At 53.0% G+C, this 57,671-nt stretch carries 45 protein-coding genes; 27 read left to right on the top strand and 18 right to left on the bottom strand.

Going from position 1 to position 57,671, the window contains the following annotated elements:
- Nucleotides 1-274 precede the first annotated feature (274 nt).
- The 5 genes from glgB to glgP are packed head-to-tail and all read left to right on the top strand — an operon-like array spanning nucleotide 275 to nucleotide 9,644.
- A complete protein-coding gene (gene glgB, locus NNO02_RS05235; protein ID WP_271448674.1) occupies nucleotides 275-2,458 on the top strand; it encodes a 1,4-alpha-glucan branching enzyme in 2,184 nt (727 codons plus the stop codon).
- Nucleotides 2,458-4,434: a glycogen debranching protein GlgX gene (gene glgX / locus NNO02_RS05230; protein ID WP_271454343.1), complete on the top strand. Its 1,977-nt coding sequence runs from the start codon at nucleotides 2,458-2,460 to the stop codon at nucleotides 4,432-4,434. The genes glgB and glgX overlap by 1 nt, the downstream gene beginning before the upstream one ends.
- 14 nt (nucleotides 4,435-4,448) lie before the next feature.
- Entirely contained in the window at nucleotides 4,449-5,744 is a 1,296-nt protein-coding gene (gene glgC / locus NNO02_RS05225) for a glucose-1-phosphate adenylyltransferase (protein ID WP_271441378.1), read from the top strand.
- Entirely contained in the window at nucleotides 5,744-7,177 is a 1,434-nt protein-coding gene (glgA, locus tag NNO02_RS05220; protein WP_271441379.1) for a glycogen synthase GlgA, read from the top strand. Before glgC ends, glgA begins: the two co-directional genes overlap by 1 nt.
- Before the next feature lie 19 nt (nucleotides 7,178-7,196).
- Nucleotides 7,197-9,644: a glycogen phosphorylase gene (gene glgP, locus NNO02_RS05215; RefSeq protein WP_271441380.1), complete on the top strand. Its 2,448-nt coding sequence runs from the start codon at nucleotides 7,197-7,199 to the stop codon at nucleotides 9,642-9,644.
- A gap of 583 nt (nucleotides 9,645-10,227) precedes the next feature.
- Here glgP and glpD read toward each other — a convergent pair.
- Nucleotides 10,228-11,736: a glycerol-3-phosphate dehydrogenase gene (glpD, locus tag NNO02_RS05210; RefSeq protein ID WP_271448671.1), complete on the bottom strand. Its 1,509-nt coding sequence runs from the start codon at nucleotides 11,734-11,736 to the stop codon at nucleotides 10,228-10,230.
- 202 nt (nucleotides 11,737-11,938) lie between these two features.
- Between glpD and glpE the strand changes: the two genes are divergently transcribed.
- The 3 genes from glpE to NNO02_RS05195 all read left to right on the top strand — a co-directional run bounded on the left by glpE (nucleotide 11,939) and on the right by NNO02_RS05195 (nucleotide 13,978).
- Nucleotides 11,939-12,265, top strand: coding sequence for a thiosulfate sulfurtransferase GlpE (gene glpE, locus NNO02_RS05205; RefSeq protein ID WP_005121614.1), 327 nt, complete (start codon nucleotides 11,939-11,941; stop codon nucleotides 12,263-12,265).
- Nucleotides 12,266-12,340: 75 nt separating this feature from the next.
- Complete coding sequence (glpG, locus tag NNO02_RS05200) at nucleotides 12,341-13,174, top strand: rhomboid family intramembrane serine protease GlpG (protein WP_271448670.1); 834 nt, start codon at nucleotides 12,341-12,343, stop codon at nucleotides 13,172-13,174.
- 45 nt (nucleotides 13,175-13,219) lie between these two features.
- Complete coding sequence (locus NNO02_RS05195; protein ID WP_271454342.1) at nucleotides 13,220-13,978, top strand: DeoR/GlpR family transcriptional regulator; 759 nt, start codon at nucleotides 13,220-13,222, stop codon at nucleotides 13,976-13,978.
- A gap of 41 nt (nucleotides 13,979-14,019) precedes the next feature.
- Here NNO02_RS05195 and malT read toward each other — a convergent pair whose 3' ends face one another.
- Complete coding sequence (malT, locus tag NNO02_RS05190) at nucleotides 14,020-16,725, bottom strand: HTH-type transcriptional regulator MalT (protein ID WP_202037548.1); 2,706 nt, start codon at nucleotides 16,723-16,725, stop codon at nucleotides 14,020-14,022.
- 629 nt (nucleotides 16,726-17,354) lie between these two features.
- On the opposite strand from malT, the gene malP reads away from it, so the two are divergent.
- Both malP and malQ read left to right on the top strand, forming a co-directional pair.
- A complete protein-coding gene (malP, locus tag NNO02_RS05185; protein ID WP_271454341.1) occupies nucleotides 17,355-19,748 on the top strand; it encodes a maltodextrin phosphorylase in 2,394 nt (797 codons plus the stop codon).
- 9 nt (nucleotides 19,749-19,757) lie between these two features.
- Nucleotides 19,758-21,845: a 4-alpha-glucanotransferase gene (gene malQ, locus NNO02_RS05180; protein ID WP_271454340.1), complete on the top strand. Its 2,088-nt coding sequence runs from the start codon at nucleotides 19,758-19,760 to the stop codon at nucleotides 21,843-21,845.
- 96 nt (nucleotides 21,846-21,941) lie between these two features.
- Here malQ and gntT read toward each other — a convergent pair whose 3' ends face one another.
- The 3 genes from gntT to gntX form a co-directional block, all read right to left on the bottom strand.
- On the bottom strand, nucleotides 21,942-23,258 hold the full coding sequence (gene gntT, locus NNO02_RS05175) for a gluconate transporter (RefSeq protein ID WP_271454339.1): 1,317 nt from the start codon (nucleotides 23,256-23,258) through the stop codon (nucleotides 21,942-21,944).
- A gap of 376 nt (nucleotides 23,259-23,634) precedes the next feature.
- Nucleotides 23,635-24,210, bottom strand: a complete 576-nt coding sequence (nfuA, locus tag NNO02_RS05170) for a Fe-S biogenesis protein NfuA (RefSeq protein ID WP_005121621.1) — start codon at nucleotides 24,208-24,210, stop codon at nucleotides 23,635-23,637.
- A gap of 58 nt (nucleotides 24,211-24,268) precedes the next feature.
- Nucleotides 24,269-24,952, bottom strand: a complete 684-nt coding sequence (gntX, locus tag NNO02_RS05165) for a DNA utilization protein GntX (RefSeq protein ID WP_271454338.1) — start codon at nucleotides 24,950-24,952, stop codon at nucleotides 24,269-24,271.
- 37 nt (nucleotides 24,953-24,989) lie between these two features.
- Here gntX and bioH point away from each other — a divergent pair, with 37 nt between their 5' ends.
- The gene (gene bioH / locus NNO02_RS05160) at nucleotides 24,990-25,760 is read left to right on the top strand and encodes a pimeloyl-ACP methyl ester esterase BioH (RefSeq protein WP_271454337.1); all 771 of its coding nucleotides are present in this window, start codon (nucleotides 24,990-24,992) and stop codon (nucleotides 25,758-25,760) included.
- A 44-nt stretch (nucleotides 25,761-25,804) separates the two neighbouring features.
- On the opposite strand, the gene NNO02_RS05155 is transcribed toward bioH, so the two are convergent.
- The 6 genes from NNO02_RS05155 to greB form a co-directional block, all read right to left on the bottom strand.
- On the bottom strand, nucleotides 25,805-26,755 hold the full coding sequence (locus tag NNO02_RS05155; RefSeq protein WP_271441387.1) for an Rpn family recombination-promoting nuclease/putative transposase: 951 nt from the start codon (nucleotides 26,753-26,755) through the stop codon (nucleotides 25,805-25,807).
- Between the two features lie 244 nt (nucleotides 26,756-26,999).
- Nucleotides 27,000-27,236, bottom strand: coding sequence for a [Fe-S]-dependent transcriptional repressor FeoC (gene feoC, locus NNO02_RS05150; protein WP_038634895.1), 237 nt, complete (start codon nucleotides 27,234-27,236; stop codon nucleotides 27,000-27,002).
- A gap of 11 nt (nucleotides 27,237-27,247) precedes the next feature.
- Nucleotides 27,248-29,566 (bottom strand): Fe(2+) transporter permease subunit FeoB, encoded by a 2,319-nt coding sequence (feoB, locus tag NNO02_RS05145; RefSeq protein ID WP_271454336.1) that lies wholly within the window; start codon nucleotides 29,564-29,566, stop codon nucleotides 27,248-27,250.
- An 18-nt stretch (nucleotides 29,567-29,584) separates the two neighbouring features.
- On the bottom strand, nucleotides 29,585-29,812 hold the full coding sequence (feoA, locus tag NNO02_RS05140; protein WP_003023519.1) for a ferrous iron transporter A: 228 nt from the start codon (nucleotides 29,810-29,812) through the stop codon (nucleotides 29,585-29,587).
- Nucleotides 29,813-30,244: 432 nt separating this feature from the next.
- The gene (locus NNO02_RS05135; protein ID WP_271454335.1) at nucleotides 30,245-32,578 is read right to left on the bottom strand and encodes a Tex family protein; all 2,334 of its coding nucleotides are present in this window, start codon (nucleotides 32,576-32,578) and stop codon (nucleotides 30,245-30,247) included.
- Nucleotides 32,579-32,676: 98 nt separating this feature from the next.
- Entirely contained in the window at nucleotides 32,677-33,150 is a 474-nt protein-coding gene (greB, locus tag NNO02_RS05130) for a transcription elongation factor GreB (protein ID WP_137383524.1), read from the bottom strand.
- Between the two features lie 225 nt (nucleotides 33,151-33,375).
- Between greB and ompR the strand changes: the two genes are divergently transcribed.
- Nucleotides 33,376-34,095, top strand: coding sequence for an osmolarity response regulator transcription factor OmpR (gene ompR / locus NNO02_RS05125; RefSeq protein ID WP_001157751.1), 720 nt, complete (start codon nucleotides 33,376-33,378; stop codon nucleotides 34,093-34,095).
- Nucleotides 34,092-35,444, top strand: a complete 1,353-nt coding sequence (gene envZ, locus NNO02_RS05120) for a two-component system sensor histidine kinase EnvZ (RefSeq protein WP_271441390.1) — start codon at nucleotides 34,092-34,094, stop codon at nucleotides 35,442-35,444. Before ompR ends, envZ begins: the two co-directional genes overlap by 4 nt.
- A gap of 109 nt (nucleotides 35,445-35,553) precedes the next feature.
- Here envZ and pckA read toward each other — a convergent pair whose 3' ends face one another.
- On the bottom strand, nucleotides 35,554-37,176 hold the full coding sequence (gene pckA / locus NNO02_RS05115) for a phosphoenolpyruvate carboxykinase (ATP) (protein WP_271454334.1): 1,623 nt from the start codon (nucleotides 37,174-37,176) through the stop codon (nucleotides 35,554-35,556).
- 378 nt (nucleotides 37,177-37,554) lie between these two features.
- Between pckA and NNO02_RS05110 the strand changes: the two genes are divergently transcribed.
- Nucleotides 37,555-39,273 (top strand): DUF4153 domain-containing protein, encoded by a 1,719-nt coding sequence (locus tag NNO02_RS05110; RefSeq protein ID WP_271454333.1) that lies wholly within the window; start codon nucleotides 37,555-37,557, stop codon nucleotides 39,271-39,273.
- Between the two features lie 93 nt (nucleotides 39,274-39,366).
- On the opposite strand, the gene hslO is transcribed toward NNO02_RS05110, so the two are convergent.
- The 4 genes from hslO to igaA all read right to left on the bottom strand — a co-directional run bounded on the left by hslO (nucleotide 39,367) and on the right by igaA (nucleotide 43,548).
- Nucleotides 39,367-40,245 carry an Hsp33 family molecular chaperone HslO gene (hslO, locus tag NNO02_RS05105; RefSeq protein ID WP_005121631.1) on the bottom strand — a complete coding sequence of 293 codons (879 nt, stop codon included), beginning with the start codon at nucleotides 40,243-40,245 and terminating at the stop codon, nucleotides 39,367-39,369.
- A gap of 24 nt (nucleotides 40,246-40,269) precedes the next feature.
- A complete protein-coding gene (gene hslR, locus NNO02_RS05100; RefSeq protein WP_271441393.1) occupies nucleotides 40,270-40,671 on the bottom strand; it encodes a ribosome-associated heat shock protein Hsp15 in 402 nt (133 codons plus the stop codon).
- 10 nt (nucleotides 40,672-40,681) lie between these two features.
- Complete coding sequence (gene yrfG, locus NNO02_RS05095; protein WP_271441394.1) at nucleotides 40,682-41,350, bottom strand: GMP/IMP nucleotidase; 669 nt, start codon at nucleotides 41,348-41,350, stop codon at nucleotides 40,682-40,684.
- A 62-nt stretch (nucleotides 41,351-41,412) separates the two neighbouring features.
- Nucleotides 41,413-43,548, bottom strand: coding sequence for an intracellular growth attenuator protein IgaA (gene igaA / locus NNO02_RS05090; protein ID WP_271454332.1), 2,136 nt, complete (start codon nucleotides 43,546-43,548; stop codon nucleotides 41,413-41,415).
- Nucleotides 43,549-43,870: 322 nt separating this feature from the next.
- On the opposite strand from igaA, the gene nudE reads away from it, so the two are divergent.
- Complete coding sequence (gene nudE, locus NNO02_RS05085) at nucleotides 43,871-44,431, top strand: ADP compounds hydrolase NudE (protein WP_115602375.1); 561 nt, start codon at nucleotides 43,871-43,873, stop codon at nucleotides 44,429-44,431.
- A gap of 112 nt (nucleotides 44,432-44,543) precedes the next feature.
- Here nudE and mrcA read toward each other — a convergent pair whose 3' ends face one another.
- The gene (mrcA, locus tag NNO02_RS05080) at nucleotides 44,544-47,096 is read right to left on the bottom strand and encodes a peptidoglycan glycosyltransferase/peptidoglycan DD-transpeptidase MrcA (protein ID WP_271454331.1); all 2,553 of its coding nucleotides are present in this window, start codon (nucleotides 47,094-47,096) and stop codon (nucleotides 44,544-44,546) included.
- A gap of 120 nt (nucleotides 47,097-47,216) precedes the next feature.
- On the opposite strand from mrcA, the gene NNO02_RS05075 reads away from it, so the two are divergent.
- The 12 genes from NNO02_RS05075 to trpS all read left to right on the top strand — a co-directional run bounded on the left by NNO02_RS05075 (nucleotide 47,217) and on the right by trpS (nucleotide 57,400).
- Entirely contained in the window at nucleotides 47,217-47,996 is a 780-nt protein-coding gene (locus tag NNO02_RS05075) for a DNA utilization protein HofM (protein ID WP_271454330.1), read from the top strand.
- Entirely contained in the window at nucleotides 47,996-48,535 is a 540-nt protein-coding gene (locus tag NNO02_RS05070; protein WP_271454329.1) for a PilN domain-containing protein, read from the top strand. The genes NNO02_RS05075 and NNO02_RS05070 overlap by 1 nt, the downstream gene beginning before the upstream one ends.
- A complete protein-coding gene (locus NNO02_RS05065) occupies nucleotides 48,519-48,986 on the top strand; it encodes a HofO family protein (protein ID WP_271454328.1) in 468 nt (155 codons plus the stop codon). The genes NNO02_RS05070 and NNO02_RS05065 overlap by 17 nt, the downstream gene beginning before the upstream one ends.
- Complete coding sequence (locus NNO02_RS05060) at nucleotides 48,976-49,380, top strand: HofP DNA utilization family protein (RefSeq protein ID WP_271454327.1); 405 nt, start codon at nucleotides 48,976-48,978, stop codon at nucleotides 49,378-49,380. The genes NNO02_RS05065 and NNO02_RS05060 overlap by 11 nt, the downstream gene beginning before the upstream one ends.
- The gene (gene hofQ, locus NNO02_RS05055) at nucleotides 49,292-50,530 is read left to right on the top strand and encodes a DNA uptake porin HofQ (protein ID WP_271441401.1); all 1,239 of its coding nucleotides are present in this window, start codon (nucleotides 49,292-49,294) and stop codon (nucleotides 50,528-50,530) included. The genes NNO02_RS05060 and hofQ overlap by 89 nt, the downstream gene beginning before the upstream one ends.
- 404 nt (nucleotides 50,531-50,934) lie before the next feature.
- Nucleotides 50,935-51,456 carry a shikimate kinase AroK gene (aroK, locus tag NNO02_RS05050; RefSeq protein ID WP_003023552.1) on the top strand — a complete coding sequence of 174 codons (522 nt, stop codon included), beginning with the start codon at nucleotides 50,935-50,937 and terminating at the stop codon, nucleotides 51,454-51,456.
- 57 nt (nucleotides 51,457-51,513) lie between these two features.
- Nucleotides 51,514-52,602: a 3-dehydroquinate synthase gene (gene aroB, locus NNO02_RS05045; RefSeq protein ID WP_271454326.1), complete on the top strand. Its 1,089-nt coding sequence runs from the start codon at nucleotides 51,514-51,516 to the stop codon at nucleotides 52,600-52,602.
- A gap of 96 nt (nucleotides 52,603-52,698) precedes the next feature.
- On the top strand, nucleotides 52,699-54,003 hold the full coding sequence (damX, locus tag NNO02_RS05040) for a cell division protein DamX (RefSeq protein ID WP_271454325.1): 1,305 nt from the start codon (nucleotides 52,699-52,701) through the stop codon (nucleotides 54,001-54,003).
- A gap of 117 nt (nucleotides 54,004-54,120) precedes the next feature.
- Nucleotides 54,121-54,957, top strand: coding sequence for an adenine-specific DNA-methyltransferase (dam, locus tag NNO02_RS05035; RefSeq protein ID WP_137361508.1), 837 nt, complete (start codon nucleotides 54,121-54,123; stop codon nucleotides 54,955-54,957).
- 17 nt (nucleotides 54,958-54,974) lie between these two features.
- On the top strand, nucleotides 54,975-55,652 hold the full coding sequence (gene rpe, locus NNO02_RS05030) for a ribulose-phosphate 3-epimerase (RefSeq protein WP_271454324.1): 678 nt from the start codon (nucleotides 54,975-54,977) through the stop codon (nucleotides 55,650-55,652).
- Nucleotides 55,645-56,403, top strand: coding sequence for a phosphoglycolate phosphatase (gph, locus tag NNO02_RS05025; protein ID WP_271454323.1), 759 nt, complete (start codon nucleotides 55,645-55,647; stop codon nucleotides 56,401-56,403). The genes rpe and gph overlap by 8 nt, the downstream gene beginning before the upstream one ends.
- On the top strand, nucleotides 56,396-57,400 hold the full coding sequence (gene trpS, locus NNO02_RS05020; protein WP_271448652.1) for a tryptophan--tRNA ligase: 1,005 nt from the start codon (nucleotides 56,396-56,398) through the stop codon (nucleotides 57,398-57,400). The genes gph and trpS overlap by 8 nt, the downstream gene beginning before the upstream one ends.
- A gap of 70 nt (nucleotides 57,401-57,470) precedes the next feature.
- On the opposite strand, the gene NNO02_RS05015 is transcribed toward trpS, so the two are convergent.
- Nucleotides 57,471-57,638, bottom strand: a complete 168-nt coding sequence (locus NNO02_RS05015; protein ID WP_271441406.1) for a YhfL family protein — start codon at nucleotides 57,636-57,638, stop codon at nucleotides 57,471-57,473.
- Between the last annotated feature and the right edge of the window lie 33 nt (nucleotides 57,639-57,671).

Genomic DNA, 57,671 nt, shown 5'->3' with positions numbered 1-57,671 from the left:
ACACATATTGTGAATAAACATTGGGTGCTGAGTCGCCCTTTTTTTTGCGTAATACAGGAGTAAGCGCAGATGTTTCATTTTTTACCGGGAGTAAGATAAAGCATTGGCTATTCTTTAAGGGTGACTTAGTACCGGAGGTATTAAGTTGTTGCCTGAAGGTGGGACGACGCAGAGAGGATGCACAATTGTGCTGCGCCGTTCAGGTCAAAGAAGTGTCGCACCTGATGTCGAAAATCAGTTGGAAGGGGTGACACCATAAAACAGGAAGACAACCATGTCCGTTCGTATCGATAGAGACGTGATTAATGCGCTAATTGCAGGCCATTTTGCGGATCCTTTTTCCGTACTGGGTATGCACCAAACTGAAGCTGGACTCGAAGTCCGCGCCCTATTACCCGATGCCACCGAAGTGTGGGTGATCGAACCAAAGACCGGACGTAAAGTGGGCAAGCTGGATTGCCTCGACTCTCGCGGTTTTTTTTGTGCTGTACTTCCCCGCCGTAAAAATTTCTTTCGCTATCAGTTGGCCGTTGTCTGGCATGGACAGCAGAATCTGATTGATGACCCTTATCGTTTTGGCCCGCTAATCCAGGATATGGATGCCTGGCTGTTATCTGAAGGTACGCATCTGCGACCTTACGAGACGCTGGGGGCGCATGCAGACACCATGGATGGCGTTACCGGCACGCGTTTTTCCGTCTGGGCGCCGAATGCACAGCGTGTTTCAGTCGTGGGACAGTTCAACTATTGGGATGGCCGCCGCCACCCCATGCGCCTGCGTAAAGAGAGTGGTATCTGGGAACTGTTTATCCCCGGAGCCCAGCAGGGTCAGCTGTATAAATACGAGATGATCGATGCAAACGGTAAGCTGCGTATTAAAGCCGACCCCTACGCGTTTGAAGCGCAAATGCGCCCGGAAACTGCATCGCTTATCTGCGGTTTGCCGGAAAAAGTGGTGCAAACTGAGGAGCGCAAAAGAGCTAATCAGTTTGATGCGCCAATCTCTATCTATGAAGTGCATCTGGGTTCATGGCGTCGCCATACCGATAACAACTTCTGGCTGAGCTATCGTGAGCTGGCAGATCAGTTGGTTCCCTACGCAAAGTGGATGGGCTTTACCCATCTCGAACTGCTGCCGATCAACGAACACCCGTTTGACGGCAGTTGGGGTTACCAGCCTACCGGCATGTACGCGCCGACCCGCCGTTTCGGCACGCGCGATGACTTCCGCTATTTTGTCAATGCCGCCCATCAGGCGGGGCTGAACGTGATCCTCGACTGGGTTCCGGGTCATTTCCCGTCGGACGACTTTGGTCTGGCTCAGTTTGATGGCACCAGTTTGTATGAACACAGCGACCCGCGTGAAGGCTATCACCAGGACTGGAATACGCTGATCTACAACTATGGCCGCCGTGAAGTCAGCAACTATCTGGTGGGCAACGCCCTGTACTGGATTGAGCGCTTTGGTATCGATGCGCTGCGCGTGGATGCCGTGGCATCAATGATTTATCGCGACTACAGCCGTAAAGAAGGGGAATGGATCCCGAATGAATTTGGTGGTCGCGAAAACCTCGAAGCCATTGAGTTCTTGCGCAATACCAACCGTATTCTTGGCGAACAGGTTCCTGGTGCCGTGAGCATGGCGGAAGAGTCCACCGATTTTGCCGGTGTCTCCAGGCCGCAGGATATGGGCGGTTTAGGTTTCTGGTACAAGTGGAACCTGGGCTGGATGCACGACACGCTGGATTACATGAAGCTGGACCCGGTTCATCGTCAGTATCACCACGATAAGCTGACCTTCGGCATGCTGTACAACTACACCGAAAATTTTGTTCTGCCACTGTCACACGATGAAGTCGTACACGGTAAGAAATCGATTCTCGACCGCATGCCGGGAGACGCATGGCAGAAATTTGCCAACCTGCGTGCCTATTACGGCTGGATGTGGGCCTTCCCTGGTAAGAAACTGCTGTTTATGGGGAACGAATTTGCTCAGGGACGCGAGTGGAACCACGACGCCAGCCTTGACTGGCATTTGCTGGAAGGGGGCGACAACTGGCACCACGGTGTACAGCGACTGGTACGCGACCTGAACCACACCTATCGTCATCATAAAGCGTTGCATGAGCTTGATTTTGATGCCTATGGCTTTGAGTGGCTGGTGGTGGATGACAACGAACGGTCGGTGCTGATTTTTGTCCGCCGTGACAAGGCCGGTAATGAAATTATCGTCGCCAGTAACTTCACGCCAGTGCCGCGCCATGGCTACCGTTTCGGCATCAATCAACCGGGCAAATGGCGTGAAATCCTCAATACCGACTCGATGCATTACCACGGCAGCAATACCGGTAATGGTGGGGCTGTGCACAGTGATGAAATCGCCAGCCATGGGCGTCAACACTCACTGAGCCTCACGTTGCCACCGCTGGCAACGATTTGGCTGGTTCGGGAGGGGTAATGACGCAACTGGCAACCGGCAACGCCACACCCCATGGTGCAACGTATGACGGCCATGGCATCAATTTCACCCTTTTCTCGGCCCATGCCGAACGCGTTGAGTTATGCGTATTCGACGAGCAAGGTTGCGAACACCGCTATGACCTGCCGGGGCGTAGCGGGGATATCTGGCACGGCTATTTGGCCGATGCCAGACCAGGTCTGCGCTACGGTTATCGCGTGCATGGACCGTGGCAGCCTGGGCAGGGTCACCGCTTCAATCCGGCGAAGCTGCTTCTCGACCCTTGCGCGCGTCGGGTTGAAGGTGAATTAAAAGATAACCCTCTGCTGCACGGCGGGATTGATGAACCGGATCATCACGATAATGCCGCCATCGCCCTGAAAAGTGTGGTGGTGTCAGATCGGTATGACTGGGAAGACGATACCCCGCCACGCACGCCGTGGGGCAATACCGTGATTTACGAAGCGCATGTCAAAGGGCTGACGTATCTGCATCCTGATATCCCTGAAGAGATACGCGGTACCTACAAAGCGCTCGGTCATCCGGTGATGCTCGACTATTTCAAGCGTCTTGGCATTACCGCGCTGGAGCTGTTGCCCGTTGCACATTTCGCCAACGAACCGCGCCTTCAGCGGTTGGGGTTGTCGAACTACTGGGGGTACAACCCGGTGGCGATGTTTGCATTGCATCCAGCCTATGCCTGCTCGCCAGAGAGTGCGTTGGATGAGTTTCGTGATGCGGTAAAAGCACTGCATAAAGCGGGTATTGAGGTCATTCTCGATATCGTTTTGAACCACAGTGCCGAACTGGATCTTGAGGGGCCTGTCTTCTCGCTGCGCGGAATTGATAACCGTAGCTATTATTGGATCAGGGACGATGGTGATTACTACAACTGGACCGGCTGTGGGAACACCCTCAATCTGAGCCATCCTGGTGTCGTGGAGTATGCCTGTGAATGCCTGCGTTACTGGGTTGAAACCTGCCACGTCGATGGTTTTCGTTTTGATTTAGCTTCCGTCATGGGGCGTACGCCTGCGTTTCGTCAGGATGCACCCCTGTTTACCGCGATCCAAAACTGTCCGCTGCTCTCTCGCGTCAAACTGATTGCGGAACCGTGGGATATTGGTGAAGGCGGATATCAGGTGGGTAATTTCCCACCGCCGTTTGCCGAGTGGAATGACCATTTTCGCGATGCCAGTCGACGCTTCTGGCTTCAGCGTAATCTGTCTTTGGGAGAGTTTGCCGGACGTTTCGCCGCATCCAGCGATGTGTTTAAACGCAATGGCCGCAAACCCAGCGCTACCGTCAATCTGGTGACCGCGCATGACGGTTTTACGCTGCGCGACTGTGTGTGCTTCACAAATAAGCACAATGAAGCGAATGGTGAGGAAAATCGCGACGGCACTAGCAATAACTACAGCGACAATCATGGTAAAGAAGGATTAGGCGGCACGCTGGACCTGATTGAGCGGCGGCGCGACAGCATTCATGCGCTGTTATCCACGCTGTTGCTCTCCCAGGGGACGCCGATGTTGCTGGCGGGCGATGAGCATGGTCATAGCCAGCACGGCAACAATAACGCTTACTGCCAGGATAACGCCCTGACCTGGCTGGACTGGCAGCAGGCAAACAGCGGGCTAACCACATTTACCGCTGCCCTGATCCATCTTCGCCAGCAAATTCCTGCACTAACGGGTGATCGCTGGTGGGAAGAGTGCGATGGCAATGTTCGTTGGCTGAATAAGTACGCACAACCCTTAAGTGCGGATGAGTGGCAAAACGGCCCGAGGCAGATGCAAATCCTGCTTTCAGACCGTTTTTTGATTGCAATAAATGCCACGCTTGAGGTGACAGATATCGTTTTACCTGAAGGGGAATGGTGCGCCGTTCCCCCATTTGCCGGAGAGGATAATCCGGTGCTTACGGCTGTCTGGCAGGGACCTGCGCACGGACTGTGTGTGTTCCAGAGAAGATAAAAAAGGAGTTAGTCATGGTGAGTTTAGAGAAGAACGATCGTGTAATGTTGGCGCGCCAGCTGCCATTAAAATCTGTTGCCCTGATCCTGGCCGGTGGCCGCGGTACCCGCTTAAAAGATTTAACCAACAAACGTGCCAAACCTGCTGTGCACTTTGGCGGTAAGTTCCGCATTATCGATTTTGCCTTATCCAACTGTATTAACTCCGGGATCCGCCGTATTGGCGTGATCACCCAGTACCAGTCCCACACGCTGGTGCAGCATATTCAGCGCGGCTGGTCGTTCTTTAGCGAAGAGATGAACGAGTTTGTCGATCTGCTGCCCGCCCAGCAAAGGATGCAGGGCGAAAATTGGTATCGCGGCACGGCGGATGCGGTGACCCAAAACCTGGACATCATTCGACGCTACAAAGCGGAATATGTGGTGATCCTCGCAGGCGATCATATCTATAAGCAAGACTACTCACGCATGCTGATCGACCACGTTGAGAAAGGTGCACGTTGCACCGTTGCCTGTATGCCAGTGCCTATCGAAGAAGCCAGTGCGTTTGGCGTAATGGCTGTTGACGAAAACGAAAAAATTATCGAATTCGTTGAAAAACCAGCGAATCCGCCTGCTATGCCAGGTGACCCCACTAAATCTCTCGCCAGTATGGGGATCTACGTTTTTGACGCCGATTATCTGTATGAATTGCTGGCAGAAGATGACCTGAATGAAACCTCCAGCCACGATTTTGGTAAAGACCTGATCCCGAAAATCACCGAAGCTGGCATGGCTTATGCACACCCATTCCCATTGTCCTGCGTGCAGTCTGATCCGGAATCCGAGCCATACTGGCGTGATGTGGGGACGCTGGAAGCCTACTGGAAGGCCAACCTCGATCTGGCCTCGGTAACGCCTGAGCTGGACATGTATGACCAGAACTGGCCAATCCGTACGCATATGGAATCACTGCCGCCAGCGAAATTCGTGCAGGACCGTTCCGGTAGCCACGGAATGACGCTGAACTCACTGGTTTCCGGTGGCTGTATTATTTCTGGTTCGGTGGTGGTGCAGTCCGTACTGTTCCCGCGAGTGCGGGTGAATTCTTTCTGTAACATTGATTCGGCAGTGTTGTTACCTGAAGTCTGGGTTGGACGTTCGTGCCGCTTACGTCGTTGCATTATCGATCGCGCCTGCGTCATTCCTGAGGGCATGGTGATTGGCGAAAATGCGGAAGAAGATGCTCGTCGCTTCTACCGCTCAGAGGAAGGCATTGTGCTGGTCACGCGTGAAATGCTACGCAAACTGCAAATCAAACAGGAGCGATAATGCAGGTTTTACACGTTTGTTCAGAGATGTTCCCCCTGTTAAAAACCGGGGGACTGGCGGATGTTATTGGGGCGTTACCTGCGGCACAAATTGCGGACGGCGTGGATGCTCGCGTGTTGCTTCCGGCGTTTCCTGATATTCGTCGCGGCATTCCTGATGCGCAGGTCGTGACGCGTCGGGATACCTTCGCCGGACGGATAACGCTGTTGTTCGGACATTACAACGGCGTCGGCATTTATCTGATTGATGCGCCGCATCTCTATGACCGTCCCGGCAGCCCGTATCACGATACGAACCTGTTTGCTTACTCCGATAACGTACAACGTTTTGCGCTGCTCGGCTGGGTAGGATGTGAAATGGCCTGCGGGCTTGATCCATTCTGGCGCCCGGATGTGGTGCATGCGCATGACTGGCACGCTGGCCTGGCGCCGGCGTATCTGGCGGCGCGCGGCCATCCGGCGAAATCGGTGTTCACCGTACACAACCTGGCGTATCAAGGCATGTTTTATGCAAAGCATATGGATGACATCCAATTGCCATGGTCGTTCTTTAATGTGCACGGACTGGAGTTTAACGGGCAGATTTCATTCCTGAAGGCCGGTTTGTACTACGCCGACCATATTACGGCGGTGAGTCCGACCTACGCACGGGAAATTACCGAGCCGCAGTTTGCCTATGGCATGGAAGGGTTGTTGCAACAGCGTCATCGTGAGGGGCGTCTTTCCGGCGTACTGAACGGTGTTGATGAAAAAATCTGGAGCCCGGAAACCGATCTGTTATTGGCATCGCGGTATACCCGTGACTCGCTGGAAGAGAAGGCCGAGAACAAACGGCAGCTACAGATTGCGATGGGACTTAAGGTTAACGATAAAGTGCCGCTGTTTGCTGTTGTGAGCCGTCTGACCAGTCAAAAAGGGCTGGATCTGGTGCTGGAAGCGCTGCCTGGGTTGTTAGAGCAGGGCGGACAACTGGCGTTGCTCGGCGCGGGCGATCCGGTATTGCAGGAAGGGTTCTTAGCGGCGGCCGCGGAACATCCAGGCCAGGTTGGCGTGCAGATTGGTTATCACGAGGCCTTCTCGCATCGCATCATGGGCGGGGCCGATGTGATATTGGTGCCCAGCCGTTTTGAGCCGTGCGGCTTAACGCAATTGTATGGACTGAAGTACGGCACGTTGCCGCTGGTGCGGCGTACCGGTGGGCTGGCTGATACGGTGTCTGATAGTTCGCTGGAGAACCTGGCGGACGGTATCGCCAGTGGGTTTGTATTTGAAGATAGTAATGCCTGGTCGCTGCTACGGGCGATCCGGCGTGCTTTCGTATTGTGGTCCCGGCCTTCGCTTTGGCGGTTCGTACAACGTCAGGCCATGACCATGGATTTTAGCTGGCAAGTCGCGGCGAAGTCTTACCGTGAGCTTTACTATCGCTTGAAATAGATATCCAGGAATCACCTATATGAATGCTCCATTTACTTATGCATCGCCCACACTCAGCGTAGAGGCACTTAAGCATTCTATTGCCTACAAGCTGATGTTCACGATTGGTAAAGACCCGGTCATTGCCAATAAACATGAGTGGCTGAACGCCACATTGTTCGCGGTGCGCGATCGTCTCGTGGAGCGCTGGCTGCGTTCTAATCGTGCGCAATTATCCCAGGAAACTCGCCAGGTCTATTACCTGTCTATGGAGTTCCTGATTGGCCGCACGCTTTCCAATGCACTGTTATCATTGGGTATTTATGATGATGTCAAAAATGCGCTGGAAGGCATGGGGCTGGATCTTGAAGATCTGATTGACGAAGAGAACGACCCTGGTCTTGGTAACGGTGGCCTTGGTCGTCTGGCGGCCTGCTTCCTTGACTCTCTGGCAACGCTGGGCCTGCCGGGACGCGGTTACGGTATTCGCTATGACTACGGGATGTTCAAACAGAACATTGTCGATGGCCGACAGAAAGAGTCGCCGGACTACTGGCTGGAATACGGTAACCCGTGGGAATTTAAACGCCACAATACGCGTTACAAAGTGCGTTTTGGTGGGCGTATTCAGCAGGAAGGCAAGAAAACGCGCTGGATTGAGACCGAAGAGATCCTCGCGGTGGCGTATGACCAAATTATCCCTGGTTACGACACAGACGCCACCAACACGTTGCGTCTGTGGAATGCGCAGGCCAGTAGCGAAATCAACCTCGGTAAATTCAATCAGGGCGACTACTTTGCGGCGGTGGAAGATAAAAACCATTCCGAGAACGTTTCCCGCGTGCTGTATCCGGATGACTCCACCTATTCGGGACGCGAGCTGCGCTTGCGTCAGGAGTATTTCCTGGTCTCCGCCACGGTGCAGGACATTCTGAATCGTCATTATCAACTGCACAAAACCTACGATAATCTGGCAGATAAAATTGCTATTCACCTCAATGACACCCATCCGGTGCTGTCGATTCCTGAGCTGATGCGTCTGCTGATTGATGAGCACAAGTTTAGCTGGGACGATGCCTTTGAGGTGTGCTGTCAGGTCTTCTCGTATACCAACCATACGCTGATGAGCGAGGCGCTGGAAACCTGGCCGGTGGATATGCTGGGTAAAATTCTGCCGCGCCACCTGCAAATTATCTTTGAGATTAACGATTACTTCCTGAAAACGCTGCAGGAGCAGTATCCGAACGATACAGGTCTGTTGGGGCGCACTTCGATCATTGATGAGTCGAACGGCCGTCGCGTGCGTATGGCGTGGCTGGCAGTCGTGGTGAGCCACAAAGTTAACGGTGTGTCGGAGTTGCACTCTAACCTGATGGTACAGTCGCTGTTTGCTGATTTTGCAAATATCTTCCCAACCCGTTTTTGCAACGTTACCAATGGTGTGACACCGCGTCGTTGGCTGGCGCTGGCGAACCCGCCGCTTTCCAATGTGCTGGATGAGAACATTGGCCGTACCTGGCGCACCGATCTCAGTCAGCTCAGCGAACTGGAACAACACTGCGATTTCCCGCTGGTGAATCAGGCGGTGCGTCATGCGAAGCTGGAGAACAAAAAACGCCTGGCGACGCTCATCGCGCAGCAGTTGAATGTGGTGGTGAATCCGAAATCGCTGTTTGATGTGCAGATCAAGCGTATTCACGAGTACAAGCGTCAGTTGATGAACGTGCTGCATGTGATTACCCGCTACAACCGCATTAAGGCCGATCCTGATGCTGAGTGGGTGCCGCGTGTGAATATTTTTGCCGGTAAGGCGGCTTCGGCTTATTACATGGCGAAGCACATCATTCACCTGATCAACGACGTCGCGAAGGTGATCAACAACGATCCGCAAATTGGCGATAAGCTGAAGGTGGTGTTTATTCCTAACTACAGCGTCAGCCTGGCGCAGGTGATTATTCCTGCCGCCGACCTGTCTGAGCAAATCTCACTGGCCGGGACCGAAGCCTCCGGGACCAGTAATATGAAATTTGCCCTCAACGGTGCGCTGACCATCGGGACGCTGGACGGCGCTAACGTTGAGATGCTGGAGCATGTGGGGGCAGAGAATATCTTTATCTTTGGAAATACTGCGGAAGAAGTGGAGGCGCTGCGTAGTCAGGGTTACAAGCCGCGTGAGTATTACGAGAAAGATGAAGAACTGCACCAGGTGCTGACGCAAATTGGCAGTGGCGTATTCAGCCCCGAGGAGCCGGGACGCTACCGTGACCTGGTGGACTCACTGATTAACTTTGGTGACCACTATCAGGTGCTGGCGGACTATCGCAGCTACGTTGATTGCCAGGACAAAGTTGACGAACTGTATCGCCACCCGGAAGAGTGGACCACCAAGTCGATGATAAATATCGCCAATATGGGCTACTTCTCATCGGACAGGACGATCAAAGAGTACGCCGAGAACATCTGGCATATTGATTCGGTGCGGTTGTAACACACGATGCCGGGGGCGCTTCGCTTGCCCGGCCTACATTTATCTACTCTTGTAGGCCAGATAAGGCGTTAGCCGCCATCCGGCAAAATGCCTGGGGGCGCTTCGCTTGCCCGGCCTACATTTATCTACTCTTGTAGGCCGGATAAGGCGCTAGCCGCCATCCGGCAAAATACCCGGTGGCGCTTCGCTTGCCCGGCCTACGTTTATCTACTTTTGTAGGCCGGATAAGGCGTTAGCCGCTATCCGGCAAAATGCCCGGTGGCGCTTCGCTTGCCCGGCCTACATTTATCTACTCTTGTAGGCCGGATAAGGCGCTAGCCGCCATCCGGCAAAATGCTCGGGGGCGCTTCGCTTGCCCGGCCTACGTTTATCTACTTTTGTAGGCCGGATAAGGCGTTAGCCGCTATCCGGCAAAATACCCGGTGGCGCTTCGCTTGCCCGGCCTACATTTATCTACTCTTGTAGGCCGGATAAGGCGTTAGCCGCCATCCGGCAAAATGCCTGGTGGCGCTTCGCTTGCCCGGCCTACGTTTATCTACTCTTGTAAGCCGGATAAGGCGTTAACCGCCATCCGGCATTTTTATCAGGAGGCCAGAGATAGCTGGTGTTTCTCAACGTATTCTGCCAGCCACTGTGTCATGCGGGACTGCTGTTCGGCAGTTAGCCACATCCCTTCTTTCGTACGACGCCATAGTGCATCTTCTGCACGGCGAACCCACTCGTGCTCGACCAGGTATTTCAGCTCGGCTTCATAGAATTCATGGCCAAAGTCTTCGCCCAACTCGGCAACCGAAGTCGCTTCGCCGATGATCCATTCCGTGTTGCTGCCATAGGTGCGTGAATAATGGCGCGCCAGCGACTCGGTCAGGAACGGATAGCGACGGCGCAGTTTTGCCGCGTAATCCTCACGATCGCCACCAATATCGCCGCCTGGCAGGATGCACTCTTTGGTCCATGCTGGCCCAATGCCCTGATAGTAAGACGACAGTTTTTCCATCGCGTGTTCGGCCAGTTTACGGTAGGTCGTCAACTTGCCGCCGAAGACGGACAACAGCGGAGCTTTGCCGTTTTCATCATGGATATCCAACGTGTAATCACGGGTGATAGCCTGTGGTGAGTCTGATTCGTCATCGCACAGCGGACGCACACCTGAATAGGTCCAGACGATATCGTCACGGCCCAGCTGTTTCTTAAAGTGAGCGTTGTAGACTTTCAGCAGGTAATTGATTTCGCTTTCATCAATTTTCACTGCTTTTGGATCGCCTTTGTACTCCACGTCGGTCGTCCCGATAATCGAGAACTCATCCATCCATGGGATAACAAACACAATACGTTTATCTTCGTTTTGCAGGATGTACGCCTGCTTCTGGGTATGCACGCGCGGCACCACAATGTGGCTGCCTTTAATCAGGCGGATACCGTATGGTGATGGCAGGTGCATGCCGTCGTCGAAGAACTCTTTTACCCACGGGCCGGTGGCGTTTACCAGACCGCGCGCCTGCCAGGTGTGTTTTTTACCGGTATCGATATCTTCAGCTTCAACAACCCACAGACCGTTTTCACGGCGAGCGGAGGTTGCGCGGGTACGGGTTAATACTTCCCCACCTTTACGCACCACCATTTGGGCGTTTGCCAAAACCAGACGTGCATCGTCTACCCAGCAGTCAGAATATTCGAAACCGCGCACAATCTCGGGTTTCATTACGGAATCCGCGCCAAAACGCAAACCGGTCGAGCCCGGCAAACTGGTGCGTTTGCCCAGATGATCGTACATAAACAGACCAATACGGATCATCCATGCCGGACGCAGGTGCGGGCGGTGGGGCAGGCGAAAGCGCATTGGGAAGGCGATATGCGGTGCCATTTTCAACAGCACTTCACGTTCGGCCAGCGCTTCGCTAACCAGGCGGAATTCGTAGTGTTCCAGGTAGCGCAGGCCACCGTGGATGAGTTTGGAACTGGCGGAGGAGGTCGCGCAGGCTAAATCCTGTGCTTCCAGCATCAGCACGGATAAACCGCGTCCAGCGGCATCTGCCGCGATACCGGCACCGTTGATGCCTCCACCTATCACAATCAGATCTTTGGTTTCCATGCTGGCCTCTCGCACTTTCGTTATAGCTCATTAATGTTCGTTATCGAGCATAATAGCAAAGAATCGCGCCATTGGTAACATCGGATAAACAATTTACAGTGATACATATAACATTATGGCGTTTACCTGCTCAGGCAACGTACACTGGAGGGTAATATTGGTTACCTGCCAGAACATAAGTAGAACTTAAAAAGAGAACACCATGGATCAGTTTGAATGTATCAATGTCGAAGAAGCCCATCAGAAACTACTGCACGGAATGGCGGTGCTGGTGGATATTCGCGATCCGCAAAGTTATGCGATGGGTCACGCACCCCAGGCGTTTCATCTGACAAACGATACGCTGGGAACGTTTATGCGTGACCACGATTTCGATACCGCCGTGATGGTGATGTGCTATCACGGCAACAGCAGTAAAGGTGCGGCGCAGTATCTGCTTCAGCAAGGTTATGATGCGGTTTACAGCGTCGACGGCGGCTTTGATGCCTGGCATCGACATTTTCCGGCAGAAGTGACGTTTGGTTCGTAAGCTAACAAAGATGCAGCCTGAAACAGGCTGGGTCTATATACTGTCCTCTTTTGTGTGGATGAAGCGACAGCAACAATGTTGATGATTACCTCTTTTGCTAACCCCCGCGTGGCGCAGGCGTTTGTTGATTACATGGCGACACAGGGCGTTATTCTGACGATTCAACAACATCAGCAAACGGATGTCTGGCTGGCGGATGAGTCCCAGGCCGAGCGCGTGCGGGCTGAACTGGCGCGTTTTCTGGAGAATCCGGGCGATCCGCGTTATCTGGCGGCAAGCTGGCAGTCGGGCCAGACCGACAGTGGTTTGCGCTATCAACGCTATCCGTTTCTTGCCACGTTACGCGAACGTGCGGGTCCGGTGACCTGGGCGGTGATGGCCGCGTGTGTGCTGGTGTTTATCGCAATGAATGTGATGGGTGACCAGGCGGTTATGCTCTGGCTGGCATGGCCGTTTGATCCTACGCTGAAATTTGAATTCTGGCGTTATTTCACCCACGCGTTTATGCACTTCTCTCTGATGCACATTCTGTTCAACCTGTTGTGGTGGTGGTATCTCGGCGGTGCGGTTGAAAAGCGTCTGGGTAGTGGAAAACTGATTGTTATTACCGTGATCAGCGCCCTGTTGAGCGGCTATGTTCAGCAGAAATTTAGCGGCCCGTGGTTTGGTGGGTTGTCTGGCGTGGTATATGCGCTGATGGGCTATGTGTGGTTGCGCGGCGAGCGTGATCCGCAAAGCGGTATTTTCCTGCAGCGTGGTTTGATTATCTTTGCTTTGATCTGGATTGTTGCCGGCTGGTTTGATCTATTCGGCATGTCGATGGCGAATGGCGCTCATATCGCCGGGTTGGCCGTGGGTCTGGCAATGGCGTTTGCCGATACGATGAATGTGCGGAAACGAACTTTGTAGGCCGGATAAGCGTTAGCGCATCCGGCAAAATTTCAGGGAACACTAATGAAGCAAACACAACGACATGACGCGATCATCGAGCTGGTAAAAAAACAGGGATATGTCAGCACCGAAGAGCTGGTGGAGCATTTCTCCGTCAGCCCACAAACGATTCGCCGGGATCTCAACGATCTGGCCGATCAGAACATGATTCTGCGCCATCATGGTGGCGCAGCGTTGCCGTCCAGTTCTGTGAATACCCCGTGGCATGACCGTAAGGCGACACAGACGGCGGAAAAAGAGCGTATTGCCCGTAAAGTTGCCACGCAGATCCCGAACGGCTCCACGCTGTTTATCGACATTGGCACCACGCCGGAAGCGGTCGCTCATGCGCTGCTTAATCACAGCAACCTGCGCATTGTGACCAACAATCTCAATGTGGCGAATACGCTGATGGCAAAAGAGGACTTCCGCATTATTCTGGCCGGTGGCGAACTGCGAAGCCGCGATGGTGGGATTATGGGCGAAGCGACCCTCGACTTTATTTCACAGTTCCGTCTGGACTTTGGCATCTTAGGGATAAGCGGTATCGACAGCGATGGTTCGCTGCTGGAGTTTGATTATCACGAAGTTCGCACCAAACGCGCCATTATTGATAATTCACGTCATGTGATGCTGGTGGTGGATCATTCGAAGTTTGGTCGTAATGCGATGGTGAACATGGGCAGTATCAGCATGGTCGATGCGGTATATACCGACACGCTGCCGCCTGCTGGCGTGATGCAGGTCATTGCTGACCATCATATCCAGTTAGAGCTGTGCTAAGCGAATTCCAGGCCTGATACGCGTAGCGCATCAGGCGTTAACTAAACGCCATACCCCATCATTTTCAGCAGCTTCTGCGCATGTTGCACCGCATCCTGGCGGTGCGCCACGCCAAGCTTTTGGTACAAGTTGCGGATATGCGTCTTAATGGTCGTCGCAGCAACAGCCAGCTCACCGGCAATCTGCTCGTTGCTGTAGCCAGAATAAATCAGACCGAGAACCTGCCATTCACGTTGGGTCAGCGGGCTGGTACGGATCAGCTCCGGGACGTCCGGGTGGGTGAGCAGGCGTTCAACGAACCCTTCATCAAAGTGGGCGAATTTGTGGCGGTGATGCTGGTTAATCTCGCGCAAAATACGCTGCGCACGATGCTGTTCAAGTTCCGGCAATGTGTTGAGCTGAATCAGCTGGCGTAGCTGCTGCGCCATGGCCTCGCCTTCGATCACAAAGTGGCTGATGAACCCGGTGCGGTTCGCCAGTTGCAGGGCATCGAGCAACACCCGCTGTGCATCATTTTTACGCCCCGCTTGCCAGTACAACTGGTTAAGCAGCAGCAGGTTACGGTTAAGATCGCTCATCAGGCGCAGGTTACGCGCATTTTCGTTTAGTTCTTCCAGCACAATTTCTGCCGGTTCAAACTCACCCAGCAGGATCTGTGCGCGGGCGATGTTACGCCACTGGCTTTGCAGGAAGTGGTTGTTAGCGAATTCTGGTTTCGGCGTGTGGCGCAGCCAGTTGGCGGCGGAGTTTTTGTCACCGACCATTTGCCAGTAAATGACGCGCACCTTATCGGCGTTGGAGATCCAGTCGCTGTGATAGTGGCCGTTGCCCAGCAGGTTTTCCAGACGGTTGAGCAGGCTGCGAGCGTTATCAAGATCGCCCCGAGCCAGTGAACACTGAACCAGCAGCGCCAGGCACTGAAGCTGTTGCTGCGGCTGGAAGGTTGCAAGCAGTTCAATACCGCTGCGGGCAGAGGCTTCTGATTCATCCAGACGCGCCCATGCCCACAGGAGTTGCGCGCGGATGCGCACCAGAAATTCGTGCATCGGCAGCTGTTCCAGATGCTGCTCTTTAATCAGCTGGAACGCTTTTTCCTGCGTCTCCCAGGCGGCCTGTAAAAAGCCCTGGGCAAATAAAATTTCGCTTTGTTGGATCAGACTCCACAGCGCGTAATGCCAGACGTCATGATGACGCGCCATTTGCTCTGTTTGCTGCATCAACGCCAGAGAACGCGTGAGGTCGCCTTTACAGTGCAGGACTTCACCGTGCACTGACGTGGCAACGATACGACTATAAAACCAGGCAATCGGTAATTCATCCAGTGCCAGTTTTGCCAGACGTTCTGCCTCGTCCGGGTTGCCGTCGTTAATCGCTACCTGCGCACGCAAAGCGTTAAATTCGGCATGTAGCGTCTGTTCCATATCGCCTTTCATTTCCTGCTCTGCGCGAGCCAGCAGGGTGTTAACTTCGCTGTAGCGGTGTTGGCTTTGCATCAGCCAGGCCTGCAGCAGCACCAGGCGTGGATTTTCCAGCAGGCTTTCCCACGGCAGAGCTTTCAATGACTCTTCAAGTAATGCCAGTTCGCTGTGGTTAAACAGTCCCCACGCATGGTTCAGCAGAATGTCGCGCAGCATATGGGCGTCACCTGCCGCCAGCGCGTGGTGGATGGCTTCGGTCGGAAAACCTTGCGCCATCCAGCTTTCAGCGGCGGCGCGGTGTATTTCGGGAAGTTCGGTAGCTAACTCCCACTGGCAACGCTGGCGTAAAAAACTGCCAAATAGCGGGTGATAGCTAAACCATTCGCCGACATCATCCATCCGCTGCAGGAATAATCCCTGCCGCTCAATTTCCTCCAGCCGCATTTGGCCGTTTTCTTCACCCGTGACCCGAACAATCAGCGCATCGTTCATCGAGCGCAGGATGGCGCTTTTTAGCAGGAAATGACGGGTTCCGATATCGACGCTGTCCAGGACTTCATCGACCAGATAATCGGATAAATGGCTGGCGTTGATACCGGCCAGACGTCGTGCCGACTGGTGGGCAGAATGGTTGTTCTGACGGGCAGATAAGGCGATCAGCTGTAACGCCGTGGCCCAGCCTGCAACGTCATCGCACATGCGGCTACTTTCCGCAGCCTCAATCGGGGAGGACAGGCGGCGGTCAAAAAATTGTTTGGCTTCCTGGTGGTTAAAGGCCAGCTGCTGGCTGCCGATTTCCAGCAGTTGATCGCGTACGCGCAGGTTGGCAATGCCCAGTTGTGGTAGGTTACGCGACAGCACGACTAACGTCAGATTTTCCGGCTGATGGCGCAGGAAAAAACGCATTGCTTCGTGGATGGCTGGATTGGAGATCAGATGATAATCATCCACGACCAGATAGAGTGGACGATGCCACTCCGCCAGTTCAATGAACAGCTGGGCAAACAGTGAGGTCAGGCTGGCATACTGGCGTTTTTGCACCATGGCTTCGCTGGTGGTGCAGTGCCCACCGGTCGCCTGTTGGATTGCCGCAATCAAATAGCTGGCGAAGCGCTCTTGCTGGTTATCGCCTTCATCCAGGGAGTACCAGCCTAATTCGTTCTTCCCCGCCGCCCATTGTGAAACAAGCGTTGTTTTTCCATAACCAGCAGGACTTGTTATCAGGGCAAGCCTGAAATTGTTCGCGCCGGAAAGTTTAGCCAGCAGGCGCTCACGAACCACCGTATGGTCGAGTCGAACCGGACGACTTAATTTAGACGGAATCAACATAAGTTAGTCACTTCACTGTGTGAATATGGGGGAAAACGATTTTTTTTGCGCTTCGTAATTAATAGATATAAGGTCGGCCAGATCGGGATTTATTGCAAGCTAAGCGGACTTTTTGTGTGTCTGATTTTGCACTATGTCACAAATCTATACATCTATTGCAATAATTGTTTTAAAGAGTCGCAACAGGCATGGTGACTGGTTCCAGCGTTATTTTTATGGGGTGGAATAATTCCTCTTTTTTTATGTGGTTACTGTAACGATGAATAAAAGTCGATGAATTTTGTGCTCGACTTAAAACTTTCATGTGAAATATCTCAAGCAGAATATGTATTTCAGGTTAGAAACTATTTCTCCGTTTACATATTTTTTCTAAATGTCATCTTCCTGTTTGATATTGTCTGGATAATCTCTTTTGATTAATGCGAAAACCGCGATGCATTTCAGAGGGTATGCGGATAACCTGCGTATTTATCGGCCATAACACCCCCTCTTAAAGTGGCGGCGATCACATTTTAACGCTCATCCCCGCTCCTCCTCCCTGCCTAATCCCTGCCAGGATGAGGAAGGTCAACAACGAGCCTGGCAAACTAGCGATAACGTTGTTTATTACCTAAGGACCTGGAATCCCTATGTCACAGCCTACTTTCAACAAAGATCAATTTCAGGCTGCCCTGACACGTCAGTGGCAGCGCTTCGGTTTATCGTCGGCTCACGAAATGACGTCGCGCCAGTGGTGGCAGGCCGTGAGTGGGGCGTTGGCTGAATTACTCAGTGCCCAGCCTGCGGTGAAACCGGCAAAAAATCAGCGTCATGTTAACTACATCTCAATGGAGTTTTTGATTGGTCGTCTGACGGGGAACAACTTGCTCAATCTGGGCTGGTATCAGGCGGTGAGCGACGAGCTGAAAGCACACGACATCAACCTGACCGACTTGCTGGAAGAAGAAACCGATCCGGCGTTGGGGAACGGGGGGCTGGGGCGTCTGGCAGCGTGTTTCCTCGACTCGATGGCAACGGTTGGCCAGTCAGCAACGGGTTACGGCCTCAATTATCAGTACGGTTTGTTCCGTCAGTCATTTGCTGATGGTCAACAGATGGAAGCTCCGGATGACTGGCATCGCGGCAGCTACCCGTGGTTTCGCCACAATGAAGCACTGGATGTGCAAGTCGGCATTGGCGGCAAGGTCACCAAAGACGGGCGCTGGGAGCCGGGATTCACCATCACCGGTCAGGCCTGGGACCTGCCGGTACTGGGCTACCGCAACGGCGTGGCACAACCTCTACGTCTGTGGCAGGCCACTCATGCGCACCCGTTTAACCTGACCAAATTTAATGACGGTGATTTCCTGCGTGCGGAACAGCAGGGGATCGACGCCGAAAAACTCACTAAAGTGTTGTACCCGAACGATAACCATACGGCAGGTAAAAAGCTGCGCCTGATGCAGCAGTACTTCCAGTGTGCCTGCTCCGTGGCAGACATTCTGCGCCGTCATCATCTGGCAGGACGTAAACTGCACGAACTGGCCGACTACGAAGTTATTCAACTGAACGACACCCACCCGACTATTGCGATCCCTGAACTGCTGCGCGTGCTGATCGATGAGCATCAGATGAGCTGGGACGATGCATGGGCGATCACCAGCAAGACGTTTGCTTACACCAACCATACTCTGATGCCTGAAGCGCTTGAGTGCTGGGATGAGAAGCTGGTGAAGGCGCTGCTGCCGCGTCATATGCAAATCATCAAAGAGATTAATGACCGCTTCAAGAAACTGGTCGATAAAACCTGGCCAGGCGATGCCGAAGTCTGGGCGAAACTGGCGGTGGTGCACAACAAACAGGTACGTATGGCCAACATGTGCGTGGTCAGCGGCTTTGCGGTTAATGGTGTGGCGGCGCTGCACTCTGATCTGGTGGTGAAAGATCTGTTCCCGGAATACCACCAGCTGTGGCCGAACAAATTCCATAATGTGACTAACGGGATTACCCCGCGTCGTTGGATCAAGCAGTGCAACCCGGCGCTTGCAGCACTGCTGGATAAGTCGCTGAAAAAAGAGTGGGCCAACGATCTAGACCAACTGATTAACCTGGAAAAATACGCCGACGATGCGAAATTCCGTCAGCAGTACCGCGATATCAAGCTGGCGAACAAAGAACGGCTGGTGAAGTTTATTAAAGCGCGTACCGGTATTGAGATAACGACTAACGCTATCTTTGATATTCAGATCAAGCGCCTGCATGAGTACAAACGCCAGCACCTGAACCTGTTGCATATTCTGGCATTGTACAAAGAAATCCGTGAAAACCCGCAGACGGATCGCGTACCGCGCGTATTCCTGTTTGGGGCGAAAGCGGCTCCGGGTTACTACCTGGCGAAGAACATCATTTTCGCCATCAACAAGGTAGCGGAAACAATCAATAACGACCCGAAAGTTGGCGATAAGTTGAAGGTCGTGTTCCTGCCGGATTACTGCGTCTCGGCGGCGGAAATGCTGATCCCAGCGGCGGATATCTCCGAGCAGATCTCGACGGCGGGCAAAGAGGCCTCCGGCACCGGTAACATGAAACTGGCGCTGAACGGCGCGTTAACGGTGGGTACACTGGATGGCGCTAACGTCGAAATCGCTGAGAAGGTGGGTGATGAGAATATCTTTATCTTTGGCCACACGGTGGAAGAGGTGAAGGCGCTGAAAGCGAAAGGCTATGACCCGGTGAAATGGCGTAAGAAAGACAAAGTGCTGGATGCGATTCTGAAGGAGCTTGAAAGCGGTAAATACAGCGATGGCGACAAGCATGCTTTTGACCAGATGCTGCACAGTATCGGCAAGCAGGGCGGTGACCCGTATCTGGTGATGGCGGACTTCGCAGCCTACGTTGAAGCCCAGAAGCAGGTTGACGTGTTGTATCGTGACCAGGATGCCTGGACACGGGCGGCGATTCTGAATACTGCGCGCTGCGGCATGTTCAGTTCAGACCGCTCAATCCGCGATTATCAGGCTCGTATCTGGCAGGCGAAACGCTAAGGAATCGCGATGGAAAGCAAACGTCTGGATAATGCCGCGCTGGCGGCGGGGATCAGCCCCAATTACATTAACGCTCACGGTAAACCGCAGTCTATTGGCGCCGAAACCAAGCGGCGTTTGCTTGACGCCATGCATCGCACCACCGCCGCCACGCAGGTGGCGGTGACGCCAGTGCCCAATGTCATGGTGTATACCGCGGGTAAGAAAATGCCACTGGCGGTTGAAGGTCGCGGGGAGTTTAGCTGGCTGCTGACCACTGAAGATGGCGTACAGCACAAAGGGCATGTCACCGGCGGCAAATCTTTTCACCTTCCGACGAAACTGCCGGAGGGCTATCACACGCTGACATTGACGCAGGGCGAGCTGCGTACCCACTGTCGCGTCATTGTGGCGCCAAAACGCTGTTATGAACCGCAGGCGCTGCTGGAGGGGCAAAAACTGTGGGGCGCGTGCGTTCAGCTCTACACCCTGCGTTCAGAGAAAAACTGGGGGATTGGCGACTTTGGCGATCTCCGTACCATGCTGGTGGACGTGGCGAAACGCGGAGGGGCGTTTATCGGTCTTAATCCGATTCATGCGTTGTATCCGGCGAATCCGGAGAGCGCCAGCCCGTACAGTCCGTCTTCGCGTCGCTGGTTGAACGTCATTTATATCGACGTCAACGCAGTGGAGGATTTTCATCTAAGCAAAGAGGCGCAAAGCTGGTGGCTGAAACCCACAACTCAGCAAGCCCTGCAACGTGCGCGGGATGCCGAATGGGTTGATTATTCTGCCGTTACCGCACTGAAGATGACCGCGCTGCGCATGGCGTGGAAAGGCTTCTCCGCTCGTGATGATGAGCAGATGGCGGCATTTCGCCAGTTTGTGACTCAGGAAGGCGACAGCCTGTACTGGCAGGCAGCCTTTGATGCGCTGCATGCGCATCAGGTGAAAGAGGATACGTTGCGCTGGGGATGGCCGGTATGGCCGGAAGCTTTCCAGTCGGTAGATTCGCCGGAGGTCAAACAGTTCTGCGCAGAGCATCGTGACGAGGTGGATTTCTACCTGTGGCTGCAGTGGCTGGCGTATACCCAATTTGCGGATTGCTGGGAAACCAGTCAGGGCTTTGCCATGCCGATTGGGTTGTATCGTGATCTGGCAGTTGGTGTGGCAGAAGGTGGGTCAGAGACCTGGTGTGACCGTGAACTGTATTGTCTGAAAGCCTCCGTTGGTGCGCCGCCGGATATTCTTGGGCCGCTTGGGCAAAACTGGGGGCTGCCGCCGATGGATCCGCACATCATCACGGCACGGGCCTACGAACCGTTTATCGAACTGCTGCGTGCCAATATGCAGAACTGCGGCGCGTTGCGTATCGATCATGTGATGTCGATGCTGCGCCTGTGGTGGATCCCCTACGGAGAGACTGCCGATCACGGCGCCTACGTCCATTATCCGGTTGATGACCTACTCTCTATTCTGGCGCTGGAAAGTAAACGCCATCACTGTATGGTGATTGGTGAAGATCTGGGTACTGTGCCGGTAGAGATTGTCAGCAAACTGCGTGATAGCGGTGTCTATTCCTACAAGGTGCTCTATTTTGAGAATGACCATGAGAAGAATTTCCGCGCGCCAAAAGCGTACCCGGAACAATCAATGGCAGTCGCGGCGACGCATGACCTTCCTACGCTTAAAGGCTATTGGGACAGCGGCGATTTGACGTTGGGTAAAGCGCTGGGGCTGTATCCGGATGAGGTTGTGCTGCGAGGGTTGTATCAGGACCGGGAACTGGCCAAGCAGGGGTTGCTGGATGCGCTGCATAAGTACGGTTGTCTGCCAAAACGTGCCGGGCATAAGGCATCGCTGATGTCGATGACGCCGATCCTCAATCGCGGGATGCAGCGTTATATCGCCGACAGCAACAGTGCACTCCTGGGTCTACAGCCTGAAGACTGGCTGGATATGGCGGAACCAGTCAATATTCCGGGCACCAGCGATCAGTACAAAAATTGGCGGCGTAAGCTTACCGCCACGCTTGAGCAGATGTTTGCCAATGAAGGGGTGAACAAGCTGATTAAGGATTTGGACAGACGGCGAAAAGCGGCTGCGAAGAAAAAGTAAAAAAGCCGGGGATTTCCCCGGCTTTTTTATGGTGATAGCTCGTAGTATGTAGGCCGGATGGCGGCTTTGCCTTATCCGGCCTACAAGCCGTCTCGATTAAACCACCATACCCAGCAGCAGACACCCTACCAGACCGCAGACGGAGATAATGGTTTCCAGCATTGACCATGACTTGATGGTTTCACCGATGGTCAGGTTGAAGTACTCCTTGAACAGCCAGAAGCCAGGATCGTTCACGTGGGAGAAAATGACGGAACCGGAACCTACTGCGATAACCATCAGCTCTGGGCTTACGCCGGTGGTCGCGATCAGCGGTGCCACAATCCCACCTGCAGTGATTGCTGCAACGGTTGCAGAACCCAGTGCGATACGCAGTACCGCAGCAATAGACCATGCCATCAGCAGCGGAGAAACGTTAGATCCGTGCATCATTGAAGCGATGTATTTGTCGACGCCGCTATCAACCAGGACCTGTTTGAAGGCACCGCCACCACCGATGATCAACAGCATCATCGCGATAATTTTGATTGAGGAAACCAGCGTATCGTTTATCTGATCCATCGAGCGTCCACGGTTCAGACCAAACGTGAACATCGCAATCAGAACGGCAATCAGTGTTGCCATAACCGGGTCACCGAGGAATTCTGCAACCGGCAGGAAAGCATGACCTTTTGGCAGGATCATCTCTGCTACGGCGCGCATGGCCATCAGAATGACCGGTACCAGAGAGGTCCAGACGCTGACGCCAAAGCCCGGCATTTCTTCTTCAGTGAAGGTTTTCGCGCTGTACAGACCTTCCGGGATCGGCTTATCGATGCCTTTCAGGAAACGTGCGTAGACCGGACCTGCGAGAATGACGGTCGGGATTGCCAGAATCGTACCAAACAGCAGGGTTTTACCCATATCGGCGTGGAAAATGGTCGCGATAGCGGTCGGACCCGGGTGCGGCGGCAGGAAGCCGTGAGTCACGGACAGCGCAGCAGCCATCGGCACACCAACGTACAGCAGCGGAATATTCGCAGCAGCAGCGATGGTGAATACCAGCGGCAGCATCAGCACGAAGCCGACTTCGTAGAACAGGGCAAAACCAACGGTGAAGCCGGTTAAGACCACCGCCCATTGAATGTGTTTTTTGCCGAATTTAGCAATCAGCGTGGTCGCAATACGCTGCGCACCGCCGCAGTCTGCCAACATTTTGCCCAGCATGGCGCCAAAACCCATAATCAGGGCGAGGCTGCCAAGGGTTCCGCCGACACCGGCTTTAATAGAACCAATGACTTTATCCAGTGGCATCCCTTGCATCAATCCGACAGCAAGCGCCACCAGGACGAGAGCGATGAAACCGTTCATTTTGAAACGGATCATCAGGAGGAGTAACAAGATTACACCGATAGCAACGATGACTAATGGCATGATTTACCTGGCCTTTACTTTGTTATGGGTAACGTCAGTGTTTAGATGACAAATTCCGATTGTCCCGACCGGGAACAGAGTATTCACAGCACCAATGCTGATTGCCTGTAAAACTAATCAGTTTAGCTGGCTGTTATATGCGTCTTGGGTGCTGATACGAATGATACGGGTAACATACTGTGCTTGAAAATCACCTGGGCAGGCAAAATTTAAATTATGAGAAGCTGGTCAAATTATGGAGGGTTTTATTGCAGGAATGTAACAGAGGAATGTTGGCCCGGTTAGGTAGAAGGCCGGATAACGCGTTAACGCGACTATCCGGCATCAATGCCCGATGACGACGATCGGGGCTGCGAATACTCTACTGGTCTGGTCGTTAGTAGTAAGAGTGCTCGCCACGCTGGTGTTCGGTTAAATCACGAACGCCCTTCAGTTCGGGGAATTCAGCCAATAGCTGTTTTTCGATACCTTCTTTCAACGTAACGTCGACCATTGAACAACCGTTACAGCCGCCGCCAAACTGCAGAATCGCGAAGCCTTCATCGGTAATTTCCATCAGGGAGACACGGCCACCGTGGCCAGCCAGCTGTGGGTTGATCTGCGATTGCAGCATGTACTCCACGCGTTCCATCAGCGGCGCATCATCGGCAACTTTGCGCATTTTTGCGTTCGGTGCTTTCAGGGTCAGCTGAGAACCTAATTGGTCAGTGACGAAATCGATTTCTGCATCTTCCAGATACGGTGCGCTCAGTTCATCAACATATGCGGTCAGCAGGTCAAATTTAATGGCGGTGTCGGTTGCTTCCACGGCGTCCGGCGGACAATAAGAAACGCCACATTCAGCGTTAGGCGTGCCGGGATTGATCACAAATACGCGGATTTGTGTCCCTTCTTCCTGATTTGCCAGCAGTTTGGCAAAGTGCGCTTGTGCAGCATCGGAAATATGGATCATAGTAATGGCCTAATAGTTGACTATTTTACTTGGTTATAATACGCCCATCATCGAGGCTCTACAAGGTTCGACACAGGCACCATACCTGGACAGTCGCCGCGCCGTTGCGTAAAAGCAGCTGCGCGATTTCCGCGACGGTACTTCCGGTAGTGACGACATCATCCACAATAACCATATGGAGTCCCTGCACCGGCAATTCAAGGCGAAAGGCGTTTTTCAGGTTACGTTTGCGTAACCGGGCGCTGAGATGGTGTTGTGTGGCGGTCGCCCGCACCCGTGTTATGGCCTGGCTGTTCCAGTCACAGCCCAGCCAACGTGCCAAAGGACGGCATAGCAAGTCACTTTGATTAAATCCCCTGCGCCAATGACGACGTTGCCAAAGCGGTACGCTGATGAGCCTGTCTGGCAGGGGGGAACCGTGAGTGCGTCGGGCCTGCAATACCTCCAGCAACAGCAGACGTGCAAGCGCAGGGGCTATTTCGTTGCGTCGTGAAAATTTAAGCTGGTGGATAAGCCCGCTTACTGGAGGAACATAGTCACTGACTGAAACCAGGCGCTGCCACGGCGGCGGTTTTTGCAGGCAACGACCACAGGGAACCGAGGTGTGAATGGCTGGTAGTCCGCACTGTGGGCACAGACTGTCATGCTGGCGTATTGCCTGTGTGCAGACAGAGCAAATCCCCCAATGCCCCAACCTCAGCGGCATTCGGCATAGCCAGCATAATCCTGGTACTGTTAGCATAGAGACATCCTTGTTAGCTAAAAGAGAACAGTAACTGATGAATGACATCTGGTGGCAGACCCAGGGTTCGGGAAATTGCCATCTTGTGCTGCTGCACGGATGGGGACTGAATGCAGAGGTGTGGCATTGCATAAGCGAGGAACTGAGCTCGCATTTTACACTGCATCTTGTCGACTTACCGGGATTTGGCCGTAGTCAGGGTTTTGGCGCGATGTCGCTGGAAGAGATGGCTGAACGGGTATTAAGACAGGCTCCGGGGGAAGCCATCTGGCTCGGCTGGAGTCTGGGCGGTCTGGTGGCGAGTCAGGTAGCATTGACCCATCCTGAGCGCGTTCAGGCGCTGGTGACGGTTGCCTCTTCTCCCTGTTTTAGCGCGCGCGAAACGTGGCCGGGCATTAAACCAGAGGTACTGGCTGGCTTCCAGCAGCAGCTAAGCGAAGACTTCCAGAAAACGGTAGAGCGTTTTCTGGCATTGCAGACGATGGGCACGGAAACCGCGCGTCAGGATGCACGGGCGCTGAAGAAAACGGTACTAGCGCTCCCCATGCCGGACGTCGACGTGCTCAATGGTGGACTGGAGATCCTGAAAACGGTCGATCTACGTGAACCGCTCTGTGCGTTAAACCTGCCGTTCCTGCGCTTATACGGTTATCTCGATGGCCTGGTTCCGCGCAAAGTGGTGCCAATGCTGGATGCTCTGTGGCCGAAGAGTGAGTCACTGGTGTTTGCTAAAGCCGCTCATGCGCCGTTTATCTCACATCCTACAGAGTTTTGCGCCGCGCTGGGGGCGTTAAAACAGCGGTTATAAATCCGTTGCGTTGCCCGGCACAGCCACGCTTGCCGGGCCTGAGATTAATGGCTACGCGTAGCCAGATCCTCAGCGGTCAGACCGGTAATTCTGAAGATGGTCAGCGGGTCTATACCATCAGCCTGCATGGTTGATGCAATACGTAAAGCTTCCTCTCGTTTACCTTGTTGCAGACCCGTTTGTAACCCCTCTTTTAACCCTTTTCTATGACCTTCCTGAAGACCATTAAGGTGCCCTTCCTGACGTAATCTTTCGGCGATAGTCATCAACTTTTCCTTATGTTGGGGTAAACGTTCGGCGACTTCATGAAGAAATTCGCTAAAATGTGTGGTGTTCCCGGCCTGGATTAAATAATTAAACAAGGCTTTCAACTGGTTGTCATTAGCGTGTCCTTTAACAAGCAGGATGGCCAGTTTTTCTACCAGCCCCATCAAATCGCGTTTACGAATATGTTTTTGGATAAGTTCCAGCAGCGCCATCCGGCGATGCTGCATGATCTCGTCATCGGGCACGACGGTGATATCGATCAGTGGAAACGCGGTGCTATAAAGTTGTCTGGCGGATTTTGGGTCATCAAACTCGTCCAGCCAACAAAGTGAGTAGGGGTATGGGCTTGCTGAGCCATGATAAAAAAGCATAGGTATCACCAGCGGGAGTTTCTTGTGGCCTGCAGCCAAATGCCGATGCATTACCGCAATGGCATAACGCATTAGCCGAAACGCCATATGGGCATCGGCGGTACTCTGATGCTCAATGATGGTGTAAATATAGCCATCGCCTTCGCATGTTTTTAACGACCACAGTACATCAGAGTAGTATGCGCGCAAATCGTCCTCAATAAAGCTGCCCGATTCCAGTTGTAGCGTTTTCAGATCGCACAGTTTTTGCAAAGAGGCTGGAAGATGGAGCTGAAGAAAGTCACGTGCGGTCGCTGGGTGGTTTAAGAACGTTTTGAAAATCGCATCATGTGGCGTAGTAGAAGTGTCAGTATTCATGGCGATCCGTCACCTGAGAAACAAGATGACGAGACTCTACTTTCCTGGTCGCCAGTAATCATCCATGAGTTGATAATGATGCGCGGCAGGCTGAAGGATAAATCTGTTTTGCTGAAACAAAGACCTTTTAGTGGAATCCATTACGCAAAAAGCCGGATATCAGCGTAAACGCTTTATCCGGCCTGGACGTTTGCATCATTTGTAGGCCGGATAAGCGTAGCGTTATCCGGCAAGGAGCATCTGATTAGCGCAAAGCCCACCACTCACGCAGGCAAGCTTTGCCTTCCGGACAACTCTTGCAACTTCCGGACAGACACCCATCAGCATCCTCCTGAATCCGCACAGCTTTGCCCATCTTCTCTAACTGATTCAGCATGGCGTCAATCATTGGCTGCGGGGTATGCAGCGTGTGGCTAATTTGTTTCGCCTCCATGCGCCCCCGCAAAGCCAGTAAATCACGAACCTGAATAAGCGATGCCATTGTTTATTACCTTAGTGACAATCGCCAGTCGTGCTGGAACAGCAGGAACTCGCTGTTCTGTTGGTTGCCAGCAGTGAGAGATCCACCCGACTACGGGCACGACGTAGCAGACCCAGCAATACGATGTTAAACAGGATGACAGCTAAAATACACACCAGGCTGTAGGTCGGGTGTTGGCTGTAGCTGACCGTCTGATAAAACAGCGTCGACAGAGAGTAGGCGATATTCAGGCCCCACAGAATCGAGAAGCTCATCCAGCCACGGCTGGATTCACGCGCGATAGCGCCCATCACTGAAATGCACGGTACATACAGCAGCACGAAAATCAGGTAGCTGTATGCCGCAGCAGCGCTGCCGAATTTCTCGCCCATCACGCCCATCGCGCCAGTGGCCATTTCACCGTCGCCTTTGCTGGCTTCGATAGGGTTAGCCAGCACGCTCAGGCTGAAAGTGTCTTTCAGGCTTTGCCAGGTTTCATCTACCGCACTGAGCAGCTCGTCACCGAGGTGGAAATCTGCCGGGTTGAACTCTTCTTCCTGAATGTTTTCTGCGGTATAGAGCGTGTTCAGCGTACCGACAACCACTTCTTTCGCCATCGCGCCGGTGAACAGACCTACGGTTGCCTGCCAGTTATCTTCGTGAACACCAATCGGTTTAAAGACAGGGGTAATAACGCGGCTAACGGAAGCCAGAGCTGAGTCGTTGATGTTGTCGACGATTTTTCCGCTCAGTGAGAAGCTGTTAAAGGCGCTGAGGAAAATACTGACGATGATGATGACTTTACCTGCACGCAGAACGAAGCCTTTCAGACGTTGCCAGGTTTGAATGATCAGACTCTTAATGTGCGGCACGTGGTACACCGGAAGCTCCATCACAAACGGCGTTGCTTCACCACGCATGATGGTGTGCTTAAGCATCAGGCCGGTCAACACCGCCATGATGATACCCAGTACATACAGTGAGAAGACCGCCAACGCACCATTCTGACCAAAGAATGCAGCGGCAAATACGGCGAAAATCGCCAGACGCGCACCGCAGGACATGAACGGGGCCATCATGATGGTCATCAGACGCTCACGCGGGGCGTCCAGCGTACGTGCGCCCATCACCGACGGTACGTTACAGCCAAAGCCGACGATCAGCGGGACGAACGATTTGCCCGGCAGTCCCAGTGCCTGCATCAGACGGTCCATCACAAACGCGGCGCGTGCCATGTAGCCGGAGTCTTCAAGGAAGGAGAGGAACAGATACATCATGCCGATTTGCGGTACCAGCGGCAGGACGGTGTTGATCCCGCCGCCAAGGCCCTGTGCGAGGAAGATGGTTAGCCAATCCGGGAAATGTAGCGTATAGCCAATCCACTGAATACCATGGATAAAGAGCGCTACGGAGCCAACATCAAACAACGGTTGCAGCGCGCCGCCAATGTTGATGGCGAGCAGGAACATCAGGTACATCACGAACAGGAAAATCGGCAGACCGAGGAAGCGGTTGAGGATAATTTTATCTACCGCGGTGGTGAAACGGCTCGGCTCTGCCGTCAGGGTATTACTGACGGTATCGCAGATAGCGGCAATGCACTGGTAACGCGCATCGGCAATATGCAGCGCCGGGTCGTCCATTGTCTCGCTCAGACGAGCAACCGCGGCATCAAGATTTTGTGCTGCATCACCGGCGTAAGCACGGCTGTAGATATCGCCTTCCAGCATCTGCAGGCCCAGCCAGCGGCGCTGTTTAAGCGGCATATCTTTAGCCATCGCATCGGCGAGGGTATCAGCTTCTTGCAGCAGTGGCTGGGCATAATGGACCAGCTCGACGGTGTCGTTTTCTTTGTAGCGATCGATCGCCAGCTTCAGTGCTTCAATGCCCCGGGCGCGGGTGGAAACCAGCGGAACCACCGGGCAGCCAAGACGAGCGGAGAGGGCGTCGATATCGATACGGATTTGCTGTTTCTCAGCAATATCCAGCATGTTCAGTGCGACGATGCAGGGAATACCCAGCTCAAGCAGTTGCAACGTCAGGTAGAGGTTGCGTTCAAGGTTTGAAGCATCGACCACGTTGATCAACAGATCCGCATCACCGCTTAAAATGTAGTGACAGGCAATTTGCTCATCGAGAGAGGTTTGAGATGAGATCGTCGTCAGAGAATAGGTACCGGGTAAGTCGACCAGCGTGACCTGATGGTCAGTGGTCGCGAAATGACCTTCTTTACGCTCGACGGTCACACCAGCCCAGTTACCCACACGCTGGCGCGCGCCGGTGAGCTGGTTGAATAAGGTTGTCTTGCCGGAATTAGGATTACCAATTAAACCAATGGTTAGTTTTTTCATTTTTATAGACTCACTGTATTAACAGGAAACCGCTTCCACTTCTAATAACGCCAAATCCTTCTTACGCAATACCAGACTTACGCGACGCGTTTCAATATGGATAGGATCGCCGAGCGGGGCGACGCGTACCACGTTGAAGGATGAGCCGGGTAGCATGCCAAGTGACAACAGTTTCTGACGATAAGCCGGGCTGATTTCACGGGCAAAACCGGTAATTTTCCACGCACTGTCAGGAGTGAATTGCATAGGGACCTACTTATATCTCGCTAACTGGATGATTACCTCATGGGGCGACAGGGCGGCATGAGACCAGATGATTAGCCAACGTAAGGAAAGAGTAAATAATCAACAAATCAATGATAATGAGAATGGTTTCTATCATCAATAGAATAAATGTGACGGAATGTGCAATTGGATAATAATTTGAGCCAATTTTGATATTCCTCAATATTTATTCTGGTTGGGAACGAAGGATGCGCGGAAGTAATTATTGGGGATCTTAATGTTTAATTAAGGTTTCATCTGTTAATAAAGTGATAAATATATTGTGGAACAAAGCGAGGCATAGATTAAATATGCCGGATGTCGACGCTCATGCGTCTTATCCGGCCTACGAATTAATTGCGCCAACCCGGCCGGACAGGGCGTTTACGCCGCCATCCGGCACATGGTTTAAACTTAGCGCTTTTTACCCATTGCCGCCGCCAGCGCATCCATCATCGCGCTGTTGCCCGCAGGCTGTGCCTCACGACCACGCGGTTTCGCCGCTTTTGGTGCCGGGCGGTTGCTCTGAGTGCGTTCGTTATTCCCACCGCCGCGACGCGCATTGGTTTCACCCGGCTGCTCGTCCAGACGCATGGTCAGCGCGATACGCTTACGTTGCAGGTCCACTTCCAGCACTTTCACCTTCACAATGTCGCCCGCTTTCACCACGGTGTGTGGATCTTCAACAAATTTGTTCGACAGAGAGGAGATATGTACCAGACCGTCCTGGTGAACGCCGATATCCACGAACGCGCCGAAGTTAGTGACGTTGGTGACAGCCCCTTCCAGAATCATCCCCGGCAGCAGGTCGTTCATGGTTTCTACGCCATCGGCAAACTGCGCGGTTTTAAACTCAGGACGCGGATCGCGGCCCGGCTTTTCCAGCTCTTTGATGATGTCGGTGACGGTCGGCACCCCGAAGCGTTCGTCGGTGAAGTCGGACGCTTTGAGATGACGCAGCGCGTCGCTGTTGCCCATCAGGTCACGCAACGATTGCTCGGTGGCGGCCAGAATGCGTTCCACTATCGGGTAGGCTTCCGGGTGAACCGTGGAAGCGTCCAGCGGGTTGTCGCCGTGGTTGATACGCAGGAAGCCCGCGCACTGTTCAAAGGCTTTTGGCCCCAGACGACTGACTTTTAGCAACTGCTGACGGTTCTGGAACTGGCCGTTCTCATCACGCCAGGCGACGATGTTTTGCGCCATCATGCGGGTCAGGCCGGCAACGCGGGTCAGCAGGGGGACGGAGGCGGTGTTCAGATCAACGCCGACGGCATTTACGCAGTCTTCAACTACCGCATCCAGCTTACGGGCAAGCTGGGTCTGGCTAACGTCGTGCTGATACTGGCCCACACCGATAGATTTCGGGTCGATTTTCACCAGTTCAGCCAACGGGTCCTGCAGACGGCGAGCAATAGATACTGCGCCACGCAGCGACACATCGAGGTCCGGGAACTCCAGCGCCGCCAGTTCAGAGGCAGAGTAAACCGATGCCCCGGCTTCACTGACAATCACTTTCTGTGCGGTCACTTGCGGGAATTGCTTCTGTACGTCGAGGAAGAAACGTTCGGTTTCGCGCGACGCCGTACCGTTACCAATGGCTACCAGCTCTACGTTGTACTTCTCACATAACGCTGCAACGGCAACGGCGGCTTTGGCAGCCTGACCGGTATGTGGATAAATAGTGTCGGTGGCGACCAGCTTGCCGGTACCGTCAACAACAGCCACTTTTACACCGGTACGCAGGCCCGGATCGAGACCCATTGTGGCGCGCAGCCCGGCCGGGGCCGCCATCAGCAGGTCGTGCAGGTTACGGGCAAAGACGTTGATTGCTTCATCTTCCGCGCGTTCGCGCACAGTGCCCATCAGTTCGGTTTCGAGGTGCATCAGCACCTTAATGCGCCATGTCCAGCTGACAACGCCTTTACGCCAGCTGTCTGCCGGTGCGTTGTTCAGTCGCAGGCCAAGGTGATCCTGAATGATTTGCTCGCCGTGGCTCTCTTTCGGTGGCTCATCGAACTGCGGATCGGCATTTAGAGACAGCTGTAAGATGCCTTCGTTACGGCCGCGGAACATAGCCAGCGCACGGTGAGACGGCACGGTAGAAATCGGTTCGTGGTGATCGAAGTAGTCGCGGAATTTCGCGCCTTCCTCTTCTTTACCGCTTACCACGGTGGAAACCAGATGCGCGTTTTTCCACAGGTAGTCACGCACTTTCGCCAGCAGTGCGGCATCTTCAGCGAAGCGTTCCATCAGGATGTAACGTGCACCGTCAAGGGCCGCTTTGGTATCCGCCACACCGTTGTCGGCGTTGAGGTATTTGGCCGCTTCTGTTTCCGGGTCGTGAGACGGCGCGTTCCACAACAGGTCTGCCAGCGGCTCCAGTCCGGCCTCAATGGCGATTTGCCCACGGGTGCGGCGTTTAGGTTTGTACGGCAGATAAAGGTCTTCGAGTTCGGTCTTACTTAACGTGCCGTTGATAGCGTTTGCCAGGTCGTCGGTCAGTTTGCCTTGCTCGCCGATAGATTTCAGGATCGCCTGACGGCGGTCTTCCAGTTCACGCAGATACCCCAGACGGGTCTCCAGATTACGCAGTTGCGTATCATCCAGACCGCCGGTGATTTCCTTACGATAACGTGCGATAAACGGCACGGTGTTCCCTTCGTCAAGCAGGCGAACGGCAGCTTCTACCTGTTCTGCACGAGCCTGAATTTCACCTGCGATAATGCGGCAGAAAGAATCATTCATCATGGATAGCTTCGTCTATAGGATAAAAAATCAGGGGATAGTTATACGGACTGACTGGCAAAAATGCCAGTCATCTACAGGGGCTTCGGATTGTTCCGGTCTCACTTCACGTATTCGATCTCATTGACGTACCAGCTGGCTTCCCCGGCAGGGGTGTTCACCACCGCGAGATCGCCGACCTCTTTTTTCAGCAGCGCACGCGCCATGGGGGAATCGATAGAGATGTAATCCTTACGGCCAAAAATTTCATCGTAGCCAACAATACGGAATTTGCGGATATCGCCATTGTCGTTTTCAATCTCGACCCACGCGCCAAAGAAGACTTTACCCTCTTGCTGTGGGGAGTAATCGACAATTTTCAGATTCTCCATGCACTTGGTCAAATAACGGACGCGACGATCGATCTCGCGCAGGCGCTTTTTATTATACTGGTAGTCAGCATTTTCGCTGCGGTCGCCCAGACTTGCGGCCCAGGTAACCTTCTTGGTGACTTCCGGGCGCTCTTCACGCCAGAGATAATTGAGCTCTTGTTTGAGTTTTTCATACCCTTCACGGGTTATCAGGGGCGTTTTCATCTTATTGTTTTACCTTCGACTCTGTGATGATGCGCACAATTAGTATTACGTGAGCATATCAACAGAATAAATAATGTATTGCGAGAAACATTGTATACTTAAGCTGCTGTTTAATATGCTTTGTAACAATTTAGCCTGGAATTCATACCAGAATTCGCTGGTGACTCACGCGAGCTTTCTTAAGAATATACACTTAATTGTTGCGAACCTTTGGGAGTAATAACAATGCAAGAGAACTATAAGATTCTGGTGGTCGATGACGACATGCGCTTGCGTGCGCTTCTGGAACGTTATCTGACCGAGCAGGGCTTCCAGGTTCGAAGCGTCGCAAACGCTGAGCAGATGGACCGTCTGCTGACCCGTGAGTCCTTCCACTTGATGGTTCTGGATTTAATGCTGCCAGGGGAAGATGGCCTGTCAATTTGCCGCCGCCTGCGCAGTCAAAGCAACCCAATGCCGATCATTATGGTGACGGCGAAGGGCGAAGAGGTTGACCGTATCGTTGGGCTGGAAATCGGTGCTGACGATTACATCCCGAAACCTTTTAACCCGCGTGAACTGCTGGCGCGTATTCGCGCGGTGTTGCGTCGTCAGGCGAACGAACTGCCGGGCGCGCCTTCTCAGGAAGAAGCTGTTATCGCTTTCGGTAAGTTTAAGCTGAACCTGGGGACACGTGAAATGTTCCGCGAAGATGAGCCTATGCCGCTCACCAGCGGTGAATTTGCGGTGCTGAAAGCGTTGGTAAGCCACCCACGTGAACCGCTGTCCCGCGATAAACTGATGAACCTGGCGCGTGGTCGTGAGTACTCCGCGATGGAACGTTCCATCGACGTGCAGATTTCTCGTCTGCGTCGTATGGTGGAAGAAGACCCGGCTCATCCTCGTTATATTCAGACCGTATGGGGTCTGGGCTACGTTTTTGTTCCGGACGGTTCTAAAGCATGAGGCGAATGCGCTTCTCGCCACGAAGTTCGTTTGCTCGCACGTTATTGCTTATCGTCACCTTGCTGTTTGCAAGCCTGGTGACGACCTACCTTGTGGTGCTGAACTTCGCGATTCTGCCGAGCCTCCAGCAGTTTAATAAGGTCCTGGCCTACGAAGTCCGTATGCTGATGACTGATAAACTGCAACTGGAGGACGGTACGCAACTGGTCGTGCCACCTGCATTTCGTCGGGAAATTTACCGTGAGCTCGGTATTTCCCTCTATTCCAACGAAGCCGCTGAAGAAGCAGGTCTGCGTTGGGCGCAACACTATGAATTCTTAAGCCATCAGATGGCGCAGCAGCTGGGTGGCCCAACGGAAGTACGTGTTGAGGTCAACAAGAGCTCGCCTGTCGTCTGGCTGAAAACCTGGCTGTCGCCCAACATCTGGGTACGCGTGCCGCTCACTGAAATCCATCAGGGTGACTTCTCACCGCTGTTCCGCTATACGCTGGCGATCATGCTGCTGGCTATTGGTGGCGCGTGGCTATTTATCCGTATTCAGAACCGGCCGTTGGTGGATCTTGAACATGCAGCGCTGCAGGTAGGGAAAGGCATTATTCCGCCGCCGCTGCGCGAGTATGGCGCCTCTGAGGTGCGCTCTGTGACCCGAGCCTTCAACCATATGGCCGCCGGTGTAAAACAGCTGGCCGATGACCGTACGCTGTTAATGGCGGGCGTGAGCCATGATTTACGCACCCCGCTTACGCGTATCCGTCTGGCGACGGAAATGATGGGCGAAGAAGACGGATACCTCGCGGAATCCATCAACAAGGACATCGAAGAGTGTAATGCCATTATCGAACAGTTCATCGATTATCTGCGAACGGGTCAGGAGATGCCGATGGAGATGGCCGATCTGAACTCGGTATTAGGTGAAGTGATCGCGGCAGAAAGTGGTTACGAGCGTGAAATTGATACTGCATTACGTCCTGGCGTCATTCAGGTGAAGATGCACCCACTGTCTATCAAACGCGCGGTTGCTAATATGGTGGTTAACGCCGCCCGCTACGGTAATGGCTGGATTAAGGTCAGCAGCGGTATGGAACCGCATCGCGCCTGGTTCCAGGTCGAAGATGACGGGCCGGGTATCAAACCGGAACAGCGTCAACACCTGTTCCAGCCGTTTGTACGCGGCGATAGCGCGCGTAGCACCAGCGGCACGGGCCTGGGACTGGCGATTGTGCAGCGTATTATCGATAACCATAACGGTATGCTGGAAATTGGTACCAGTGAACGGGGCGGGCTGTCGATACGCGCCTGGCTTCCGGTGCCCTTCACGCGTGCGCAGGGGACAACGAAAGACGCGTAGAAAAGGGAGGCTAAATGCCTCCCTTTTTATTTCGCTAACCGCCTGATGTTGCTGCGCTTATCAGTTGCTGTAGGCCGGATAAGACGAAGCCGCCATCCGGCACTTTTCGTTACAGCTTCGGTCCGGCGCTAACCAGCGCTTCGCCTGCAGGGGTGTCGGTGTACTTCTCGAAGTTCTCAATAAACAGTTTCGCCAGCGCGTTGGCTTTTTCCTGCCACTGCTCCGGGGATGCGTAGGTATTACGCGGATCGAGAATACGTGTATCCACGCCCGGCAGTTCGGTTGGGATTGCCAGGTCAAACATCGGCAGACGGAACGTTTCCGCATCATCCAGCGACCCGTTCAGGATGGCATCGATAATGGCACGGGTATCTTTGATTGAGATACGTTTGCCGGTGCCGTTCCAGCCGGTGTTAACCAGATAAGCCTGTGCGCCAGCCGCCTGCATGCGTTTTACCAGCACTTCTGCGTACTGCGTTGGGTGCAGTGACAGGAATGCTGCGCCGAAACAGGCAGAGAAGGTTGGCGTTGGCTCAGTAACGCCACGCTCGGTGCCAGCCAGTTTGGCGGTAAAGCCAGACAGGAAGTGATACTGCGTTTGATCGGCCGTCAGGCGAGAAACCGGTGGCAGTACGCCAAATGCGTCGGCGGTCAGGAAGATGACTTTGGTTGCATGACCCGCTTTTGACACCGGCTTAACGATATTGTCGATGTGATAAATCGGGTAGGAAACGCGGGTGTTCTCGGTTTTGGAACCATCATCGAAATCGATGGAGCCATCTTCGCGCACGGTGACGTTTTCCAGCAGGGCATCACGGCGGATTGCGTTGTAGATTTCCGGTTCAGCATCTTTAGACAGTTTGATGGTCTTCGCGTAGCAACCGCCTTCGAAGTTAAATACGCCGTCGTCATCCCAACCATGCTCATCATCGCCAATCAGGCGGCGTTTCGGGTCAGTGGACAGCGTGGTTTTACCGGTACCGGACAGACCAAAGAAGACTGCAACATCACCTTTTTCACCGACGTTTGCTGAGCAGTGCATCGATGCAATGCCTTTCAGCGGCAGCAGGTAGTTCATGACGGAGAACATACCTTTCTTCATCTCGCCGCCGTACCAGGTGCCGCCAATTAACTGAATGCGTTCAGTCAGGTTGAACGCCACGAAGTTTTCGGAGTTCAGACCTTGTTCTTTCCACTGTGGGTTAGTGCATTTTGCACCGTTCATCACGATGAAATCAGGTTTGAAATCAACCAGTTCTTCGTCGCTCGGGCGGATGAACATGTTTTTGACAAAATGTGCCTGCCAGGCGACTTCAGTAATGAAGCGCACGGAAAGGCGGGTATCCGCATTAGCACCGCAGAAAGCATCAATGATAAACAGACGTTTGCCGGAGAGTTGATGGGTGACTAACCCTTTCAAATGCTGCCAGGTTTCCTGGGAAAGCGGTTTGTTGTCGTTCTTACCTTTACCTTTGTCGGACCACCAGAGAGTGTCTCGTGTGGTGTCGTCACGGACAATGTACTTATCCTTTGGCGAACGTCCGGTAAAGATACCGGTATCAACTGCAACGGCGCCCAGATTCGTTAACACGCCACGCTCATAACCTTCCAGGTTTGGATCAAGTTCTTCCTGATAAAGCGTGTCGTAGTCTGGATTGTAAACGATATCCTGAACGTCATTGATACCATAAGCCTTGAGATCTTGCGGGGTTAAACTGTTGTTCACACGCATTTCACTGCTCCTTAGCCAATATGTATTACCTGGAATAGTAAGGTTTTTTAGGGATTGCTAACCGCGACAAGGCTCATAGATTTACGCATCCGGTAATTCCACGAATAACCGAATACGCTGCGACTCCTGTCACAAAGAGGCGGATATTATGGCAGGAAACCCTTTTTTGTTGTGGAAAATGTTCTTAAAACGTTAATAGAGAGTGTTTTTGGCGGGAATCTTGTGAGTGTAATCGCATTCATGTAAGAAATAAACGTAACTCAAACATAAACAATATCGATTCACCTCGCGCAGCTCGGGTCCGAAATGGACTGACGAATACTCATATTTGTGAAGTTGATGCGATAATTAGATTTTATCTTCTTTCTGGAAAACGACATGGACAGTGTTGAGCTTTCACCAACGACCCGCTGGGGCATGGTCTTTATCGGACTGCTACAAGGGTGTGTGTGCTACCTGCTGATGGCGTATCTTGCGCCGCAGAACAGTGACTGGCTGTTCTACGGTATGCCCGTAACGATTGCACTCTCCTCAGCACTTTTGCTGACTGTCGTCTCATTTAAGCAACGTGCGCTATGGTGCTGGATGGCGCTGATCTGCGTGGTTGTGCTGGTGATGAGTGTGTGGCTGAAGTGGAGTGCGGCGGACAGTGACAGATGGCGACAGGATGACATTTTTTTTGCCTACGGTTGGCGCTTACTGTTGATGGCGATGCTGGCTTTGCCGTGGATTCAATATCAACTTCACGCCCGTCGTGAACAGGCTCGCTATCCACAGTTTTATACCTACCTGTGGCTTAACTCGCTGACGTTGCTGATCGCTTTTGTGGCCAACGGCCTGTTCTGGCTGGTGCTCCTGCTGTGGAGTGAAATGTTTCAACTGGTCGGAATCACTTTCTTCAACACGCTTTTCTTTGAGACTGACTGGTTTGTCTATCTGGCGCTTGGCCTGATTACTGCACTGGCAGTGGTGCTGGCGCGTACGCAGTCGCGCCTGGTTGCTGCGGTGCAAAAGCTGCTGACGTTCCTCGCCACAGGTTTACTCCCACTGGTTGCACTGTTAGCGCTGATGTTTATGCTGACCCTGCCTTTCACCGGACTGGATGCTATCTCACAGCGCGTGTCAGCGGCGGGTCTAATGTCTACGTTGACGCTGATCTTCCTGTTGCTGATGGCCATCGTGCGCGAGCCGCACAAAGAGGCGTTACCTTATCCTGGTGCATTACGTTATTTGATTAACGCTTCACTGGTTGTTGCTCCTCTCTATATGCTGATTGCCGGTTGGGCAATGTGGCTGAGAATTCATCAGTATGGCTGGACGCCTGAGCGGTTGTATGGCGCATTGGTGGTCTTTGTATTACTGGTGTGGTCCCTCGGCTACCTGGTCAGTATTTTGCGCGCGGGAGGCAACCCGCTCGATATTCAGGGAAAGGTCATTCTTGGCGTTTCGCTCCTGACATTGGGCCTGCTGATTCTGCTGACGTCGCCGGTCATTGATGTCTGGCGTATTAGCGTCAACAGCCATATGGGACGCTACTACAGCGGGAAAATTACGGCTGACCAGGTCAGTCTGTATATGCTGGATCACAGCGGAAAACCCGGTCGCGCCGCACTGGAAGCATTACAAAAAGACGATGCGTTCAACAAAGACAGCAAGCGCAGGCGTGATTTAAATGCCATCCTGCGAGGGCATCGCGATCCGGTAAATGAGCTGACAGCAACGCAGTTAGCGCCGAAGGTGATGATTGCACCGGGAAGCAAGAAGCCCGATGACGCGTTTTGGACGTTTTTAAAGGGACAACGCTACCGGATCGCTTCCTGTATCGAGCAGGATGCATGTGTATTGGTGGATCAGGATCTCAACGCGGATGGGCAGTCCGAGCAAGTATTGTATGCTTTTGGTGATGGGGAGAGTCTGGTCTTTGGCGTTAAGGAGAACAAATGGGTGTTGATTGCGACAGCCCGACTACCGGAGGGATTCAATAAAGAGCAACTGCTGCAGGCGCTGGCGAATCATCAACTGGATTCGGCTCCCAGAGTCTGGCGGGATATCACCATTAATGGCAAAAGACTGCCAATGACTTATTACAATGAGTGAATCTGTTGCCGGATGGCGGCGCGAGCGCCGTATCCGGCCTACAACAGTTTTACCGTAGGCCTTAAAGCTGCGCGCCACCGGGCAAAACGAGGATTAATGCACCTGTGGATCGGCAGGGGAGGCGTTGCTGCGGATCTCTGCAATATCCATGGCGTTAAACAGATAGTGGCTACCGCAATAATCGCAGTGCATATCGATCTCACCTTCTTCTGCCAGAATGCTGTCAACTTCTTCATCCGGCAGCGTTTTCAGAGCGCCTGCGCAGCGTTCGCGTGAACAGGTACATTTGAACTCAACATCCTGCGGATCGTAGAGGGTGACTTCTTCTTCGTGGTACAAACGCCACAGAACTTCGTTGGCTGGCAGCGTCAGCAACTCTTCGGCTTTGATGGTTTCTGTCAGTGCAGCAAGGTGATCGAAATCATCTGCCTGTGCGTTTTGCGCTGGCATGACCTGCAACAGCATACCGCCAGCAGCAGGTTTACCGTCGACGTCGCCAGTACGGATAAACAGACGCGTTGGCAGCTGTTCTGAACGCATGAAGTAATCTTCCAGGCAGGCCGCCAGCGTGTCACCTTCCAGACCGACCACGCCCTGATAGCGTTCGCCTTCTTCCGGTGTAATGGTGATCACCAGGTAGCCGTTGCCAACCAGTGTTTTCAGATCGGCATCTTCAGGGATATCACCCTGTATACGAGCCACTCCGCGCATTTGCTGGTTGTTGTTGCCGTTAATTACCGCCAGGCTCAACGGACCGTCGCCTTGCAGTTGAACGGTGATATCACCAGCAAACTTCAGCGTCGCGGTCAGTAGACTGGTGGCAACCAGCAGCTCCGCCAGCACGGTTTTGACCGGCTGTGGGTAAGTATGATTTTCGAGGATCTGTTGCAGGGTTTGTGAAACGGTTACCAGCTCGCCGCGCACGGCAAAGTTTTCAAACAGATAACGATGTAATTGGTCATGTTGCGGCATAATCATCTCTCTTGCAGGTGACAGTCACTCGCTGTCGCCGTGTTTAAATCGTAACAGGTCGCGGCGCTCTTTTTTGTCCGGTCGCCTGTCCGGATGCGGCATGGTTAACGCGTTAAGTTTACGCGCCAGCGCCATTTTTTCGCGTTTTTCCACGCTTTCCGCGGTTTCTTCATACAGCATAACGGCTTCAGTTGCCGGGCGACGCTGCTCGCTAATGGCTTTAATAATGACCGTCCGTTCGTCATTTCCCTGGCGCAGGGTGAGGGTCGCATTTAGCTCGACAATCTTACTCGGCTTGCTGCGCTGCCCGTTGTAATGCACCTTACCGCCTTCAACCATTTCGCGGGCGACTGCGCGCGTTTTATAAAAGCGTGCTGCCCACAGCCATTTATCCAGCCTGACTTCGACAAGGGGCTTCTCTTTCATGGCATCTCCTTCACATCAGTGAGGGGATCAGTCGGCGGTAGTCATTGAGTGACGGATGGCGTGCATACTGTTTTTCCGCTGTACCGGAGTCGGGATTGGTTACGCCGAGGCAGTAACGAATGCCGAATTGAGCAGCGGCGTCGAGAATGGGTTCGCTGTCATCAATAAACAACGTCTTCTCTGCACTCATTCCCGTTTCTTCAGCGACAGCGTGCCATAACCGCTGATCCTCTTTGGGATAACCAAATGTGTGGGTGGAAAGTAATAAATCAAGGTGTGAAGCCAGACCAGTATGCTGAAGCTTCACCGCCAGGTTATGCGGATGCGCATTGGTGAGCAAAATACGACGTTTGCCGCTGGCTTTCAGAGCATCAAGGAACGGTACCGTATCTTCACGCAGTACGGCGCGTGGTCCCTGTGCGGTTGTCATAGCGCATATATCCAGACCCAGGCGTTCGCTCCAGTAATCCAGACAGTACCAGTTTAGCGTATGCTGTACGGCATGATACTGCTGACGAATAAATTCCTGGGCTTCCTGGGGAGAGATACCCTGTTGCGTGCCGTAGGTTTCCGGCACCAGTTTTTGCCAGAAATAGTTATCGAAAGCCAGATCGAGCAGCGTACCGTCCATATCCAGCAGAACGGTGTCGACGTCCTGCCAGGCAATATCTATGTGCATGGAAACTCCCCAGAGGAAAACAAGATGCGCGACAGGGTAGCATATTCCGTCGCGCGGGCGTGTTATCGAATCAGGCTTTCTGGGGCCTCAATCAGCGTTGGATTCAGGCAACTCTCGTAATATTCCTGAATCTCCGTGATGCGGGAACGATGACGCTGGTAACGTCTGAATGCCTGAACGCTGTTGTAGATAGCGCATCCCAGCATGGAGAGCATCAGCAACGTGGTGCCAAGATAGCGCCATAAACCTGAACGATCCGGGATTCGGTGCAGGCCAATGTGCTGGGTACCGTTGGCGTCGGTCGAGATGTTGGTGACAATCCCTTCAGCGCGAAATGGCGTTTGCATAAGCATCTGGGCAAGGCGCTGGAAGGCGTTCCATTGTTCTTGCGGCGGATAGTCGTACAACGAGGTCGCCGGCCAGGGCTGATCAACCAGGTCGCTGCCTTCGTCACTGATAATCAGGAAACCACCGGGGGCAGGGCTATTCAGTGCCTGAGCCGCCCGGGCGGTCTCGCGTGAAATGAACGGTGCCGTAGAGGTATTCACCAGGTTATCCAGTGATTCGGCGCTTACCGGGCGCAACAGCACATTTACACCATCCAGTTTCCCGGCGTTTGCTCGCTTAACGAGAGCGTTCCAGTCCTTACTGTTACCCAGGTTAACCAGGGCATTTTTCAGGCGTACGCATTCATCTTCGGCGGCACACAGATCGGCGGTTTTCAGGACAATATCGCCAAAATCATCCAGCAACACCATGCCGGACTTCTGAATGGCTGAGCGTAACGATGAGCTGACGCGAGAGTCATCGTCGGGTTTGGGGTGCAGTTGGCGATTAACGCTTTGGGTCAGCGCCGTCGCCTTATTGACCAGGTCGGACTCGGGCAGCGGCAGGGCGCGCGCGTCATTCCAGATAATCTGCGAACAATCAAATGGCATAAAAGGTGTCGCAGGTTGTGCGTTCCAGCTCGCCTGAGTATGGATGTTACACATCCCCGTGCCACTCAGATGCAGCGTATCGCCCACGCGTACGCCTGCCTTTTCCAGTTGCTTAACGCTGGTGGCCTCAATAGTTTGCGCCCCTTTCATCCAGGAAAGCGTAAGTTTAATCGGCATATCCAACGGGACCCAAAACAGCAGCATTAGCAATACCAGCAACGAACCGCTGGCAATGACGGCGCTGCGTAGCCAGTGCTGCAACGGGAAGTTTTTCACCTCGTCATGCAACGATAAAAAACGCCCCTGGCGGACAACATGGCGATCCAGATAGATATCAATATCCGTTTGCTGGCCAAGGTCCTGTGCAATGTAAGGCTGCCAGTGTGGTGGATAAATCAGGTCAATAATACCCAGGGAGATATTATTAATTTGCTCCTGATCGTTTTCACCAAACAGCCCCCAGCGACGTGGAGTGCCACGCAGACAGTGGATTTCTCGTAAGGCCGTTTTAGACGGTGGTGCAAACAGGCCCCACAGACCCGCAGCCAGCAGCAACACTGCGCCACCGGCGGTCCACGGTACGAACGTGTCTGGCATGATTAAACAGAAAAAGAACAACAGGAATGATGCGGCAATCAGTAACGCTTCGCGCAATCCCGACGGGCGGCTGAGCGCATACTCTTCATGCGTTTCCTGGCGAATATTCAGCAGTTCAATCTGCTCGCTTTCTTCACCGCGTATGGACGCCTGAGTAGACGCGGTATGCTGTAGCGCATAGCCACGCGCTTCCTGCATATACTCTTTCAGCGTGTGACCGTTCAACGAGATAACCAGCGGCAGCGTATTGGTGTGGATCAGCTCAACGCTGTTTTCATCATTGATGTATTGTTCCCAGAAGGGAGGCAAATGTACTTCGACGGAGTCGAGATAGTAGCGCCATTTGTTCGGATCGTCGGTGGTGATGCCATAGCGCGTAATGGAATGCGTTAGTACGATGACGCTATTACTTTGGGCATTCAGGGTTAACGATACCGGTGCCGAACTGGCACCTGTTGGGCCAGGCACCTGCTGAATTTGACTGAGGTTTTCGAGATAGTTTTCGACCGCACCACGTTCTTCGGGTGTTAGTTTACGCTTAGAGGCGTCAGAGAAGACGTTGCTCAACGGTAATTTTTGTTGTCTGAATTTTGATCTGAATCGCCACCCTGCAAGCAATGAGCAGGCCAGCAAAGCAGCTAAAAAAATCAGAATGGTGCTCATGCTTTCCCCATCTTACTTAGTCTGTCAGGCGTGGTCAGTCGCACCCTGTTCAATATTCGTGATTCTGTGGTTGGCTATCGGCAAGTGTGGAGTTGAACTTGAGCATCTTTAAGTACAGCCCAATAAATGCGAATAATAGCAAAATCACCAAAAACGGAATATCAGCAAATTCCTGGAGTTATTTCAACCTATTGACTTTTAATTTGAAATAGGGATTAACTTTTAGTACGTTACATAAATGTAAATAAACGGCAATTCACATTGCCGAAACCGTGCTGTATATCGCACAATAACCCCAGATTTCACAGCAAAGATCCTCATGATGAGCAAATCATTACAAAAACCCACGATTTTGAAAGTGGAAACCGTCGCACAATCCCGACTTTTTAAAGTCGAAAGCGTGGACCTTGAGTTCAGCAACGGCGTACGTCGTGTTTATGAGCGTATGCGCCCATCCACGCGCGAAGCGGTAATGATTGTGCCGATTGTGGATGACCACCTGATCCTCATTCGCGAATATGCGGTCGGAACCGAATCCTACGAGCTTGGTTTTTCCAAAGGGTTAATCGATCCGGGTGAAAGCGTGTTTGAAGCGGCTAACCGGGAACTGAAAGAAGAAGTAGGATACGGTGCGAAGGACCTGACGTTTTTGAAAAAACTCAGCATGGCGCCTTCCTATTTCTCCAGCAAGATGAATATTGTGGTCGCAGAGGATCTTTATCCTGAGTCGCTGGAAGGTGATGAGCCTGAGCCATTGCCACAGGTGCGCTGGCCGCTGGCGCATTTGATGGATCTGTTAGAAGACCCTGACTTCCACGAAGCGCGTAATGTCAGCGCGCTGTTCCTGGTTCGTGAATGGCTAAAAGGGCAAGGGCGATTGTAGTTTATGTTGCCGAATGTCGGCTGACGCCTTATCCGACCTACAACATCCAGCAATATCAAATGATTGCGCCGAAAATGTAGGCCGGATAAGCGAAACGTCATCCGGCAAAAGATTAGAACAACTCGTGCGTCTCACCATTATCGATAATGGTTGTCCCCACCTCATGTACCGCCTGTTGCGTTGGCTGAGTACCTTCAATGAAATACTCCGCACGGCTGTTACCACCGTTCGCCAGTTGGCCGGTGCTACGATCGATATTGACTGTAACGATACCCGGTGGCGGCGTCAGCGGCTGCTCAGGTACACCTTCTAATACACTCTTCATGTAGGCATCCCACGCAGGTTGTGCACTCTTCGCACCACCTTCGTAGCCGGAGATTTGGTCTTTGATCGCGCCGGATGCCGTCGTATGTCCGAGATCGCGACGATGATCATCAAACCCGATCCATACCGAGGTCACTACTCCTGGGCCATAGCCGGAGAACCATGCATCTTTCGAGCTGTTGGTTGTCCCGGTTTTCCCGCCGATGTCATGGCGCTGTAAATCACGTCCTGCACGCCAGCCGGTTCCCATCCAGCCTGGTTCACCAAAGATATTGGTGTTCAACGCGCTCTTGATCAGGAAGGCCAGCGGCGTGTTGATGACGTGTGGTGCGTATTCTTGCGTTCCGCTTTGTGCGACCAGCGCCTGGTTAGCTTGTTCCAGCTGTGGCATGGGCACGGCGGCATTTTGTTGTTCCTGGGATACCGCAACATCTTCGACGTTACTGTTTTCCAGTACATTAGACTTCTGCGTATCGCCATAAATCACCGGGATATCACATTCCGGGCAGGCAATTTTTGGCTTCGCCTCAAAGATAACGCCACCCATATCGCTTTCAATCTTACTGATGAAATACGGGTCGACCAGGAATCCGCCGTTCGCCATTACCGCGTAACCGCGAGCAACCTGCAGCGGAGTGAACGAGGCTGAACCCAGCGCCAGTGATTCAGTATGCACAATGTTCTGTGCCGGGAAGCCGAAACGTTGCAGATACTCTGCCGCGTAATCCACACCCATTGCGCGCATGGCACGAACCATCACCACGTTTTTCGACTGACCCAGCCCCTGACGTAAGCGGATAGGGCCAGCATATTGCGGCGGTGAGTTTTTCGGCTGCCAGTCAGAACCTGCACCGGCATCCCAACGGGAAATTGGTACGTCATTCAACATACTTGCCAGCGTCAGGCCTTTATCCATCGCGGCGGTATAGAGGAAGGGTTTGATGTTCGAACCCACCTGGCGTAATGCCTGGGTCGCACGGTTAAATTTGCTCTGGTTGAAATCAAAACCACCCACCAGTGCCAGCACTGCGCCGTTTTGCGGGTTAATCGAAACCAGTGCGGAGTTAACATCCGGCACTTGTGCCAGCCACCAGGCGTCGCCAACCTGGCGTACCCAGATTTGCTGACCGGCCTGAACCACATCGGTTACTTTACGTGGCGTCGGGCCTTGCTGCGTATCGGAACGATAAGGGCGCGCCCAGCGCATACCTTCCATACGTAATGACACCGATGTTCCATCCGCCAACGCAGCGGTCGCTTCCTGTGGGTTGGCGCTGGTGATGACCGCGGGCAGCAGTGGGCCATAGGTCGGTAGCGCTTTCAGCGTATCGGTGATTTTTTTGCTGTCCCAACTGCTTTCGCCCACTTTCCACAACACGTTAGATGGGCCGCGGTAGCCGTGGCGCATGTCGTAATCCATGACATTGTTACGTACAGCCTGCTGGGCGGCCTGCTGGACTTTGCGCGTAATGGTAGTGGTGATGCGATACCCGTCTTCATAGGCTTTTTCGCCATAGCGGTTATACATCTCCTGGCGCACCATCTCAGACAGATAAGGTGCTGAGAAAGCGATTTCCGGCGCGTGATAGTTGGCATCGATCGCTTCACTACGCGCCTGATCGTATTGGGCCTGAGTGATGTAGTTTTCGCTCAACATACGCGACAGTACAACGTTACGGCGCGCGGTTGCCCGGTCCATCGAATAGAGCGGGTTGAAGGTCGATGGCGCTTTTGGCAGACCGGCGATCACTGCGATTTCACTTAAGCTGAGTTGATCAACGGTCTTCCCGAAATAGACCTGCGCGGCAGCACCCACGCCGTAGGCGCGATACCCCAGATAGATCTTGTTCAGATAAAGCTCGAGGATCTCGTCTTTACTCAGCAATTGCTCAATACGGATAGCCAGGAACACTTCTTTAATCTTACGCATCAGCGTACGTTCCGGACTCAGGAAGAAGTTTCTTGCCAACTGCTGGGTAATGGTACTTGCGCCTTGTGAGGCATGGCCGGAGAACAACGCGACGCTGGCTGCACGGAAGATCCCCACCGGGTCCACCCCGTGGTGCTCATAGAAGCGGCTGTCTTCTGTAGCGATAAAGGCTTTAACCATTACCGGCGGCATTTGATCCAGCGTGACCGGAATTCGACGTTTCTCGCCATATTGCGCGATGAGTTCGCCGTCAGCGCTGTAAACCTGCATAGGGATCTGCAGACGCACATCTTTTAGCGTCGCAACGTCAGGTAATTGTGGCTCGATATAGCGATAGAGGCCATAGATCGAGCCTGCTCCCAGCAGGATGCAACATACTGCAAGGATTAATAAATACTTTACGAACTTCACTGGAGATTTCCCATTTAGTGGCATTTGGGCAGTTTATAAACAAACGCGCGGTAGTATAAAGGCAAGCCAGACGCATTGATATACCCGTTGAAGCAACGGGTGATAAGGAGATCATCAGCAATGGCTTTTCGTATATGGAAAATTGGTCTGCATATTCAGCAACATGACGTGTTGGCTGTCGCTATCGTTCGTGACGCGTCCGGTTGGGTCCTACAACGCTGGTGGCGTATGCCGCTGGCACATCAGGTTGTCGTCGATGGCCACATTCGTGAGCCGGAACAGCTCGCTGCGGTGCTCCTGCCGTGGAGCCGTGAGCTACCGCACAGGCACCATATCCACCTTTCTTTTCCTGCCAACAGGACGTTACAAAAAAAGTTACCCCGTCCGGCAATGATCCTGCGCGAACCAGAGCAAACGGCATGGTTGTCTGGGGCGATGGCTCGTGAACTGGATATGGAGCCGGATGCGCTGCAGTTTGATTATAGCGAAGACGCACTAAGCCCGGCATTCAACGTGACTGCGGCACAAAGCAAAGAAATATCGGCACTCCTGACACTGATGCATCCCCTGAAAGTACAGGTTACGGCCATTACGCCGGATGCCAGCGCCTTGCAGCGATTAATGCCTTATTTACCCAAGCATCAATCATGTCTGGCATGGCGTGACGATACCCAATGGCTCTGGGCGAGCCGCACGGCATGGGGACGTAAATCGACGGGGGAAATTGACGATATCGGCGCGCTTGCCGCGGCATTATCTCTTTACCCTGCGGATATTGCGCTATGTGACACCGGTGGCTTTGATCCCTTAAATGCGGTGTCCGTCCGCCAGCCACCGATTCCTACGGAAAGCCACAACTTTGCTGTTGCGCTTGGGCTGGCGATGGGAGGTGTGTACTGATGACGGCGACCATCAATCTTTTGCCCTGGCGTCAGTCGCGGCGGTATGCCTGTCTGCAATGGTGGGGAGCGTTATTGAGTGGATCTTTACTGGCTATTGTGGGTATCGCATTGGGTTATTACGCGCTTTCTCGCGTAGATAATCGGGTCGAATTACTGTTGGCAGAAGCCGAAAAAACGCGGGCTGAAGCTCTGATAGCGCTCAAACCGCAGCTGCAACAGCGACAACAACAATGGCAGCAGGCACAACTAAGAGAAAAACGGCGTGAACAGATGCGAAGCTGGCAGTCTGTTTTACAAGGGGTGGCGGAGTTGCTGCCAGAACAGGCGTGGTTAACAGGAATGACCTGGCAGCAGGATACGCTGACGCTGACAGGGCTGACGCTGAACATTACCGCACTGCAGAGACTGGAGACGCAACTACGCAAACACCCCGGGTTTCAATTGGCAAGCTCAGGGGAAACGCGACAAGATTCGCAGGGACGCTGGCAGTTTCACTATCGTCTGATACGGAGCGTTATGCATGCAGGCGCTTTGTGATGGCTGGTTAGCACAGACGCCGCGGTTTCGACTGTTGTGCTGGGGCGGCTGGATGTTGGTCCTGATCACGGCTGCGCTGCTGTGCCTTTATCCTGCAGAGCAGCAACGGAAGGCGCAGCAGGCAGCATTAGTCCGCCAACGCGTGGCGATTCAAGATCAATGGCGCAATTTGTATCTGTTGGCGTCATCGGTTGGGAAACCCTTTTCCCCCACTGAAGCGAGGCCAGTTCCTTTTTCCCCATTGCTATATCAAACCTCTCTTACACGTCTGATCCACTGGCAGCCCTCCTTACGGGGAGGCGAACTGGCACTGAAAACTGCGTGGGATGCGGTCCCACAGGTGTTTGCCCAACTGGCGGAACAGGGGATGAGTACGAGTCAGTTTTCTCTTCGTGCAGAAGATGCTGATGTGTTGTTGACGATACAGCTGGAGCGTCGGAATGATGACTAAGCGCTGGCTGTCCGCATGTTTTAGCGTGCTGCTGCTGACCGGTATGCGCAATCCCTTTCAGCCGCCAGAGGATCACTGCCGGATGGCTGAGTTGTCGGCATGGCGTTATCAGGGGGCGGTGATCCAGGGAGGACGCTCAATTGGTTTTATTCGGGATGGTCAACACAAATGGCGGAGGGTCGAGCAGCGAGATGTTTTGAATAACATCTGGAGGGTATCTCAGGTGACAGCCCAAAGCGTAACTATCGACACAGGGAGCGATTGTGAGCCATCACAGTGGCAGTGGCAACGACAAGGAGAGGCGAATGAAGCGGTGGATAGTCATCGTGCTGATGACCGTAATACCCAGCGTGCTGGCCGGGAAGGCACAAAACGTGACGCTGGTGGTGGATGATGTTCCCGTTGTCCAGGTGCTGCAGGCGCTGGCGGTGCAGGAGAAGAAAAATCTGGTGGTGTCACCGGATGTCAGTGGCGTGCTGTCATTGCATCTGACGGATGTGCCGTGGAAACAGGCATTGCAGACGGTGGTCAAAAGCGCCGGACTGGTGTTACGCCAGGAGGGAAACATCCTGCATGTGCATACTGTACGCTGGCAAAACGAAAATGCAGCCCGCCAGGAGAGTGAACAAGCGCGGATTCAGGCCGGTTTGCCGCTGGAACATCGCAGCATAATTTTGCAATACGCGGATGCCACTGAGCTGGCAAAAGCCGGTGAAAAACTGCTGAGTGCTAAAGGAAGTATAACGGTCGATAAACGTACCAACCGCCTACTGCTGCGAGACAACCCTGTTGCGCTAAACATACTGGAACAGTGGGTGGCGCAAATGGACTTGCCCGTTGAGCAGGTCGAACTGGCGGCGCACATCGTCACGATTAATGAAAAAAGTTTGCGTGAGCTGGGGGTGAAGTGGTCGCTGGCAGATGCACAACTGCCAGGGGCGGTGGGGAATGTCACCACGCTGACCAGCGATCTTTCCGTGTCTACTGCAACATCGCGGGTGGGATTTAATATTGGCCGCATTAATGGTCGTTTGCTGGAGCTTGAGTTGTCTGCACTGGAGCAAAAACAGCAGCTTGATATTATTGCCAGTCCTCGATTACTGGCTTCTCATCTGCAACCTGCCAGTATTAAGCAGGGCAGTGAAATCCCGTATCAGGTCTCCAGCGGTGAAAGCGGCGCAACGTCCGTCGAATTTAAAGAAGCGGTGCTGGGGATGGAAGTAACGCCAACCGTGCTGCAGAAAGGGCGGATCAGACTGAAACTGCATATTAGCCAGAATGTTCCCGGACAGGTGCTGCAGCAAGCGGATGGCGAAGTGCTGGCCATTGATAAGCAGGAAATTGAAACCCTGGTGGAGGTTAAGAGCGGTGAAACGATCGCGTTGGGCGGGATTTTTTCACATAAAAATAAATCAGCAGCTGACAGTGTGCCGTTACTCGGCGACATTCCGTTGCTCGGCCATTTTTTTCGTCATGATGGTAAAGAAGATGAGCGGCGTGAGTTAGTGGTTTTTATCACGCCCAGACTGGTCCCAACAGAATAACTTATGCATGAAAACCCGTTGTTTTTGCGCTGAACACGTTTCAGGGATTTGACGTGCGGGTGTATTTAGCATACAAGGAGTACCGATTTGAGTGTCGGGACTTTTCTTTACTTATGCAGCAGTGAATACGCTTCGCCTTTCCGGTGGTGTGTCATAGGCTTATTTGGCGTCATTTGGCTACACGACACGTCGTCAGGCCAGATGTTTGCAGGGTAGCATGCTTGCCACGACCAGAAATGCGTAAGGTTTGGTGATTTATTCAGTTGCCAAACCCGCTTGAGTATTGAGATAATTTTCAGTCTGACTCTCGCAATATCTTATGAGGTTTCAGTTCATGTCCTGCTGCGCTGGGTGTCTGCGAAGCGGGTTTACCATTAACGAATAGTCTTAGTAGTACCGAAAAAATGGCAGAGAAACGCAATATCTTTCTGGTTGGGCCTATGGGTGCCGGAAAAAGCACTATTGGGCGCCAGTTAGCTCAACAACTCAATATGGAATTTTACGATTCTGATCAAGAGATTGAGAAACGAACCGGAGCTGATGTGGGCTGGGTCTTCGATGTAGAAGGTGAAGACGGCTTCCGTGATCGCGAAGAAAAAGTCATCAACGAGTTGACGGAAAAACAGGGTATTGTGCTGGCAACTGGCGGTGGCTCTGTTAAATCACGTGAAACACGTAACCGTCTTTCCGCGCGTGGCGTCGTGGTCTATCTTGAAACGACAATTGAAAAACAACTTGCACGTACTCAGCGTGACAAGAAGCGCCCGCTGCTGCAGGTAGAATCGCCGCCGCGTGAAGTTCTGGAAGCATTGGCTGACGAACGCAACCCTCTGTATGAAGAGATTGCCGACGTGACCATTCGCACCGACGATCAGAGCGCGAAAGTCGTAGCAAACCAGATTATTCATATGTTGGAAAGCAACTAATTCTGGCTGAATACACACTCGTCTGCGGGTACAAGTAACTAAGGTGGATGTCGCGTAATGGAGAGGATTACAGTCACTCTCGGGGAACGTAGTTACCCTATCACCATCGCGGCTGGTTTGTTTAATGAGCCAGCTTCATTCTTACCGCTGAAATCGGGCGATCAGGTTATGTTGGTAACCAACGAAACCCTGGCTCCCCTTTATCTCGATAAGGTTCGCGGCGTACTTGAACAGGCGGGTGTTAACGTTGATAGCGTTATCCTTCCCGATGGCGAGCAGTATAAAAGCCTGACGGTTCTGGATACGGTCTTCACTGCGTTACTGCAAAAACCGCATGGTCGCGATACCACGCTGGTCGCACTTGGCGGCGGCGTGATTGGCGATCTTACCGGTTTTGCAGCAGCCAGCTATCAGCGTGGTGTGCGTTTTATTCAAGTCCCGACAACGCTGTTGTCGCAGGTTGACTCCTCCGTAGGCGGTAAAACTGCCGTAAACCATCCCCTCGGTAAAAACATGATTGGCGCGTTTTACCAACCGGCTTCCGTGGTGGTGGATCTCGACTGTCTGAAAACGCTTCCTGCGCGTGAATTGGCATCGGGCCTGGCGGAAGTGATCAAATACGGCATCATCCTTGACGGTGAATTTTTCAGCTGGCTGGAAGAAAATCTGGACGCATTATTACGTCTGGACGGTCCGGCAATGGCGTACTGTATTCGCCGTTGTTGTGAGCTGAAAGCAGAAGTTGTCGCCGCGGACGAGCGCGAAATGGGCTTACGTGCTTTACTGAATCTGGGACACACGTTTGGCCATGCTATCGAAGCTGAAATGGGTTATGGCAATTGGTTACATGGCGAAGCCGTCGCAGCAGGTATGGTAATGGCTGCCCGCACGTCAGAACGTTTGGGCCAGTTTACCTCCGCTGAAACGCAGCGCATTATTACGTTGTTGCAGCGCGCAGGTTTACCGGTGAATGGGCCGAGTGAAATGTCTACACAGGCTTATTTGCCGCACATGCTGCGAGATAAAAAAGTGTTGGCGGGAGAGATTCGTTTAGTGCTTCCGCGGGCAATAGGGAAGAGTGAAGTGCGCGGCGGAGTGTCGCACGAGGTGGTTCTTAACGCGATTGCTGATTGCCAGCAGGCGTAACAACAAGAAAGGTCAGGCTTGCGTTGTAAAGCGTAAGTCTTTTAGCTTCAGGTTATATGCAAAGTCGTAAGCATTAACCTTTGAGTGGGGTGTTAAATGGATGAATTCAAACCAGAAGACGAGCTGAAACCCGATCCCAGCGATCGTCGTACTGGTCGTTCTCGTCAATCGTCTGAACGCGATAATGAGCCGCAAATCAATTTTGATGATGTTGATCTGGATGCCGACGATCGCCGTCCTGCGCGGGCACGTAAAGAGCGTGATGAAGAGCAGGACATTGAAGAAGACTATGAATCTGATGACGATGTTGTGGATGAAGAACGTGTAGAACGTCGCCCACGCAAGCGTAAAAAAGCGGTCAGTAAACCAGCCTCCCGTCAGTACATTATGATGGGTGTGGGTGTTCTGGTGCTGCTACTGCTGATTGTCGGTATCGGTTCCGCACTGAAGGCCCCCTCATCTTCCTCTTCCAGTGAGCAGGCTGCGTCTGGTGAGAAGAGCATCGATCTTTCTGGCAGCAATGCGACGGATCAGGCGAACACCACAATGCCTGCGACGGGTGCTGAGCAGACCGCTGGCAATACGCAGCAGGATGTTTCGCTGCCGCCGATTTCCTCTACCCCGACTCAAGGCCAGGCACCTGCCACAGCAGAAGGTCAGCAGCGTGTTGAAGTTCAGGGTGATCTGAACAATGCGCTGACGCAGCCGCAAGGTCAGGCGCAGGTTAACAACGTCGTAGTCAACTCTACGCTGCCAACTGAACCAGCTACTGTAGCACCCGTTCGCAATGGCAATGCAGGGCGTCAGACGGCGAAGACTGAGCCTGCAGAACGTACTGCAGTTGCGCATCAGGAACGCAAACAGGCTGTTATTGAGCCGAAGAGCAAGCCGCAGACCACGGTAAAAGCGACGCCGGCAGAGCCGAAACCCGTCGCTCAGTCGAAACCAACTGTGACCGCGACCGCGCCGACGACAACAACGAAAGCGCCAGTGGTAACCGCGACACCTAAAGCGTCAACTGAACCAAAAGCAACGGCAAGCACCGCACCAGCTCAGCAGACTGCAACACCTGCACCAACGACAGCAACACCGGTTGCGGGTGGTGCGAAAAGTGCAGGGAACGTTGGCGCGTTAAAATCAGCGCCATCCAGTCACTACACGCTGCAGCTCAGCAGTTCCTCTAACTACGACAACCTGAATGGTTGGGCGAAGAAAGAGAACCTGAAGAACTACGTGGTGTACCAGACGACGCGTAACGGTCAACCGTGGTATGTTCTGGTGACGGGCGTGTATGCGTCTAAAGAAGATGCGAAACGTGCAGTGTCTACGTTACCCGCCGACATTCAGGCGAAAAACCCGTGGGCAAAACCGCTGCACCAGGTTCAGGCCGATTTGAAGTAAGATAGGATATGTTCTGCAATGGTTTGCTGTTTCGCCCAATTGCGGGACAAAGACTAAAGCGCAGGATGCTGTCGGAGCTTTCTCCACAGCCGGAGAAGGTGTAATTAGTTAGTCAGCATGAAAAAAAATCGCGCTTTTTTGAAATGGGCAGGGGGGAAATACCCCCTGCTTGATGATATCAAACGGCATTTACCTCAGGGTGAGTGCCTGATTGAACCCTTCGTGGGTGCCGGGTCGGTGTTTCTCAACACCGACTTTTCTCGTTATATTCTTGCCGATATCAACAGCGACCTTATCAGTCTCTATAACATCGTGAAGACGCGTACCGATGAGTATGTGCAGGCTTCACGTGAGCTGTTTATGCCTGAAACGAATCAGGCTGAGGTGTACTACCAGTTCCGGGAAGAATTTAATGCCTGCCAGGACCCGTTCCGACGTGCAGTGCTGTTCTTATATCTCAACCGTTTTGGCTATAACGGGTTATGCCGTTATAACCTGCGCGGTGAGTTTAACGTCCCCTTTGGTCGTTATAAAAAACCCTACTTCCCGGAAGCCGAGTTGTACCATTTTGCCGAAAAAGCGCAAAATGCAGAGTTCCATTGCCTCTCCTATGAAGAGTGCATGGATCGCGCGGATACCAACTCTGTGGTCTACTGTGACCCGCCATATGCACCGCTCTCGGCGACGGCAAATTTCACCGCGTATCATACCAACAGCTTTAGCCCGAAAGAGCAGGCGCATCTGGCCGAGATGGCAGAAAAGCTGGTCAGTAAGCAGATCCCAGTGTTAATTTCGAATCATGACACGCCGGATACCCGTGAATGGTATCGAGCGGCGAAACATTTTCAGGTCAAAGTGCGGCGCAGTATAAGCAGCAACGGCGGCACACGTAAAAAGGTGAACGAACTGCTGGCGCTATACAAACCAGGAGTCGCAACGCCTGCGAAAAAATAATTCTCAAGGAGAAGCGGATGAAACAGTATTTGATTGCCCCCTCAATTCTGTCGGCTGATTTTGCCCGCCTGGGTGAGGACACCGCGAAAGCACTGACGGCGGGTGCTGATGTCGTTCACTTCGACGTCATGGACAACCACTACGTGCCGAACCTGACCATCGGCCCGATGGTACTGAAATCGCTGCGTAAATATGGGATCACCGCTCCGATTGATGTTCATCTGATGGTGAAGCCAGTTGATCGAATTGTCCCTGACTTCGCAGCGGCCGGTGCCAGCATCATTACTTTTCACCCGGAAGCCTCCGAACACGTCGATCGCACTTTGCAACTGATCAAAGAGAATGGCTGTAAAGCGGGGCTGGTGTTCAACCCGGCCACTCCGCTGAGCTATCTGGACTATGTCATGGATAAGCTGGATGTGATCCTACTGATGTCTGTTAACCCAGGTTTTGGTGGACAGTCCTTTATCCCGCAAACGCTGGATAAGCTGCGCGAAGTACGTCGTCGTATTGATGAGTCTGGCTATGACATTCGTCTGGAAGTGGATGGCGGCGTCAAGGTGAACAACATTGGTGAAATTGCGGCTGCCGGTGCGGATATGTTTGTCGCAGGCTCTGCTATTTTCGACCAACCAGACTACAAAAAAGTCATTGATGAAATGCGCAATGAACTGGCGAAGGTAAGTCATGGATAAATTTCAGGACATTCGGGGCGTAGCATTTGACCTCGACGGCACGCTGGTTGATAGCGCGCCGGGATTAGCCGCTGCGGTCGATATGGCGCTGTATGCGCTGGAGCTACCGGTGGCGGGTGAAGAGCGTGTCATTACCTGGATTGGTAATGGTGCCGATGTGTTGATGGAGCGTGCGCTTGCCTGGTCTCGTCAGGAGCGTGCGACCTTACGTAAAACGATGGGCAAACCGCCTGTTGATGATGATATTCCCGCTGCGGAACAGGTGCGAATTCTGCGCAAGCTGTTCGACAGATATTACGGCGATGTCGCCGAAGAGGGGACGTTCCTGTTCCCTGATGTCGCCGACACGTTGGGCGCACTGCATGCCAACGGATTGCCGCTGGGTCTGGTGACCAATAAACCGACCCCGTTTGTCGCGCCGTTACTTGATGCGCTGGATATTGCCAAATACTTTAGCGTGGTCATTGGTGGTGATGATGTGCAGAACAAAAAACCGCATCCGGACCCGTTGCTGTTGGTGGCAAGCAAGCTTGGTATCAAGCCTGAGCAAATGCTCTTCGTAGGGGATTCACGCAATGATATTCAGGCGGCAAAAGCTGCTGGCTGCCCATCCGTTGGCCTGACCTATGGCTACAACTACGGTGAGTCAATTGCGCTGAGCCAGCCCGACGTTATTTACGACCGTATTAATGAACTACTGCCCGCTCTCGGGCTTCCGCATAGCGAAAATCAGGAATCAAAAAATGACTAAGCCCATCGTTTTTAGTGGCGCACAGCCCTCAGGTGAATTGACCATTGGCAACTATATGGGTGCGCTGCGTCAGTGGGTGAGCATGCAGGATGACTACCATTGCATCTATTGCATCGTTGACCAACATGCTATCACCGTTCGTCAGGATGCCCAGCAACTGCGTAAAGCAACTCTGGATACGTTGGCGCTGTACCTGGCGTGTGGTATCGATCCTGAAAAAAGCACCATCTTCGTCCAGTCGCACGTGCCGGAACATGCACAGTTAGGCTGGGCACTGAACTGCTACACCTATTTCGGTGAACTGAGCCGTATGACCCAGTTCAAAGATAAATCCGCACGTTATGCAGAGAACATCAACGCCGGGTTGTTTGATTACCCGGTGCTGATGGCGGCGGATATTCTGTTGTATCAGACCAACCAGGTACCGGTTGGTGAAGATCAGAAACAGCACCTGGAACTGAGCCGCGATATCGCCCAGCGCTTCAACGCCCTGTATGGCGACATCTTCAAAGTGCCTGAGCCGTTCATTCCGAAATCCGGTGCGCGCGTCATGTCGCTGCTTGAACCGACGAAGAAAATGTCCAAGTCGGATGACAACCGCAATAACGTGATCGGCCTGCTGGAAGATCCAAAATCAGTGGTTAAGAAAATCAAACGTGCAATGACCGACTCTGATGAGCCGCCGGTTGTGCGTTACGATTTGCAGAACAAAGCTGGCGTATCCAACCTGCTGGATATTCTCTCTGCCGTTACTGGTCAGAGCATTTCTGAGCTGGAACAGCACTTTGAAGGCAAAATGTATGGTCATCTGAAGGGGGAAGTCGCAGAAGCCGTCTCCGGCATGCTGACCGAACTCCAGGAGCGCTATCACCGTTTCCGTAACGATGAAGCCTTCCTGCAGAAAGTGATGAAAGAGGGTGCGGAAAAAGCCAGTGCGCGTGCCTCTGTTACGCTGAAAGCTGTGTATGAAGCTATTGGCTTTGTTGCCAAGCCGTAATGCTTTCTGCGTTGCCGAAAAAACCGGGAATTTCCCGGTTTTTTTGTATCTGCGCAAAGAGATTTATTGATTATTCAGCCGCTGCGCCGCAACCGCCAATCATTTTAGAAATCGAGATTGCCGGGTGCAGCAGGTAATCATACGAGCAGGTTTTATTACGGTTTTCAACATGACCCGTACAAGCGGTCAGCGTGGCCAGAATCCCTGCCACAACGGCAATTTTTGCAATCTTAAGCATAACGAAATCCTTGTAGATATAACTATTTATATA

This window comes from Citrobacter sp. Awk 2 (genome assembly GCF_028069815.1).
Taxonomy (GTDB): Bacteria; Pseudomonadota; Gammaproteobacteria; order Enterobacterales; family Enterobacteriaceae; genus Citrobacter.
This window is presented reverse-complemented; position numbering and strand designations above follow the sequence as displayed.

Excerpts from the sequence above, each read along its gene's own strand:
- aroB (WP_271454326.1), top strand. The coding sequence starts at position 51,514 with ATGGAGAGGATTACAGTCACTCTCGGGGAACGTAGTTACCCTATCACC.
- glpG (WP_271448670.1), top strand. The coding sequence starts at position 12,341 with ATGTTGATGATTACCTCTTTTGCTAACCCCCGCGTGGCGCAGGCGTTT.
- malT (WP_202037548.1), bottom strand. The coding sequence starts at position 16,725 with ATGTTGATTCCGTCTAAATTAAGTCGTCCGGTTCGACTCGACCATACG.
- hslO (WP_005121631.1), bottom strand. The coding sequence starts at position 40,245 with ATGCCGCAACATGACCAATTACATCGTTATCTGTTTGAAAACTTTGCC.
- NNO02_RS05155 (WP_271441387.1), bottom strand. The coding sequence starts at position 26,755 with ATGAATACTGACACTTCTACTACGCCACATGATGCGATTTTCAAAACG.
- trpS (WP_271448652.1), top strand. The coding sequence starts at position 56,396 with ATGACTAAGCCCATCGTTTTTAGTGGCGCACAGCCCTCAGGTGAATTG.
- NNO02_RS05070 (WP_271454329.1), top strand. The coding sequence starts at position 47,996 with ATGACGGCGACCATCAATCTTTTGCCCTGGCGTCAGTCGCGGCGGTAT.
- bioH (WP_271454337.1), top strand. The coding sequence starts at position 24,990 with ATGAATGACATCTGGTGGCAGACCCAGGGTTCGGGAAATTGCCATCTT.
- nudE (WP_115602375.1), top strand. The coding sequence starts at position 43,871 with ATGAGCAAATCATTACAAAAACCCACGATTTTGAAAGTGGAAACCGTC.
- glgB (WP_271448674.1), top strand. The coding sequence starts at position 275 with ATGTCCGTTCGTATCGATAGAGACGTGATTAATGCGCTAATTGCAGGC.
- NNO02_RS05015 (WP_271441406.1), bottom strand. The coding sequence starts at position 57,638 with ATGCTTAAGATTGCAAAAATTGCCGTTGTGGCAGGGATTCTGGCCACG.
- glgX (WP_271454343.1), top strand. The coding sequence starts at position 2,458 with ATGACGCAACTGGCAACCGGCAACGCCACACCCCATGGTGCAACGTAT.
- NNO02_RS05060 (WP_271454327.1), top strand. The coding sequence starts at position 48,976 with ATGATGACTAAGCGCTGGCTGTCCGCATGTTTTAGCGTGCTGCTGCTG.
- greB (WP_137383524.1), bottom strand. The coding sequence starts at position 33,150 with ATGAAAACGCCCCTGATAACCCGTGAAGGGTATGAAAAACTCAAACAA.
- rpe (WP_271454324.1), top strand. The coding sequence starts at position 54,975 with ATGAAACAGTATTTGATTGCCCCCTCAATTCTGTCGGCTGATTTTGCC.
- malQ (WP_271454340.1), top strand. The coding sequence starts at position 19,758 with ATGGAAAGCAAACGTCTGGATAATGCCGCGCTGGCGGCGGGGATCAGC.
- glpD (WP_271448671.1), bottom strand. The coding sequence starts at position 11,736 with ATGGAAACCAAAGATCTGATTGTGATAGGTGGAGGCATCAACGGTGCC.
- feoA (WP_003023519.1), bottom strand. The coding sequence starts at position 29,812 with ATGCAATTCACTCCTGACAGTGCGTGGAAAATTACCGGTTTTGCCCGT.
- igaA (WP_271454332.1), bottom strand. The coding sequence starts at position 43,548 with ATGAGCACCATTCTGATTTTTTTAGCTGCTTTGCTGGCCTGCTCATTG.
- damX (WP_271454325.1), top strand. The coding sequence starts at position 52,699 with ATGGATGAATTCAAACCAGAAGACGAGCTGAAACCCGATCCCAGCGAT.
- gntT (WP_271454339.1), bottom strand. The coding sequence starts at position 23,258 with ATGCCATTAGTCATCGTTGCTATCGGTGTAATCTTGTTACTCCTCCTG.
- hslR (WP_271441393.1), bottom strand. The coding sequence starts at position 40,671 with ATGAAAGAGAAGCCCCTTGTCGAAGTCAGGCTGGATAAATGGCTGTGG.
- NNO02_RS05065 (WP_271454328.1), top strand. The coding sequence starts at position 48,519 with ATGCAGGCGCTTTGTGATGGCTGGTTAGCACAGACGCCGCGGTTTCGA.
- NNO02_RS05195 (WP_271454342.1), top strand. The coding sequence starts at position 13,220 with ATGAAGCAAACACAACGACATGACGCGATCATCGAGCTGGTAAAAAAA.
- aroK (WP_003023552.1), top strand. The coding sequence starts at position 50,935 with ATGGCAGAGAAACGCAATATCTTTCTGGTTGGGCCTATGGGTGCCGGA.
- ompR (WP_001157751.1), top strand. The coding sequence starts at position 33,376 with ATGCAAGAGAACTATAAGATTCTGGTGGTCGATGACGACATGCGCTTG.
- feoB (WP_271454336.1), bottom strand. The coding sequence starts at position 29,566 with ATGAAAAAACTAACCATTGGTTTAATTGGTAATCCTAATTCCGGCAAG.
- nfuA (WP_005121621.1), bottom strand. The coding sequence starts at position 24,210 with ATGATCCATATTTCCGATGCTGCACAAGCGCACTTTGCCAAACTGCTG.
- yrfG (WP_271441394.1), bottom strand. The coding sequence starts at position 41,350 with ATGCACATAGATATTGCCTGGCAGGACGTCGACACCGTTCTGCTGGAT.
- gph (WP_271454323.1), top strand. The coding sequence starts at position 55,645 with ATGGATAAATTTCAGGACATTCGGGGCGTAGCATTTGACCTCGACGGC.
- envZ (WP_271441390.1), top strand. The coding sequence starts at position 34,092 with ATGAGGCGAATGCGCTTCTCGCCACGAAGTTCGTTTGCTCGCACGTTA.
- glgA (WP_271441379.1), top strand. The coding sequence starts at position 5,744 with ATGCAGGTTTTACACGTTTGTTCAGAGATGTTCCCCCTGTTAAAAACC.
- hofQ (WP_271441401.1), top strand. The coding sequence starts at position 49,292 with ATGAAGCGGTGGATAGTCATCGTGCTGATGACCGTAATACCCAGCGTG.
- glgP (WP_271441380.1), top strand. The coding sequence starts at position 7,197 with ATGAATGCTCCATTTACTTATGCATCGCCCACACTCAGCGTAGAGGCA.
- dam (WP_137361508.1), top strand. The coding sequence starts at position 54,121 with ATGAAAAAAAATCGCGCTTTTTTGAAATGGGCAGGGGGGAAATACCCC.
- pckA (WP_271454334.1), bottom strand. The coding sequence starts at position 37,176 with ATGCGTGTGAACAACAGTTTAACCCCGCAAGATCTCAAGGCTTATGGT.
- glpE (WP_005121614.1), top strand. The coding sequence starts at position 11,939 with ATGGATCAGTTTGAATGTATCAATGTCGAAGAAGCCCATCAGAAACTA.
- feoC (WP_038634895.1), bottom strand. The coding sequence starts at position 27,236 with ATGGCATCGCTTATTCAGGTTCGTGATTTACTGGCTTTGCGGGGGCGC.
- malP (WP_271454341.1), top strand. The coding sequence starts at position 17,355 with ATGTCACAGCCTACTTTCAACAAAGATCAATTTCAGGCTGCCCTGACA.
- NNO02_RS05110 (WP_271454333.1), top strand. The coding sequence starts at position 37,555 with ATGGACAGTGTTGAGCTTTCACCAACGACCCGCTGGGGCATGGTCTTT.
- NNO02_RS05135 (WP_271454335.1), bottom strand. The coding sequence starts at position 32,578 with ATGATGAATGATTCTTTCTGCCGCATTATCGCAGGTGAAATTCAGGCT.
- NNO02_RS05075 (WP_271454330.1), top strand. The coding sequence starts at position 47,217 with ATGGCTTTTCGTATATGGAAAATTGGTCTGCATATTCAGCAACATGAC.
- gntX (WP_271454338.1), bottom strand. The coding sequence starts at position 24,952 with ATGCTAACAGTACCAGGATTATGCTGGCTATGCCGAATGCCGCTGAGG.
- glgC (WP_271441378.1), top strand. The coding sequence starts at position 4,449 with ATGGTGAGTTTAGAGAAGAACGATCGTGTAATGTTGGCGCGCCAGCTG.